Below are 55,429 nucleotides of genomic sequence, written 5' to 3'. Positions count from 1 at the left end.
GGCGCTTGTGCTCGCCTTCGTCGCGCTTAGGCGGGGCGCGTCGGCGGAGCCGTTCGACGGCGTGATGCGCGAGTTCGCCGCTTTGAAGGGCGAAATCACGGCGGCCTTCGGCCATACCCACCAGCGGCTGCAATCGATCACCGACAAGGTGGCGGTGATCGATTCGGCGCGCGCCAACATCGAGAAGCTCGCCGAGCAGGTGGTCGACCTCAACCGCGTGTTCGGCGACAAGCAGGCGCGCGGCGCCTTCGGCCAGCGCCAGATGGAGGATTTGGTCCGCGACGTGCTGGCGGAAGGCATGTTCGAAATGCAGGCGACGCTCGCCAACGGCAAGCGCGTCGATTGCCTGGTCAAATTGCCGAAACCGCCGGGACCGATCGGGGTCGACGCCAAGTTCCCGTTGGAATCGTTCCGCGCGGTGCAGGCGGCCGCCGACGACGCGGCGCGCATCCGGGCGCGAAAGCAGCTCGGCCAGGACGTGGTCAAGCACGTCAAGGACATCGCCGAGAAATACATCGTGCGCGGCGAAACCGCCGACTGGGCGCTGATGTTCGTGCCCTCGGAAGCGGTCTACGCCGAAATCCACGCCCATCTTTCCGACGCGGTCGAGGAGGCGCACCGGTTGCGCGTCGGGATCGTCTCGCCGACCACGCTGATGGCGGCGCTGACCACGGTGCGCGCCGTCGTGCAGGACGCGGCGATGGTCGAGCGCGCCGAGGAAATCCGCACCGAGGTGCAGCGGCTCAAGGACGACGCCGACCGCCTGGTACAGCGCGCGGGCGAACTGGAAACCGGATTCGGCCGGGTGGTCGACACGCTGCGCCAGGTGCGGATTTCGGCCGACAAGCTCGCCGGCCGCATCGCCCGCGTCGCCGAGGCGGACGTGCCGGAGAAGAAATAGAGTCCTACAGCGCCCGGCGCGCCTTGAGCGCGTCGCGCCGCCCTCAAGAATCGCCGCTTTCGCCCGTTGCGACGCGCGAATGCGCGCCTATCGGCGCGACGCGGCGGGGCAAATCCATCGCTTCGTGCAGGACGCGCAAGACCTGCACGAATTTTCCGCCGCGCCCCGGTTCGATCCGGAACACGATCAAGTGCCGGGCCTTGCGCCCGGCGCGCGCGGCATGGAGCGTGAAAATTCCCTTGGCCAGTTCGTCGCGCGGCCTGGCGCCCGGCGCGCGCGGGCCGTCCCGCAACGCCTCCAGCGCGGCCAGCAGCGTTTCGGCGTAGACGGTCGCCTGGCGCTCGCCGAAGCGTTCGGCGGTTTCCCGCAAAATCCGGTTGAAGTCGGTTTCGGCGGCGGCCGTCAGGCGCACCCGCCAGGAACCGCGCGCGGGCCTCAATCCGGCTCCGTTCGCGCGCGGCCTTGTTTGATCGCCGCCCTCGCCGACGTTTTCAGGTACCGGCGCAGCGCGCCCGGGCTCGCGAAGCTCCGGTACCGTCCGGCCTCGATGTCGTCGATGCCGACCTGGACGGCGGCGCGCAAGGCGGCGCGGCGCGCTTTTTCCTCCGCGTCCCGGGATTCGATCAGCCGCAAGCCCTCGCGCAGAACCTCGCTCGCGTTCTGGTAGCGGCCGGACGACACCAGCCGTTCGATCTGGCGGGTTTGGCGTTCGGTCAGGACGACGTTGCGGGTCGGCATTGGCGTTTTCCGAAGTGCGCGGCGGGCTATGGCATATTATGCCAACGGGGCGGCGGCGGCAAGCCGGCGCCCGCTACAACACGCGGCGCGCCTTGAGCGCGGCCGACAGCGTGCCGTCGTCGAGGTAATCGAGTTCGCCGCCGACCGGAATCCCCTGGGCGAGGCCCGAAACCTTGGCCCCGGTGCCGGCCAGCCGTTCGGCGATGTAGTGCGCCGTGGTCTGGCCCTCGACAGTGGCGTTGGTGGCGAGGATCACCTCGCCGATCCGCTCGGCGGCGACGCGCTCGACCAGCTTCGGGATGCGCAATTCCTCGGGGCCGACGCCGTCGAGCGCCGAGAGCGCGCCCCCCAGCACGTGATAGCGCCCGCGAAAGGCGCCCGCGCGCTCCATCGCCCACAAATCGGCCACGTCTTCCACCACGCACAGCACCGAGAGATCGCGCTTGGCGTCGGCGCAGATGCCGCACGGATCGGCGGTGTCGAGGTTGCCGCAGGCGGAACACGTGCGGACGTTGGCGGCGGCCTCGGTCAGCGCCTGGACCAGCGGCGTCAGCGTCGCGTCCTTGCGTTTCAAAAGGTGCAGCGCGACGCGCCGGGCCGAGCGGGGCCCGAGGCTCGGCAGGCGCGCGAGCATCTGGATCAGGCGTTCGATGTCGAGCATGAGACGTTGGGCATAAGGCCGGCGACTAGAACGGCAATTGGAATCCGGGCGGCAGCGGCAGCCCGCCGGTGAGTTCGGAAAGGCGCGCCTTCGCCTCGGCGTCGGCCTTGGCGCGGGCGTCGTTGACGGCGACCCGCACCAAATCCTCCAGCAGGCCGGCGTCGCCCTGGACGAGCAGCTCGGGGGCGATCCGCACCCGGCGCACCTCGCCCTTGCCGGTGGCGACCACCTCGACCTTGCCATTGCCCGCGCCGCCGGTGACTTCGAGGGTCGCGAGCTGATCCTGCATCGCCTGCATGCGCGCCTGCAGCTCGCCCGCCTGCTTCAGCATCTGGGCTAGGTTTTTCATCGTTCGGACCTCGTTTCGGATACGCAACCAAATCGGCGCCGTGGGCTTCGCATCGGGTTAGACCATACGATCCGGAATTTCTTCAAAAATCAAAAAGTTCTCTAACCACACATGGATGAGGGTTTTTCCATAATAGTACCGCATTTCGGCAAAACTATACAATTTGCGGGAGTTCGGGAAGCGACCGCCCCGGTCACGGAAGGAAGCAGTAGATGGCCAAGATTCATTGGACACAATCGCTGGAAACCGGGATTCCGTTCGTGGACGCGGATCATCGGATGTTGGTCGGGCTGCTCAATCAGGTCGAAGAGGGAATCAGTGCCGCCGAGGAGACCGCATTACTCGCCAGCGTGCTGAACGCGCTCAACGACTACACCGTCTATCATTTCGCCCGCGAGGAAGCGATGCTGCTGGCCTGCGGCTACGCCGGGTTCGAGGAACACCGCCGCATCCACGGCAATATCGCCGGGCGGGTGGCGGAAATCACCCGCAAGTTCCGCCAAGACTCCGCCAGCGTCGAGAAGAACGAAGTGCGCGACTTTTTGCATCGATGGCTGGTCGAGCACATCCGGACCGAGGATTTCGCCTATCTGGAACAATGCCGCACTATGACCGGGGCCGTCGCGAACGCCGAATCGATTCACTTCGCGGACAGCATCGGCGTGCGTAACCCCGATTTTGCCCGCATGCGCGTGCAGGTGGTCGAGGATAATCCCAGGTTCCGCAAGTTCCTCGTCAGCGTCCTCAAGGCTTTCGGCGTGAAGGATGTCAGCCTCGCGGCCAGCGGCGCGGAAGCCATCGACCGCTGGAACCAACGGCCGGGGAACCGGGTCATTTGCGATTGGGTGATGGACGGAATGCCCGCGCACGCGTTCGCCGCCGCGATCCGGGCGGTTTCGCCTCAAACGCGAATCGTCGCCCTCAGCGGCCTCGCCGCCGATCAAATCTGGAATCAGGCCGGTTCGGGAACGTTGGACGCGGTTCTGGAAAAACCGATTTCGCCCGCCGCCTTGGCGCACGCCCTGGTCGGGGCCTAGATCAGAATTCGCCGCTCGGCTCTTCGCTTGCTTCTCCGATTTCCGGCGCGTCCTCGCGCTTGGGCGGGCGCACGTCCTCGATCCGGGCGCCGGGGAATGCGGCCTGCACCGCCTTGACGAAGGGGTGCTCGGCGATCTCGGCGCGCAAGGAGGCGCGTGCGGCTTCCTTCTCTTCCGCCAGCGTGCGGCCGCCGGCGGCGGAGGACACGCCGATCAGCCAGGTGCGGCCGGTTTCGCGGTTGAGAAAGGCGCTGAGTTGGCGGGCGAGGTCGTCGGGGGCGTGTTCGCCGGGGCGGAATTCGATCCGGCCCGGCTCGAACCGGACCAAATGCACGTCGCGCTGCAAATGACCGGCGAGGCGGCCTTCTTTCCGCGCGGAGGCCAAGGCCGCCACCTGCTCGAAGGTCTCCAGCTTGGGCGACTCGAACGCAATCGGTGCGGCGGTTTCGGCGGCGACCGGCTGGTCGGTTTGCGGCGCGGCCATCGGTATGGTTTGCGCGAGCGCGGCGGACGTACGGGGCGCGGTCGAGGGACGCGCCGACGCCGACGCGGGCGGAGGCGGAACGGTCGTCCTGGGCGCCGACGGCGATATCGTCGCCGGACGCGCGGCGCCGCCCGCGTCGAGGGCGCGGATCGCTTCTTCCGGCGTCGGCAGCGCGCTCGCGTAAGCAAGTCTGACCAGCACCATCGCCGCCGCTTCCGCGCCGTTGGGGGCGCTTCGGGTTTCGGCGAGGCCCTTCAGCAGAACCTGCCACGCCCGCGCCAGCGCCGGGATCGAAAGCGCTTCGGCCATGGCGCGGCCGCGCTTTCGTTCCAATTCGGGCACGGCGAGATCGTCGGCGGCCTCGGGCGCGAGCTTGATCCGCGTCAGCCAATGGACCAAGCCGAGCGCGTCCTCGATCGCCTGCGCGGCGTCGGCCCCGGCGTCGTGCTGGGCGGCAAGAACGCCGAGCGCGCGCGCCGCGTCGCCCGCGAGCGCCGCCTCGACCAGATCGAAGGTGAGCGTGCGGTCGGCGAGCCCGAGCATGGCGCGCACGTCGGCTTCGCCGATTTCGTTTTGATCCTCGACGTGGGAGATGGCCTGGTCGAGCAGGCTCAAGCCGTCGCGCACGCTGCCGTCGGCGGCGCGCGCGATCAGGCCGAGGGCGGCGTCGGCGATTTTCGCGCCCTCGCGTTCGGCGATGGCGCGGAAGTGCGCGCGCAAAGCGTCCTCGTCGATGCGGCGCAAATCGAAGCGCTGGCAGCGCGACAGCACGGTGACCGGGATCTTGCGGATTTCGGTGGTGGCGAAGACGAATTTGACGTGCGGCGGCGGTTCCTCCAGCGTCTTCAGGAGCGCGTTGAAGGCGTTCTTCGACAGCATGTGCACTTCGTCGACGATGTAGATCTTGTAACGCGCCGAGGTCGGGCGGTAGCGCACGCCGTCGATCAGCTCGCGGATGTCGTCGACGCCGGTGCGGCTGGCGGCGTCCATCTCGATCACGTCGACGTGGCGGTCCTCGGCGATCGCGCGGCAATGCTCGCAGCGGCCGCAGGGCTCGGCGGTCGGCCCGCCCCGACCGTCGGGCCCGACGCAGTTGAGGGCGCGGGCGATGATGCGGGCGGTCGTGGTCTTGCCGACCCCGCGCACCCCGGTCAGCACGAAGGCGTGCGCGAGCCGGCCCGAGCGCAGGGCGTTGGTCAGCGTGCGCACCATCGCCTCCTGGCCGATCAGGTCGGCGAAGGTGGCGGGGCGGTACTTGCGGGCGAGCACCCGATAGGCGCCGGCGGCGTGCCCCGCTAGGGGCGCGTCGGTCCGGTCGGAGGCAACGGGATCGCGATCGGCCGGTTCGGTCATCGGCGCTCGTCCGGTTTCGGTGGCAATGATCAAGCCGCGAAGGTGGGAGGTTGAACGTCGACCCGGGCCGGAACTCGTTACGGCTGCTTCCTTCCGGACCTGACCGGGTTGGCGAGGGGCTCGTCCGGCGCCAACCTCCCGGCCCGACTATACCAAGCGAGGGACCGGAACGGAAAGCGCGCACTAACCGATGCGCGCGCGGACAGCGTGTGGATAAATAAGACGCGCGCGGAAAATTATTGGCCGAACAGGCCGACGCCGCCCGGACGCGGCGGAATATTGCCGGGCGTGTGTTCGGGCGCCAGCGGGCGCGGCCTGTCGATCGCGGGCGGCGGCAGCGTGAAGATCGGCGCGGCGGGTTCGGCGGCGGGCGGCGTCTCCGGCGCGGGCGGCGCGATCGGAAACGCGGAGGGCTCGACAGGCGTCGCGGGTGTTTGCGGCGCGGGCATGGGAACCGGCAGCGCCGACGGTTCCGTCGGCATCGCCGGAGTTTCGGGCGCGGGCGGAATGACGGGTGCAGTCACGGGCTCCGTCGTGGGCGGCGTTTCGGGCGCGGGCAGTGGCACGGGAAGGGTGACGGGCTCGGTCGGCACCGCGGGCGGCGCTTCGGGTGCCGGCATCGGAACCGGGAGCGCGGAAGGCTCCGTCGGCATCGCCGGCGTTTCGGGCGCGGGCGGAACCGCGGGCATCGCGGCGGGCTCGGCGGGCGAAGGCGCTTCCGGCGCCGGCGGAACGACCGGGACGCTCGCCGGCGCGTAGGGACCTACCGGGATGTCGTCGACGGGTTTGGTGATTCCGGGAATCGCAGGCGGCATCAGGGCGGCGAACATCGGCGGCGCCTCGATGTGGACGATGCCGTCCGGGATGCCCCCGAACATGAAGGGCAGGAAATCGTCGCGGTATTCGTAGCGCCCGTCGCGCGCGGCGATGAAGCGCACCTCGACCACCTCGCGCGGCGCGACCGAAATCCCGTACGGGCAAGATACCTCGGTCGCCGGTCCGCTCGAGCGCGTGATCGACTGGATGTGGACGGCGGCGAAGAATCCCGACGCCTGGAACCGGCGCGACGTGGAGTCGCGGTTTTCGAGCCGCATCACGTAGGGGCGATCCTGATACAGCCGGATCAGGGAAGGCTGAAACTCGCCGTGGCGGACGCGAACGTTGATCAGGCGCGCAGCGTTCCAGTCGACCGCGTCGAACGCGCCGGCCGGCACCGGCTCGCAGGCGTCGAACACGCTCGGCATGGATACCTGCGCGCACCCGGCGACGATCGTCGCCGCGAGAACCGCGCCGCATCCGAACCTTCGCTTGCGAGCCGCCATACCGTCGCCCCTTGCCCAGCGGCGCCGCGTGGCGCCCGGAGGACCAACTGCCTGATTAACCGCCGCTTGGTTAAAAAAGCCTCAAAATCGGCGAAAAACCGCCGATTGTCGGCGGCGGGCATGCATGCGATTTTGGCGGCCATGCCGGAGCGCGATCACCGCCCGCGAATCGCCTATTGCGCGTTTCCGCTCGACCGGGCGAGCCACCTGCGCCGCGACGCGGCGGCCCTGGCCGAAGCGGCGGCCGCGTCCTCGACCCGGGTCGTGCCGGTTTGGCGCAACCGCAACCTGATCACCGCGGACGGCGCGCCGGCGATGGTCGCGCTCGCCGGCGAGGCGGCGCGCCGCGCGTTGGCCGCCGGCCGGGAGCGGATTTTTCTCGGCGCCGACGCCCAAGGGGCGTGGTTCGCCACCGACGTGTCGGACATCGCCGAGGCCGATCTCGGCGGGTTCCTGAACGGTGCGTCGGACGGCGCCGCGTTCCGGGATCTGAGGTCCGCGGGCGCGCTGCTGGCGGGCGGCGAGGCCGCGCTGCTCGCCTGCGCGCGCGGCCTGGCGCATTGGCACGGCGCGAGCCGGTTCTGCGGCGCCTGCGGCGCGCCGACCGAATCGCGCGACGGCGGCCATGCCCGGCGCTGCGTCCGTCCCGATTGCGGCCGCGATCATTTCCCGCGCACCGATCCGGCGGTCATCATGCTGCTGACGCGACCGGCGCCGCGCCGCAAGCCGGGCGCGGCGCGCTGCCTGCTCGCCCGCCAGCACCACTGGCCCGAGGGCATGTATTCGGCGCTCGCCGGTTTCGTCGAGCCGGGCGAGGCGCTCGAAGCGGCGGTCGCGCGCGAGGCGATGGAGGAGGCGGGCGTGCGGCTCGCCGCCATATCCTACCGCGCGTCGCAGCCATGGCCGTTTCCCGCGTCCCTCATGCTCGGCTTCCGCGCCGCGGCGGCCGACGACGCCATTCGCCGCGACGGAAAGGAACTGGCCGACGCGCGCTGGTTCACGCGCGCCGAGTTGAAGGCGTTGCCGGAGGGCGACCTCAGGCTGTCGCGGCCCGATTCGATCGCGCGCTTCTTGATAGAAGAATGGCTGGCGGAAGAGGATTGACGCGCGCGTAAAGGACGCCCCCATGATCATCCGCATTTGGCACGGTTGGACGACGCCGGCAAACGCCGACGCCTACGAGAATTTGCTTAAAACGGAGATTTTTCCGGGCATCGCCGCCAAGGGCGTCGCCGGATACCGGGGCATCGACCTTCTACGGCGTCCGGTCGGCGACGAGGTGGAATTCGTCACCGTGATGCGGTTCGACGGGTGGGATGCGGTCAGGCGTTTCGCCGGCGAGGATCACGAAACGGCCTATGTCCCGGCCAAGGCGCGCGCGCTCCTGGCGCGATTCGACGAACGCTCGCGGCATTACGAGCTGCGCGCGAAGCTGAAGCATTGACGTCCCGCCTTACTTTCCGGCGGCGCGCTTTTCCATCTTGAGACGGTAGGCGTGCGCGGGATAGACGCCGAGCACCTTGACCTCGTGGGTGTAGAAGCCGAGCTCCTCGAACGCGAGCTTGACGTTGCGGTCCTCGGGGTGCCCCTCGATGTCGGCGTAGAACTGGGCGGCGACGAAATCGGGGCTGACGTAGCTTTCGAGCTTGGTCATGTTGACGCCGTTGGTGGCGAAGCCGGCCAGCGCCTTCAACAGCGCCGCCGGCACGTTGCGCACGCGGAACACGAAGCTGGTGATGACCGGGCCGGATCCGGGGCGCGGCATGCGCGGCTTCTTCGCCATGACGATGAAGCGGGTGGTGTTGTGTTCGGCGTCCTCGATATTGGCCTTGAGCGACTTGAGGCCGTAGATGCGCGCCGCGAGCTTGGACGCGATCGCTCCTTGCGTCGGATCGCCGAGCTTGGCGATGTGCGCCGCCGCGCCGGCGGTGTCCTCGGTGACGACCGGGTGCAGGCGCAGCCGGCGGATCAACTTGCGGCATTGATTGAGGGCGTGCACGTGGCTGTGGACGCGGACGATGTCGCCGAGGCGCGCGCCCTTGAGACCGAGCAGATGATGGTTCACCCGCTGGAAATGCTCGCCGACGATATAAAGCCCCGAATCGGGCAGCAGGTGATGGATGTCGGCGACGCGCCCGGCGACCGAATTTTCGATCGGGATCATGGCCAGCCGGGCGCGGCCCTTGGCCAGCGCCTCGAACGCGTCCTCGAAGGTTCGGCACGGCAGCGTCCGCATCGCCGGATAGGCTTCGCGGCAGGCGAGGTCGGAATAGGCCCCGGCCGCGCCCTGGAAGGCGATGGTCCCGCGTTCTTTCGCTTTCGTCATCGGCGGTTCGCTGGTTGACGCGCCTTAATAATTTCGCGCGCGCGCGCGAGGTCGGCGGGAGTATCGACACCGAGCGGAACGGTGTCAACGAGCCGCGCGGCGATGCGCATTCCGGCTTCGAGCGCGCGCAACTGCTCCAGCCGTTCGCGTTTTTCGAGCGGGCTTTCGGGCAGGCCGACGAACCGCTCCAACGCCTCCCGCCGGTAGGCGTAGAGGCCGATATGGTGATAAAGCGGCCCCGCGCCCGAGGGGATCGCGGCCCGGCTGAAATAGAGCGCGCGGGCGATGCGCGATCCGGGCGCGAAGCCGACCGCGGCCTTGACCACGTTGGGGTCGTCGCGTTCCTCGGGTTCCGCGATCTCGGCGACCAGGGTGGCGATGTCGACGGCCGCGTCGGCGAGCGGCTCCAGCGCCGCGCGCACCGCTTCCGCCTCGATGGTCGGCAGATCGCCCTGGACGTTGACCACCGCGTCGAAGCGCCTTTCGGGATCGAAGGCCGCGAGCGCCGCGTGGATGCGGTCCGAACCCGACGGCAGCTCGGGCGCGGTCAGCACCGCCTCGCCGCCCGCGCGGCGCACGGCGTCGGCGATTTCTTGTTCGGCGGCCGCGACGATCACCGGGCCGACGGCGGCCTCGCGGGCGCGCCGCCAGACGTGAACGATCATCGGCTCGCCCAGAAGATCGGCGAGCGGCTTTCCCGGAAAACGGGTCGAGGCCATGCGCGCCGGAATCACCGCGACCGGATTGCGGGGTTGGATGCGGGGCGGAACGGACATTTGCGCCACATTATCGCGCCGGGCGGCGGTTGAATACCTGTGTCGGGCCCGCTACATTCGCCCGACGCAAGGGACAGCAGACCATGATGTCATTTCTCGAAAAAGCGGGCGCCGGACTCCTGATCGCCGCGTGGCTGATCTGGGGCGGCCATATGCTGGCCGACGTGCTGGTCGCGCCGCGCACCGCCGGTTCCGAAAAGCTGCCGTTCGCCGAAACCAAGACCGCTGCCGCGCCCGCCGCCACCGCCGCGGCCGCCGCCCCGCCGCAGGATTTCAAGACCCTGCTCGCCGCCGCCACGCCCGACAATGGCGCCAAGGTGTTCCGCAAGTGCGTCGCCTGCCACGCCGCCGAAAAGGGCGCCAAGCACAAGGTCGGCCCGGCGCTGTGGGACGTGGTCGGAAGGAGCGCGGCCAAGGCGGACGGGTTCAACTATTCGCCCGCGCTCGGCAAAGTCGGCAAGGAATGGACCTACGAAAATCTGGACACGTTCCTCAAGAGCCCGAAGGACTACGCCCCCGGCAACAAGATGACCTTCGCCGGGCTGCCGGACGCCGCCGAGCGCGCCGCGGTGATCGCATTCCTGCGCTCGCTCAGCGACTCGCCGAAACCGCTGCCCTGACGTGACCGGAACTCCCGGCGTTCCCGACGCCCTCGTCGCGCTCGCGCTCCGGCTCGCGGACGCCGCGCGCGCGGCGGTCATGCCGTATTTCCGGACCCGCGCGCTGGCGATCGACGACAAGGCGGATTCCTCGCCGGTTACCGTCGCCGATCGCGAGTGCGAGTGGGCGTTGCGCGCGGTCGTCGCCGAGGAACAGCCCGGCCACGGCGTGGTCGGCGAGGAGATGGCCTCGACGCGCGCCGACGCCGAATGGGTCTGGGTGATCGATCCGATCGACGGCACCAAGTCGTTCGTCACGGGGAAGCCCTTGTTCGGCACGCTGATCGCGTTGCTGCGCCAAGGCCGCCCGATCCTCGGAATCATCGATCATCCGGCGATCGACGTGCGTTATCTCGGAATCGCGGGCCGGCCGACGACGCGCAACGGCGAAGTCGTGCGCGTGCGTTCGTGCGATGCACTGAAGGACGCCTGGCTCTACGCCACCACGCCGGAGATGTTCCGCCCGGGCGCGGAAGCCGACGCCTTCGCCCGTCTCAAGAAGAAGGTCAAGCATCCGGTCTTTGGGGCCGAGTGCCTCGCCTACGGCCTGCTCGCGGAAGGGTTCGTCGATCTGGTCTGCGAGGCGACCATGAAGCCGGTGGACTATCTTCCGCTGGTGGCGGTGGTGGAAGGCGCGGGTGGAATCATCACCGATTGGCGCGGCCGGCCGCTCGGCCTCGATTCGGAGGGCCAGGTTCTGGCGGCGGGCGATCGGCGACGGCACGCGGAGGCGATGGCGGCGCTCGCGGGAGCTTGATGGCGGCCCTCCCTTGATCGGCCGCGCCCGAGCCGCCACAATCGCCGAATTCACGGGGAAGGCGCGGGAATTTCTCGCGGATCGAAATCATGCGCGTCGCGTTCGCGGCTTTGGGCGTGCTGGCGGTTCTCGCGGCCGCGCCACCGGCCGTGGCCGAGACGAAAGTTCTCCGCGTCCACGGGATCGCCATGCACGGCGAGCCGAAATACGGTCCCGGTTTCACCCATTTCGATTACGCCAACCCGAACGCGCCCAAGGGCGGCGAGGCGCGGCTTTCCGCCATCGGCAGCTTCGACAATTTCAATCCCTATATCCTGAAGGGCAATCCGGTCGCCGGCATCGGCGCCCTGTTCGAGACGTTGCTGCTCGGGTCCGGCGACGAGGCGTTCAGCGAATACGGCCTGCTCGCCGAAACGATCGAGGTGCCCGAGGACCGCTCCTGGGTCGCCTTCGCGCTCCGGCCGAACGCGCGCTGGCACGACGGCAAGCCGGTGACGGTCGCCGACGTGATCTTTTCGCTCGAAACCCTGAAGACCAAGGGCCATCCCTTCTACCGCTCCTATTTCAAGGACGTGGCCAAGGCGGAGCAAACCGGCGAACGCACGGTGCGCTTTTCCTTCGCCGACGGCGTCAACCGAGAGCTGCCGCTGATCGTCGGCCAGCTTCCGATCCTGCCCAAGCATTGGTGGTCGACGCGCGAATTCGACAAGACGACGCTCGAGCCGCCGCTCGGCAGCGGTCCTTACCGCATCAAGTCGTTCGAAGCGGGGCGCTCCGTCACCTACGAGCGCGTGCGCGATTATTGGGGCCGCGACCTTCCGGTCCGGCGCGGCACCTTCAACGTCGACGAGCTTCGCTACGATTACTACCGCGACGGCACGGTGGCCCTCGAGGCGTTCAAGGCCGGCGAATACGATTTCCGCCAGGAAAACGTCGCCAAGGATTGGGCGACCGCCTACGACGCTCCCGCGGTGCGCGACGGGCTGATCAAGAAAGTGGAAATCCCGCACGAGCGCCCGACCGGCATGCAGGGATTTTCGTTTAACACCCGGCGCGAGATCTTCAGGGATAAGCGCGTGCGCCAGGCGCTGATCCTCGCCTTCGATTTCGAGTGGGCGAACAAGAACCTGTTTTACGACCAGTACGTCCGCACCCGCAGCTACTTCTCCAATTCGGAACTGGCGTCCTCGGGCCTGCCGACGGGCGAGGAACTGAAAATCCTCGAACAGTTCCGGGGACGCATCCCGGAAGACATATTCACCAAGGAATACGCCCCCCCGGTCGGCGGCAGCGACGAGGCGTTGCGCGCCAACCTGCGCGCCGCCCTCGATCTTTTGCGCGCCGCCGGGTGGACGGTCAAGGAACGCAAGCTGGTGCACGGCACCACCGGCAAGCCGTTCCAGTTCGAAATCCTGCTCGCCCAGGCGACCTGGGAGCGGATCGCGCTGCCGTTCGCGCGCAACCTGGAGCGGCTCGGCATCGAGGCGCGCGTGCGCACGGTCGAGCCGGCGCAGTACCGCAAACGACTCGACGATTTCGATTTCGACATGACCGTCGATTCGTTCGGCCAGTCGCTGTCGCCCGGCAACGAGCAGCGCGACTTCTGGGGTTCGGCCGCGGCCGATACGCCCGGCAGCCGCAACACCATCGGCATCAAGGATCCGGTGGTGGACGAGCTGATCGACCTGGTGATCGCCGCGCCCGACCGCGAAAGCCTGATCGCGCGCACCCGCGCGCTCGACCGCGTGCTGCAGGCCGGGCATTACCTGATCCCGCATTGGCACATCCGCACCTTCCGCGTCGCCTATTGGGACCGGTTCGGCCGCCCCGAAACGCCCGCCAAGTACACCCTCTGCGTCGAATGCTGGTGGGTGGACGCCGAAAAGGCCAAGGCGATCGACGCGCGGCGCGGGCGCAAGTAGACGGCAATGCTCGCCTACGTCCTCCGCCGGCTGCTGCTGATCGTCCCGACGTTGTTCGGGATCATGGTCATCAACTTCATTATCGTGCAGGCGGCGCCGGGCGGCCCGGTCGAGCAGATGATCGCCGAGCTGCAGGGCACCGCCGCCGACGTCACCGGCCGCTTCGCCGGCACCGGCGCGGGCGAGGCGGGCGAGCGCGCCGAGCAGCGTCCGGCCCAGACCGCGGGCGGCGACGTCGTTTCCAAATACCGCGGCGCGCGCGGCCTGGAACCCGAGCTGATCGAGCAGATCGAGAAGCTCTACGGCTTCGACAAGCCCGCCCACGAGCGGTTCCTGATCATGATGCGGAACTACCTCGTGTTCGACTTCGGCGACAGCTTCTTCCGCGACCGCAAGGTGGTCGATCTGGTGCTCGACAAGCTGCCGGTTTCCATTTCACTCGGTCTCTGGACCACGCTGCTGGTCTATCTCATCTCGATCCCGCTCGGCATCGCCAAGGCGGTGCGCGACGGGTCGCGCTTCGACGTGTGGACCAGCGCCGTGGTCATCGTCGGCTACGCCATTCCCGGCTTTTTGTTCGCGATCCTGCTGATCGTGCTGTTCGCGGGCGGAAGCTTCTGGAACGTCTTTCCCTTGCGCGGGCTGACTTCGCCCGACTGGGCGAATATGGATTGGCCGGCGCGGATCGCGGACTACTTCTGGCACATCGCGCTCCCGATCGCGGCGCTGGTGGTGGGCGGCTTCGCCGGTTTGACCATGTTGACCAAGAATTCGTTCTTGGAGGAGATCAACAAGCAGTACGTCACCACCGCGCGCGCCAAGGGCGCGACCGAACGCGGCATCCTCTACGGCCACATCTTCCGCAACGCCATGCTGATCGTGATCGCGGGCTTTCCCGGCGCCTTCATCGGCATTCTGTTCACCGGCGCGCTGCTGGTTGAGGTGATCTTCTCCCTCGACGGGCTCGGTCTGCTCGGGTTCGAGGCCGCGCTCAAGCGCGACTACCCGGTCATGTTCGGCTCGCTCTACTTCTTCACGCTGCTCGGGCTCCTGATGAACCTGGTCGGCGATCTCGCCTACCACGCGGTCGATCCGCGCATCGACTTCGAAGCGAGAGAGACATGACCGCCGCCGCATCGCGTCTGTTCGGAATCAAGCTCGCGCCGCCGACCGCGCGGCGGCTCGAAAACTTCCGCGCCAACCGCCGCGGCTTCTGGTCGCTGTGGATTTTTCTCGTCCTGTTCGCCGCCAGCCTGTTCGCCGAATTGATCGCCAACGACAAGCCGCTGCTGGTGCGCTACGAGGGCAAGTTCTTCGTCCCGGTGGTCTTTTCCTACGCCGAAACCGATTTCGGCGGCGATTTCCCGACCGAGGCCTATTACCGCGATCCCTTTCTCAAAAACAAGATCGAGGAGAAGGGATGGATGATCTGGCCGCCGGTCCGCTATTCGTACAACACCATCGACCGCAATTTGTCGGTGCCGGCGCCGGCGCCGCCGTCCCGCGAACACTGGCTCGGCACCGACGACCAGGCGCGCGACGTGGTGGCGCGCCTGATCTACGGCTTTCGCGTGTCGGTCCTGTTCGGATTGGCGCTGACCGGCTTGAGTTCCGTGGTCGGCATCGCCGCCGGGGCGGTGCAGGGTTATTTCGGCGGGCGCACCGACCTTTATTTCCAGCGTTTCATCGAGATCTGGGGCGGCTTGCCGACTCTTTATCTTCTCATCATCCTGGCGAGCGTGGTCGAGCCCAACTTCTGGTGGCTGCTGGGATTGATGCTGCTGTTCAGCTGGATGGCGCTGGTGGGCGTGGTGCGGGCCGAATTCCTGCGCGGGCGCAATTTCGATTACGTGCGCGCGGCCAGGGCGCTCGGCGTTTCCGACGCCACCATCATGTTTCGCCACATTCTGCCCAACGCCATGGTCGCGACCCTGACGTTCCTGCCGTTCCTCCTCAACGGCTCGATCACCACGCTCACCGCGCTCGATTTCCTGGGCTTCGGGCTTCCCCCTGGTTCGGCCTCCTTGGGCGAATTGCTCGGCCAGGGCAAGGCCAACCTGCAGGCGCCGTGGCTCGGGTTGACGTCGTTCTTCGTGCTCGCGGTGATGCTGTCGCTCCTGGTGTTCGTGGGCGAAGGCGTGCGCGACGCCTTCGATCCGCGAAAGATCCGGCGCTGAGGGAACGCGCCATGCCCGATACCGCGCCGCTGCTCGAAATCGAAGACCTGCACGTATCGTTCGGCCGGGGCGCGCGCGAGGTCAAGGCGGTGCGGGGCGCGAGCCTGGTGGTGCGGCGCGGCGAAATCGCGGCGCTGGTCGGCGAATCGGGCTCGGGCAAGTCGGTGACCGCGTTGTCGGTGATGCGGCTTCTGCCCTATCCGCTGGCGTGGCATCCGGCCGGAAGCGTCCGCTTCCGGGGGGAAGACGTCCTGACGGCGCCCGATTCGCGGCTGCGCGCGCTCCGCGGCGACCGCATCTCGATGATCTTCCAGGAGCCGCTGACGTCGCTCAATCCGCTCCATTCGGTCGGCCGCCAGGTGGCGGAAAGCCTGCATCTGCACCGCACGCTTTCGGCCGACGCGGCGCGCGCGCGCGTGGTCGAGCTGTTCGAGCTGGTCGGCCTCAGGGATCAGATCGCGCGCATGGACGCGCTGCCGCACGAATTTTCCGGCGGCCAGCAGCAGCGGGTGATGATCGCCATGGCGCTCGCCAACAATCCCGATCTTCTGATCGCCGACGAGCCGACCACCGCGGTCGACGTCACCATCCAGGCGCAGATCCTGAAGCTGCTGCAGGATTTGCAGGCGCGTCTCGGCATGGCGGTGCTGTTCATCACCCACGACCTCGGCATCGTGCGCCGGATCGCGACCCGGGCCTACGTCATGCGCCAGGGCCGTATCGTCGAGGAAGGCCGCCTGCCGGCGGTGTTCCAAAGCCCGAGCCACGACTACACCAAGCATCTGCTCGCTTCCGAACCCAAGGGCGCGCCCGAACCGGCGCCCGCCGACGCGCCCGAGGTCATGGCCTGTCGCGATCTCAAAGTGTGGTTTCCGATCAAGCGCGGCGTGATCCGCCGGGTGGTCGGCCACGTCAAGGCGGTGGACGGCGTGACGCTGGCGATCCGCGAGGGCCACACCTTAGGCCTGGTCGGCGAATCGGGTTCGGGCAAGAGCACGCTGGGGCGCGCGCTGCTCCGGCTCGAAAAAAGCGCGGGCGACATCGCTTTCCGCGGCCAGGCGATTCAAGGCTTGCGCGCCAAGGCCCTGCGCCCGCTCCGGCGCGAGATGCAGATCGTCTTTCAGGACCCGTTCGGGTCCTTGAGCCCGCGCCTTTCGGTCGGCCAGATCGTCGAGGAAGGCTTGCGCGTCCACGGCCTCGCCGGGGCGGAAGAGGAGCGGCGCACCGTCATTGGCCAGGCGCTCGCCGAGGTCGGCCTCGACCCCGAGACCCAGGACCGCTACCCGCACGAATTCTCGGGCGGGCAGCGCCAGCGCATCGCCATCGCCCGCGCGCTGGTTTTGAAGCCGAAGTTCATGGTGCTCGACGAGCCGACCAGCGCCCTCGACGTGTCGGTGCAGGCGCAGATCGTCGAACTGCTGCGCGAATTGCAAAAGAAGCACCGGCTCGCGTATCTGTTCATCAGTCACGATCTCCGCGTGGTGCGCGCCATGGCCCACCAGATCGCCGTGCTGCGCCAGGGCCGCGTGGTCGAACACGGACCCGCCGAGGCGATCTTCGCCCGGCCGAAGGAGCCCTACACCCGCGCGCTCATCGCCGCCGCGATCGACTTGAAGGCCGACGAGTCGGGGGCGGTGGCGACCTGATCATGGCCCTTCTTTTCATCAGCGCGGTCGAGGACCCGGAAACCGACATGCGGTGGGGGTAGCGTAGCGCGGTCAGGTTCGATAAACTGCGCGTCGTGCAAAAGAAGGCTATCGCCATGAAGAAGAAACCGGAATCCGCGTCGCGCCCGCGGCGGTTGCCGAAGTCACTTGCTGTCGAGATTGGCCGCGAGAATGACGGGCGCTGGATTGCCGAAATTCCGGTTCTGCCCGGCGTGCTCGCCTACGGGGCAACGCGCAAGGACGCGCTCGCCAAGGCCGAGGCGCTCGCCCTGCGCGTGCTGGCGGAGCGGCTGGAAAATGGCGAGCGCGTTCCCGAGCTTGGCTCCCTGTTCGCGGCGGCATGAGCCGCTGGCCAGCCACGCGGGCGCGGCGGGTTTTGGCCGCTCTCGTCCGTATCGGTTGGCGAATTAAACGTCAGTCCGGCTCCCATCGCACGCTCGCGCGAAGCGGCTGGCCCGACTTCGTGTTCGCGTTCCATGACGGCGACGAGATCGGGCCCGTTATGCTCGCGCGCATCGCCCGGCACACCGGACTTTCGCCACGAGACCTCTGATCAATCATGGCCCTTCTTTTCGTCAGTGCGGTCGAGGACCCGGAACCCTATCGCCAGGAATTCATCCGCCTGCTGCCGGGGGAAGACTTCCGCATCTGGCCCGAGGCCGGCGATCGCGCCGAAGTCGAATTCCTCCTGGTCTGGCGGCCGCCGCGCGGCGCGATGAAGGGATTCCCGAACCTCAAGGCGATTCTGAATTTGGGCGCGGGCGTCGATTATGTGCTCGCCGATCCCGATCTGCCGCGCGAGGTTCCGCTGGTGCGCCTGGTCGACACCGGCTTGCGCGACGGCATGGTCGAGTTCGTGCTGCACGCGGTGCTGCATTTTCACCGCCAGTTCCACCGCTACCGCGAATTCCAGCAGCGGAAGAGTTGGACCAAAGTGCCGCAAGTAGAAGCCGCAAACCGGCGGATCGGGATTCTCGGCTTCGGCCATCTGGGACAGGCGGCGGCCCGGCACTTGCTGGCGCTCGGGTTTCCGGTCGCGGGCTGGAGCCGCACCAGGAAGCAGGTTCCCGGCGCGCGTTCATTCGCCGGCGCCGACGAATTGGGCGCGTTCCTCGGCCAAAGCGACATTCTCGTCTGCCTCGCGCCGCTCACCAACGAGACCGAAGGGATCGTCAACGCCCGCACCCTGGCGCAACTGCCGAAGGGGTCGTACTTGATCAACGCCGGGCGCGGCGGGCTCGCCGTCGAGGCCGATGTCCTGGCCGCGCTCTCAACCGGGCAACTCGCCGGGGCGGCGCTCGACGTGTTCCGCCGCGAACCTCTGCCGCCGGAAAGCCCGTTCTGGACGCACCCCAACGTCATCGTCACGCCGCACATCGCGGCGATCACGCTCGTCGGTCCGGCGGCGCGCGAAGCCGCCGACAACATCCGGCGACTCCGCGCCGGGCTCGCGCCCAACGGGCTGGTGGACAAGGCGCAAGGCTACTGAGCGCTCAGACGTAGCCGTAGGCGAAGGCGACGAGGAAAACGCCGAGCGCGATCCGGTAGACCACGAACGGCGCGAAGCTCGCGCGCCGAAGCCAGGCCATCATCAGGACGATGGCGACGAGGGCGGCGACGAAGGCGAGCGCCGTGGCGAGAAAAACATCCGCGGTCAGTTGCGCGTCGCCGAGCTTGTAAAGCTCCCAGCCTTCCAGCACGCCCGCGCCGACGATGGTCGGGATCGAGAGGATCATGGAAAAGCGCGCCGCGTCCGGCCGTTCCATGCCCAAAAGGCGCGCCGCCGTCATGGTGATGCCGGAACGGCTGGTGCCCGGCACCAGCGCCAGCACCTGGGAAAAACCGATGATCAGCGCATCCGAAAACCCGATGTGCTCCATGCGCCGGACCGTCATGCCGATCCGGTCGGCGATCCACAGCGCGAGGCCGAAGCCGAGCGTCGCCCAGCCGACCACGGCGAGATCGCGGATGCCCTCGGGGTAGTAGCGCTTGAGGGCAAGGCCGGCGATCACCACCGGGACGGTCGCGGCAATGACGAAAAGCGCGAGCGTCGCGTCCGCGTTCGGTCGTCCCCGGAGCAGGCGCCCGAAGCCGGCGGTCATGCGCCACACGTCGCGCCAGAGATAGAGAACGACCGCGCCCAAGGTGCCGACGTGCACCGCCACGTCGACGATCAACCCCTGATCGGGCCAATGAAACAGATGGGGCAGCATGATGAGATGCCCCGAGGACGAAATCGGCAGGAACTCGGTGATTCCCTGGACCAGGGCGAGAATCACGATATGGATGGTGGCCACGCGCTCGCCCCCCGGATGAAGCGGGTGCCCTTATAGCACCTCGGTCCAGGCCGCCCAAGGCGGGGACTCTCGCGGGCGATGGGCCCGGGCGATGGGGCCGAGAATCCCGCTGGCGCGGGCCGCCCGGCGCTGCTATGCAAGGACCTTGCCCGCCAACGGCTGACCGTGATTTGGGGACGATGATGGAATCGGATCGCGCCCGCATGCCTGGACTGCCGCCGCCGCAGGGGTTGTACGACCCCGCGCGCGAGCGCGACGCGTGCGGCGTCGGCTTCATCGCCCACATCAAGAACAAGAAAAGCCACGACATCGTCGCGCGCGGCCTGCAGATTCTCGACAATCTCGACCATCGCGGCGCGATCGGCGCCGACCCGCTGGCGGGCGACGGCGCCGGCATTCTGATCCAGATTCCCGACCGGTTTTTGCGCGCGGAATGCGCCCGGCTCGGCATCGACCTGCCGGCCGCCGGCGATTACGCGGTCGGCCAGGTGTTCCTGCCGCGCGACGCCCGCGCCCGCCGCGCCTGCGAACAGGCGTTCGAGCGCACGGCCAAGCGCGAGGGCCAGCGCGTGCTCGGCTGGCGCGACGTGCCGGTCGATCGGGCCTACATCGGCGAAAGCGTCAAGGCGCTGGAGCCGATCACCCGCCAGGTGTTCGTGGCGCGCGGGGCGAAAACGCGCGGCCAGGACGCGTTCGAGCGCAAACTGTTCGTCATCCGCAAGCAGGCGCACCACGCGATCTGGGACAAGAAGCTCAAGAACGCCGAGCCGTTCTACTTCTGCTCGCTGTCGTCGCGCACCATCGTCTACAAGGGCATGATGCTGGCGCCCAACCTGGCGCGCTATTTCCGCGATTTGACGGACAGCCGGATCGAGTCCGCGCTCGCGCTCGTCCATCAGCGCTTTTCGACCAACACGTTTCCGTCGTGGCAGCTGGCGCACCCGTTCCGCTATCTCTGCCACAACGGCGAGATCAACACGCTGCGCGGCAACATCAACTGGATGCAGGCGCGGCGCCATTCGATGCGCTCGGCGGTCCTCGGGCGCGATCTCGCCAAGCTGTGGCCGCTGATCGGCGACGGCGCCTCCGATTCGGCGACCTTCGACAACGCGCTCGAACTGCTGGTCGCGGGCGGCTATTCGCTGCCGCACGCGGTGATGATGATGATCCCGGAAGCGTGGTCGGACAACGACCTGATGGACCCGCGCCGGCGCGCGTTCTACGAGTACCACGCCGCGCTGATGGAGCCGTGGGACGGCCCCGCCGCGATCGCCTTCACCGACGGCCGCCTGCTGGGCGCGACGCTCGATCGCAACGGCCTTCGCCCGTCGCGCTACATCGTCACCGACGACGATCTGGTCATCGGCGGCTCCGAGGTCGGCGTGCTGCCGATCCCCGAAAACAAGATCCTCAAGAAGTGGCGTCTGCAGCCGGGCCGCATGTTCCTGGTCGATCTCGAACAGGGCCGCATCATCGAGGACGAGGAGCTGAAGGAATCGCTGGCGTCGGCCAAGCCCTATCAGAGGTGGCTGGACGAAACCCAGATCCGGCTGGAGGAGCTGCCGGCCGAAGTGTCGCCCATGACGCCGGGGCGGCGCACGCTGTTGGACCACCAGCAGGCGTTCGGCTACACCCAGGAGGACCTGAAATTCTTCCTGCTGCCGATGGCGGCGGCGGGCGAGGATACGGTCGGCTCCATGGGCCGCGACACGCCGATCGCGGTGCTCTCCGAGCGACCGAAGATGCTCTACGACTACTTCAAGCAGAATTTCGCCCAGGTCACCAACCCGCCGATCGATCCGATCCGCGAGGAGATGGTGATGTCCATGGTCTCGCTGATCGGACCGCGCCCCAACCTGCTCGATCTGGAAACCGGCGGCAAGCACAGGCGCCTCGAGGTGGCGCACCCGATCCTGACCAACGGCGATCTCGAAAAGATCCGCCGCATCGAAAACCACGTCGATCGCGCGTTCCGCACCTTCACGCTCGACGTCTGCTATCCGGCCGGGCACGGCGCGCGCGGCATGGCGGCGGCGCTGGAAGCGCTCTGCCGCAAGGCCGAGCGGGTGGTCGGCGACGGCCACAACATTTTGATTCTGTCCGATCGCGGCCTCGAATCGGGCCGTATCGCGATCCCGATGCTGCTCGCCACCGCGGCCATCCACCATCACCTGATCCGCGAAGGCCTGCGCACCGAGGTCGGTCTGGTGATCGAAACCGGCGAGGCGCGCCAGGTGCACGATTTCTGCCTGCTCGCCGGCTACGGCGCGGAGGCGATCAACCCCTATCTCGCCCTCGATACGCTCTCCAACCTCAAGGACCAGTATCCGCCAGGACTGACCGAGGACAAGGCGCACAAGAACTACATCAAGGCCGTGGTCAAGGGCATCATGAAGGTGATGTCCAAGATGGGCATCTCGACGTACCAGTCCTATTGCGGCGCGCAGATTTTCGACGCGGTCGGGCTCAAGAGCGATTTCGTCGACAAGTACTTCACCGGCACCGCGACCCGGATCGAGGGCGCGGGACTGGACGAAATCGCCGAGGAAACCGTGCGGCGCCATCGGCTCGCCTTCTCGGGCGCGCCGATCTACCGCACCATGCTCGACGTCGGCGGCGAGATCGCCTACCGCATCCGCGGCGAGGAGCACGTCTGGAACCCGAAAACGGTCGGGCTGCTCCAGCACGCGGTGCGCAGCGGGGATTTCAAGCTGTTCCGCCAGTTCACCGCCCAGGTCGACGACCAGTCGGCCCGGCTCAAGACGCTGCGCGGCCTGTTCGAGTTGAAGAAGGCGAAGAAGCCGATCCCGCTCGACCAGGTCGAGCCGGAAGAAGCGATCGTCAAGCGCTTCTCGACCGGCGCCATGTCGTTCGGCTCGATTTCGTGGGAAGCGCATACCACGTTGGCGATCGCCATGAACCGCATCGGCGGGCGCTCCAACACCGGCGAGGGCGGCGAGGACGCCGTGCGCTACCGGCCGCTCGCCAACGGCGACTCCCTGCGCTCGGCGATCAAGCAGGTCGCCTCCGGCCGCTTCGGCGTCACCGCCGAATACCTGGTCAACGCGACCGACATCCAGATCAAGATGGCGCAAGGGGCGAAGCCCGGCGAAGGCGGCCAGCTGCCGGGCCGCAAGGTCTATAAGTGGATCGCCCAGGTGCGCCATTCGACGCCCGGCGTCGGCCTGATCTCGCCGCCGCCGCACCACGACATCTATTCGATCGAGGACTTGGCGCAGCTCATCCACGACCTGAAGAACGTCAACCCGGCGGCGCGCATTTCGGTCAAGCTGGTTTCGGAGGTGGGCGTCGGCACGGTGGCGGCGGGCGTTTCCAAGGCGCACGCCGACCACGTCACCATTTCCGGTTTCGAGGGCGGCACCGGCGCCTCGCCGATCACCTCGATCCAGCACGCGGGATCGCCCTGGGAAATCGGTCTCGCCGAAACCCACCAGACCCTGGTGCTCAACCGGCTGCGCGGGCGGATCGCGGTCCAGGTCGACGGCGGCTTCCGCACCGGGCGCGACGTGGTGGTGGGCGCGCTCTTGGGCGCCGACGAATTCGGCTTCGCCACCGGCGCGCTGATCGCCGCCGGTTGCGTGATGATGCGGAAGTGCCATCTCGACACCTGCCCGGTCGGCGTCGCGACCCAGAACCCGGAACTGCGCAAGCGCTTCACCGGCCAGCCCGAGCACGTCATCAATTTCATGGTGTTCGTCGCGCGCGAAGTGCGTCTGTTGATGGCCGAACTCGGCTTCAGGACCTTCGACGAGATGATCGGCCGCACCGATCTTTTGGTCGCCAAGAAGGCGGTTGATCATTGGAAGGCGAAGGGGCTCGACTTCTCGCGCCTGTTCCACCGGCCCAAGGCGGCGAAGGGCGTCGCGGTCTACAACTGCGAGGAGCAGAATCACGGTTTGGAGAAGGCGCTCGACCACGAATTGATCCGCCAAGCGCGCCCCGCGCTCGAATCCAAGACCCCGGTCGAGATCGTCCTCGCCGTGCGCAACGTCAACCGCACCGTCGGCGCGATGATGTCGGGCGAGGTTGCGCGCCGCTACGGCCACGAAGGGCTCCCCGACGACACCATCCGCATCCGCGCCAAGGGCACCGGCGGGCAGAGCTTCGGCGCCTGGCTCGCGCGCGGGGTGACCATCGAGTTGGAGGGCGACGCCAACGACTACGTCGGCAAGGGCCTGTCGGGCGGGCGGATCGCGATCTATCCCGCCAAGGGCGCGCGTTTCCGCCCCGAGGAGAACATCGTCGTCGGCAACACGGTTCTTTACGGCGCGATCGCGGGCGAATGCTATTTCCGCGGCGTCGCCGGCGAACGCTTCGCCGTGCGCAACTCCGGCGCGGTCGCGGTGGTCGAGGGCGTCGGCGACCACGGCTGCGAATACATGACCGGCGGGTGCGCCGTGGTGCTCGGCAAGACCGGGCGCAACTTCGCCGCCGGCATGAGCGGCGGCATCGCCTACGTGCTCGACGAAGCGGGCGATTTCGAGCGCCGCTGCAATACCGAGATGGTGGAATTGGAGCGCATCCGGCCCGCGCCGCTCGCCGCCGAGGATTGGGTGTCGCTGCCGCTCGCCGACGTCATGGGCGACATGCTGGCCGACGACGCGCGCCGCCTGCGCGCCCTGGTCGAACGCCACCGGCGGTTCACGGGCAGCGCGGTCGCCGCCCGCGTTCTCGACCGGTGGGACGAGCTATTGCCCAAGTTCGTCAAGATAGTTCCGACCGATTACCGCCGGGCGCTGGTCGCCATGCGCGCCGAAGCGGAAGCCGGCGCCAAGACCGCGGCGGCGGAATAGGACGCGGAGCAGAACACGTCATGGGCAAGCCGACCGGATTCCTGGAAATCGAGCGGCACGACCGGTCATACGCGCCGGTCGAGGACCGCCTCAGGCATTACCGCGAGTTCGTCCTGCCGCTCGCCGAGGACGACCTCAAGCGCCAGGGCGCGCGCTGCATGGATTGCGGCGTGCCCTATTGCCACGAGGGCTGCCCGGTCAACAACATCATCCCGGATTGGAACGACCTGGTCTATCGCGGCGACTGGCGCCAGGCGATCCAGGTGCTGCATTCGACCAACAACTTTCCCGAATTCACCGGCCGCATCTGCCCGGCGCCATGCGAGGCGTCCTGCACCCTCAACATCGGCGACGATCCGGTCACCATCAAGACGATCGAATGCCAGATCGTCGATCGCGCCTGGGCCGAAGGCTGGATCGAGCCCGACATTCCCCGCCACCGTTCCTTCAAGCGGATCGCGGTTGTCGGCTCCGGCCCGTCCGGCCTGGCGTGCGCCCAGCAACTGGCGCGCGCCGGGCACGACGTCGCGGTGTTCGAGAAAAACGCGCGCGTCGGCGGCCTGCTCCGCTACGGCATTCCCGATTTCAAGCTGGAAAAGCACCTGATCGACCGGCGCATGGCCCAGATGCAGGCCGAAGGGGTGGAATTCCATCCCAACGTGCATGTCGGCGCGACCCTTTCGGTGCGCGAACTGGAAAAGGACTACGACGCGGTGGTGCTGGCGATCGGTTCGGAAGCGCCGCGTGATCTTCCGGTGCCGGGGCGCGACCTCGACGGCGTCCATTTCGCCATGGAATTCCTCGGCCAGCAGAACCGCCGCGTCAGCGGCGAGTTCATCGCCGACAACCGCCCGATTTCGGCTTCCGGCAAGCGGGTGGTGGTGATCGGCGGCGGCGACACCGGTTCGGACTGCATCGGCACCTCGAACCGCCAGGGCGCGAAGTCGATTCTGCAGATCGAAATCATGCCCAAGCCGCCGGCGAAGGAGAACAAGGCACTGACTTGGCCCGACTGGCCGCTCAAATTGCGTACATCCAGCTCGCACGAGGAAGGCAGCGACCGCGACTGGTCGGTGGTGACCAAGCGGGTCGAGGGCAAGAACGGCGTCGTGACCGGCCTCGTCTGTGCGCGGACGGAATGGGTCAAGGACGCCAATGGCCGCACGGTTCCGCGCGAAATTCCGGGGAGCGAATTCACCGTTCCGGCGGATTTGGTTTTGCTGGCGATGGGCTTCGTCCATCCCGTCCACGACGGGCTGGTGAAGGACATGAAGCTGGCGTTGGACGAGCGCGGCAACGTTCGCGCCGATACCGCCGATTATCGCACGTCGCGGAGCAAGGTGTTCGCCTGCGGCGATGCCCGCCGCGGCCAGTCGCTGGTGGTGTGGGCGATCCGCGAAGGCCGCCAGTGCGCGCGAGCGGTCGACGAATTCCTGATGGGCGCGTCGGAACTGCCGCGCTGACCCGGGACCGATGCGGCAAACCTGGAAAGCGTGTGTCGCGTTTGCCGCCGCGAACGGCCTGATCGCCGTCGCGGCCGGCGCTTACGCCGCCCATTGGCTCGACACCGAGGATCCGGTCCTGGCCAACGCCTTCACCACCGGGGTCGATTACCAGATGTGGCACGCGCTCGCGCTGCTCGGCGTCGCGTGGCTCGCCGAGCGCGCCGAGAACGGCAATGGCAATCCTTGGCTGGCGCGCCTGGCCGGGTTGGCCTTCGTTCTCGGCAGCGCGCTTTTTTCGGGCACGCTCTATGTCTTCGGTCTGACCGGCGCGGTGTGGATGAGCGGCGCGGCGCCGGCGGGCGGGGCTTTACTGATGGCGGGATGGATACTGCTGGCCTTGAGCCCGATTGGCGGTCGCGCGCGGTCCCGCCGATAGGCGGGCGAACCGAGGAATCCCCGCGCGCATTAAATGATGCGCCCCTATCGGGGCGCGGCCCGAACCGCTAAAATCCGCCGTTCCCGCTCCCGCCGCCCGGAATCCTTCCCTTGCGCCAAGTCCTTTACATCGTCGGCATTCTCCTGCTCGTGCTGGCGAGCGCGATGCTGCTGCCCGCGCTCGCCGATTGGGTGGTGGAGCGACCCGACTGGCGGGCGTTCGCGTTTTCCGCCGGCGTGACCGCGTTCGCTGGGGGCGCGCTGATGTTCGCGTGCCGGACGCCGTCCTTCAGCCTCGATCGGCGTCAGGGCTTCCTTCTCACCACGTTGAGCTGGGTGCTGCTGTGCGCCTTCGCCGCGTTGCCGCTCACCCTTTCGGAATATCGACTGCCGTGGGCCGACGCCTACTTCGAGGCGATGTCGGGGCTCACCACCACCGGCTCGACCGTCCTGATCCACCTCGATTCGGCGCCCCCGGGGGTTCTGCTGTGGCGGGCGTTGCTTCAATTCATGGGCGGGGTCGGCATCGTGGTGGTGGCGATCACGGTGCTGCCGTTCCTCAGGGTCGGCGGCATGCAACTGTTCCGGACGGAACGATCGGACACCTCGGACAAGATCATGCCCCAGATCAAGCAGGTGGCGACCGGCATTTTCATCGTCTACATGGTTTTGAATTTCGCCTGCGCGTTGGCCTATTGGGCCGCCGGCATGCCCGGATTCGAAGCCGTGCTGCACGCCATGACCACCATCGCGACCGGAGGATTTTCCACGTCCGACGATTCGATCGGGCATTTTCAGATCCCGGCGGTCGAATGGGTCGGCGTGACGTTCATGTTCCTGGGCGGCGTGCCGTTTATCCTCTATTTGCGTACTGCTATCGGCCATCGCGGTGCGCTGTATCGCGACCCGCAGGTGCGGATGTTCGTGTTGCTGATCGTCGTCGCCAGCCTCGCGGTCGCGACTTGGCTCATGGTCATGCGCGCCATGCCCGCGGATGACGCCATCCGTCGTGCCACGTTTACTGTGATCGCGACCATGACCGGAACGGGCTATACGGTAACCGATTACATGCAATGGGGCGCGTTTCCGATCATGGCGTTTTTCCTGCTCATGTTCGTCGGCGGCTGTACCGGCTCGACCGCCGGCGGAATCAAGATTTTCCGCTTCCAGGTGCTGGCGATCGCCATCCGCAGCCACGGCTGGCGGCTGATCGCGCCGCTCAGCGTCCGCCCCGCGTTCTACGGCGAACGCAAACTCGGCAACGAGATCTTCGCCTCGGTGCTGCTGTTCATGGGCGCTTATGTCGGTACCGTGGCGGTCGCGGCGCTGGCGTTGGCCGGATTTGGCCTGGATTTGGTGACCGCGCTCTCGGGCGCGGCGACGGCGGTTAGCAACGTCGGTCCGGGCCTCGGGAATATCATCGGCCCCGCCGGAACCTTCACCACCCTTCCGCCCGGGGCGAAATGGGTGTTGTCATTCGCGATGCTGCTCGGCCGGCTCGAGCTGTTCACGGTTCTGGTGCTGTTCAGCCGGGCTTTCTGGCGAACCTAGAGGCGACGTCAGTGCGATCCCGCGCCGCCGGTCGGCGGCCTGAGGATCAGGCCGCAGTCGGCCATGCCGCACGCCAGCCAGAATGCCTGCTTATAGGCCTGGGCCTGATGGACGGCCGGCAGCAGCCAGCGCAAGATCGCCTGAGCATGTTGCTGGCGGCCGTGTTGAAGCGCCGCGACCAGCGACAACAAACTGCGTTCGTCGGCGCTGACGAGGCGGCAGCACGGCAGATGGAAATAAAGCGTCCGGCGGGCGTGCGCCGCCAGTATTTCGAGCAATCCCTTAAGCCCGTTCAGCGCGAACAGGCACTCGTCGTCGCCGAAGAGAAGGTGAAATTCGGCCTCCACCCTTGACCATTCTTCCGGCGCCTTGAGCCATCGTCGCACCGATCCGACCACCAGGCGTTCCGGCGGATCGAGGGATTCGCCGGTGCCGGGGTTATCGGATAATTCGGCCGTTGCGACGGGGATCACGGTTTTGCCTCTATGAAAGTCGGGGGGCTCGTCGGCGATCCACGTACAAATATATTAAATGCGACTAAGTTTCAATCGCATTATTTATTTATGTAAAACAATATGTTAATAACATCCAGATTTAAATTATGATCGGAGGGCGATCAGGCGGCCGCGCGGATCGCGGCGGCGCGGACCCGGTCGTCGACTTGGGCTTCGAACTGGCGGAAATTGGCCTCGAAGCGGCCGCGAATTTCGCGCGCCTTTTCGTCGTACTTGGCGGGATCGCGCCACGTGGCGCGCGGGGCCAGCACGCCGGCGGGGACGCCCGGGCAGGCTTCTGGCACCAGCATGCCGAAGTTCGGATCGGGCTTGAAGGACGCGCCGTCGAGCTTGCCGTCGAGCGCGGCGGCGAGCAGCGCGCGGGTGTGGGCGATCGGCATCCGGCTGCCTTCGCCGTAGCCGCCGCCCGACCAGCCGGTGTTGACCAGCCAGCAGTTGGCGCCGTGGCGCGCCATCTTTTCGCCGAGCAGCTTGGCGTACACCGCCGGATGGCGCGGCATGAAGGGCGCGCCGAAGCAGGTCGAAAACGTGGCGGTCGGTTCCTTCAGGCCCTTTTCGGTGCCGGCGACCTTGGCGGTGTAGCCGGACAGGAAATGGTACATCGCCTGCTCCGGCGTGAGCTTGCTGATCGGCGGCATCACGCCGAACGCATCACACGTGAGCATGACGATGTTGCGCGGATGCCCTGCCATGCCGGTCGCGGACGCATTCGGAATGCGCGACAGCGGATAGGACGCCCGGGTGTTTTCGGTCAGCCGCGCATTGTCGAGATCGAGCGCACGGGTTTGCATATCCATGATCACGTTTTCGAGGATGGTGCCGAACGCGCTGGTGGTGGCGTAGATTTCCGGTTCCGCCTCGCGGCTCAGCTTGATGACCTTGGCGTAACAGCCGCCCTCGAAATTGAAAATACCGTCGTCGCCCCAGCCGTGCTCGTCGTCGCCGATCAAGGTGCGCGAGGCATCGGCCGAGAGCGTCGTCTTGCCGGTGCCCGAAAGCCCGAAGAAGATCGCGGCATCGCCCTTCGGCCCGACGTTGGCCGAGCAGTGCATCGGCAGGATTCCTTGCGGCGGCAAAAGGAAGTTGAGGATCGAGAAGATCGACTTCTTGATCTCGCCCGCGTACGACGACCCGCCGATCAGCACCAGGCGCTTGGCGAAATTGACCAGAATGAACGTTTCGGAATTGGTGCCATGCTTCGCCGGAATGGCATGGCACGACGGCGCTTGAATCACCGTGAATTCCGGCCGGAAGGAACGCAGGTCCTCGGGCTTCGGCGGGATGAACATGTTGCAGGCGAAAAGATTGTGCCACGCGGTTTCGGTGATGATGCGGACCTGCAGACGGAACTTCGGGTCGGCCCCGGCATAACAATCGCGCACGAACACGTCCCGGCCCGACAGATGATCGAGCATGTGGCGATGAAGGGCGTCGAAGCGTTCCGGATCGAACGGGCGATTGACCGAGCCCCACCAAATGTCGGCCTTGGTCGACGGTTCCTCGACCACGAACTTGTCGTTGGCGGAACGGCCGGTGTGATGGCCGGTATGGGTCACCAGGGCGCCGCCCTGGGATAGGGCCCCTTCGTGGCGGCGCAACGCTTCCTCGACCAGCATCTCCGGCGTCAGGTTCCAATGTTCGACGGCGAGGTTGCGCAATCCGAACTTATCCAGGCCATAACCGCTGACGACCGGGCCGATTTCCCGCATGGGTTGGATCCGTTTTCTTGACGTTGTTGACCGCGAGACCGGCGCCGCGGCGAACCGCGCCCGACCGACCCTCCCTTCCAAGCGGGCCGCAGGCACGATAACCACCGGTTCGGGCAGGGAGCAACCCCTCCTTCGGGTAACCGGCCGAGGCGGGGAGGGTGGCGGTTCTACTTACGTTTTTTGGTGTTCCGAGGTTTCTTATTTTTCTTGAGGGCCTTGCTTACGGCGGGGCCCGGCCGGCGGTTCGGTGACCGGCGCCCGGCGCGAGCCTCGGTCGCCAATGCCACCAGGGCTTCGCGCACTTCGCCCGCAGCGCCGACCGGTTCGGAGAAGTCGAGCCGGGCGAATCGGGACCCGCGCCGGAGATCGATTCCGTCGGGGTCGAGCCCGGCGAGCGTCCAACCTTTCTCCCGTCGGCCGAGAAGACGCCGGGCATAGAGGTCGACGGCTTCGCCGTGGTCGGCGTTCATGTGGGCGAGCACGCTTTCCTCGCACGCGGCGATGGCGGCGACCGACGGGGCCGGCGGCGCGATGCGGGGTCCTTCGACCCAGACCGCGCGCGCGAACCCGCCGACGTAATGGGCGCGCTCGACCATCATGCGGAAGAAACGGAAGTCGCCGAACCCGGCGTAGCGTTCGGCGCCGGGGTGGCGGGCGAGAAATCGTCGCCGCGCGTTCCGTTCGTCCTCGCCTTCCGCGCAAGGCGCGATCCGGCCCATCAACGTGACACGGGGCCCGGTTTGGGGATTGGCGCGCCGGCTTGCCGCTTCGATCAACAACGCGGCGCGGGGATCGCGCGCCAGGTTCCGGGTGTGGTCGGAAAGGGCGGAAAACAGAAAAATCGGGCTGGCGTCGGTACCCCATCCGACCGTGACCAGCGACGCGTACGGATGCCCCGCCTCGGCGTTTGTATCGCGATCCGCCTCGGCCAAGGCCGTCGCAAGGGTGCCGCAGCGCGCCCGGCGGACCAGCCGGCGAACCGTGAGATCCAATCTGAGACGCGGTTCGGACATGACCGGCGTGGCTATGCACCTGTGCCGAGACTATAATTTCCCGCGAAACGAGACGTCAATCACGCCCGCTGGAACCCCACCACCATGAGCCAAACCGTTGCCTTGGTCGACGACGACCGCAACATCCTTGCGTCCGTGAGCATGGCGCTGGAGGCGGAAGGATTTCGCGTGCGCACCTATACGGACGGCGCCGAGGCGCTGGCCGCGCTCGAGCGCCAGCCGCCGGACCTCGCGATCCTCGACATCAAGATGCCGCGCCTCGACGGCATGGAGCTGCTCAAGCGACTGCGCCAGAAAAGCACGCTGCCGGTCATTTTCCTCACCTCGAAGGACGAGGAGATCGACGAAATGATGGGATTGCGCATGGGCGCGGACGACTACATCACCAAGCCGTTCTCGCAGCGCCTGCTGATCGAACGCATCCGCGCCGTGCTGCGTCGGCGCGAGGCGCAAGGCGGAACTCCATCGAGCGGCATTCTCAAGCGCGGCGATCTCGAACTCGATTCGCAGCGCCATTCCTGCCACTGGAAGGGGCAGGAGGTGGATTTGACGGTGACCGAATTCCTGCTTCTCCAGGCGCTCGCCCGCCGCCCCGGCCACGTCAAGAACCGCGATCAGTTGATCGACGAGGCCTACGGGCAAAGCGTTTTCGTCGACGACCGCACCATCGACAGCCACATCAAGCGCATCCGGCGGAAATTCCGCGAGCGCGATCCGTCGTTCGCGGAGGTCGAAACGCTCTACGGCATCGGCTATCGCTACAAGACCGCCGAATAGGTCGCGGATGAATTCCGCTCTGTCGTCGCCATCGCCCAGGCGTTCCCGGCTTTCCCCGATCACCCGGCGCATTCTCGCCGTCAATGTCTTCGCGCTGGTGATCCTGGTGGGCGGGCTTCTGTTCCTCGGCCAATACCAGCGCAGCCTGGTGCAGACCGAGCTGTTCGCGCTTCAGCTTCAGGCCGACACCTACGCCGCCGCCGTGGCCGAAGTGGCGATCACCGTCGATCAATTCGCGAGCGAGGAAATGGTGCCGGAACTGGCGGCGCGCATCATCCGGCGCGTGATCGAAACGACGGACGCGCGCGCCCGGCTTTATCACGCCGACGGAGAACTGGTCGCCGACAGCCGGGCGCTCGGCTTGGCCGGAAACCGCGTCGTGATCGAGGAACTGCCGCAGCCCGGCGAGGCGCCGCCGCGGCTTCTGGGTCGCGCCTTGGAAATCTACCACCGCGCCCTCAGCCGCCTGTTCGGCCTGGAGCCGATGGAGGCCTACCAGGAATCGCCCAATCCGCGCGCCGAGGATTACGCCGAGGTCGTCGCCGCCCTCGGCGGCGACGGGGAACGCGCGGTGCGGATCGCCCCGGACGGCGGGTTGATTCTCAGCGTCGCGGTGCCGGTGCAGCGCTACAAAAAAGTGCTCGGGGCGCTGTTGCTCAGCAAGGATTCGGCCGAAATCGACGCCGCCATGTACGAGGTCCGCCTCGATATCCTGAAGATGTTCGGCGTCGCGCTGGCGGTAACGGTGCTGCTGTCGCTCTATCTGGCGGGGACCATCGCCCGGCCGCTGCTGCTGCTGGCGGCGGCCGCGCGCCGGGTGCGGGGCCGGGTGCACGAACGCCACGGCATTCCCGATTTCGGGCGGCGCAACGACGAGATCGGCGAGTTGGCCGCCAGCCTGCGCGAGATGAACGAAGCCCTGTGGCAGCGGATGGACGCGATCGAAAGTTTCGCCGCCGACGTCGCCCACGAGATCAAGAACCCGCTCACCTCCATCCGCAGCGCCGTCGAAACGCTGCGGCGGGTGGACGACTCGGGGCAGCGGGAAAAGCTGATGGCGATCATCGCCGACGATATTCAGCGCCTGGATCGCCTGATCAGCGACATCTCCGCCGCGTCGCGCGTGGACGCGGAATTGTCGCGGGCCAAGCTGGAACCCGTGCGCCTCGATCAATTGCTGCGAACGTTGGTCGAGGTCCACCGCGAAACCCGGAGCGGCGGCGGCGTGGCGCTCGCGCTCGATATTCCCGGCGACGCGCCGCTCGCGGTGCGCGGGGTGGAAGGCCGGCTGGTCCAGGTGTTTCGCAACCTGATCGCCAACGCGGTGTCGTTCAGCCCGCCCGGCGGGACCATCACGCTCGCCGCGCGGGCGGAAAACGGGATGGTGGTCGCCACCGTCGAGGACGAAGGGCCGGGCATCCCCGAGGGATCCGAGGACGCCATTTTCGGGCGCTTCTACAGCTCCCGCCCCGAAGGCGAGAAATTCGGCATCCATTCGGGTCTCGGCCTCAGCATTTCCCGCCAGATTGTCGTCGCCCACGGCGGCAGCATCCGCGCCGAAAACCGCCGCGACGGCGCCGGCCGGATCCTGGGCGCGCGCTTCGTCGTCGCGCTGCCGGCGGCGTAACCCTTTCCCGCGTTGACAAGGCTTCTTTTCACCCCCCACGCTGTCGCCCTCATGCCGTCGTCCTCCTCTTCGTCCCGGCAGATTCATGGAACCGTGGTCGCGCTTGCCGGCCAAGGCGTGCTGCTGCGCGGACGGCCGGGTTCGGGCAAGTCCGATCTCGCGCTGCGCCTGATCGAACGCGGCGGGCGTCTGGTCGCCGACGACCGGGTCGATCTCACGCTTCGCCGCGGCCGCGTCGTCGCCGCCGCGCCGCGCGCGCTCGCCGGCCTGATCGAGGCGCGCGGCGTCGGCATCGTTGCCGTTCCCCGCCGCGCGCGCGCGCCGCTCGCGCTGGTGGCGGATCTGACCGATCGCGCGCGGGTGGAGCGGATGCCGGCGCCGGACCGCTGCGTTCTGCTCGGCGTTTCGCTGCCGCGCCTGCGTTTGGCGCCGTTCGAGGCCTCCGCGCCGATCAAGCTGCGTCTCGCGCTTGCGGGTATTCGGCGGAAGGGAAGACGTCGTCCATGACCCGGCGTCCCATAACCCGACGCCCGTCGCCGCGCCCGGTCGTGCTCGTCACCGGCATATCCGGCGCGGGCAAAAGCTCGGCCCTCAAGGCGCTGGAGGATCTGGGTTTCGAGACGGTCGACAACGTGCCGCTCGGGTTTCTCGCGGGGCTGGCGGCGCAGGCCTCCAAATCCGCGCCGCTCCGCCCGCTCGCGGTCGGGATCGACGTGCGCACCCGCGATTTCGATTCGCGCGCGCTGCTGGCCCAGGCGCGCGCGCTCGCCCGCACCACGGCGGGCAAGGCGACGCTCGTTTTCATGGATGCGGCGGACGAAGTGTTGCAGCGGCGTTACGCCGAAACGCGCCATCGCCATCCGCTTGCCGGTTCGGGCCCGCTGCTCGACGGCATCCGGCGCGAACGGAAACTTCTGCGCGCCGCGCGCGCGCGCGCCGACCTGGTCGTGGACACGAGCGAATTCGGTCCGGGCGAGCTCAAACATGTGTTGGCGGGCCGCTTCGGCGCCGGCCGAGGCGCCGGCATGGCCGTGTTCGTGACCTCGTTCGCGTACCGCAAGGGATTGCCGCGCGAGGCCGATTTGGTCTTCGACGTCCGGTTCCTGCGCAACCCGCACTACGTGCCCGCGTTGAAACCGCTGACGGGACGCGACCGGAAGGTCGCCGACTACATCCGCCGCGACCGGCATTTTCCGGACTTTTTCCGCCGCCTGATTCTTCTTCTGGAACCGCTTCTGCCCCTCTATGCTTCCGAAGGGAAGAGTTACCTCACCATCGCGGTCGGTTGCACCGGCGGGCGCCATCGTTCCGTGTGCGTGGCCGAGAAATTGGCAGGCGAGTTCGCAAAAAGAAAGATTCGAGTCGAGTTGCGCCATAGAGACCTGGAACCCGGCACCCCGGCGGCGCGCAATCGCCGCCCCCGGCAACGCAAGGGTTCCGGGCGGTAAAAAGGAAAGCGGCGACGATGATCGGAATGGTGCTGGTGACCCATGGCCGCTTGGCCGTCGAATTGCTCGCCGCGCTCGAGCATATCGTCGGCGCCCAGACCCAGGCGGCGGCGGTGAGCATCGGTCCCGACGACGACATGGACGCCAAGCGGGCCGAAATCCTGCAGGCGGTCGCCCGCGCCGATTCCGGCGACGGCGTCGTCGTGCTGACCGACATGTTCGGCGGCACCCCGTCCAACCTCGCGATTTCGATCATGGACAAGGCGAAGGTCGAGGTCATCGCCGGCGTCAATCTGCCGATGCTGATCAAGCTGGCCGGCGCGCGCAAGACGGAGACTCTTCTCCAGGCGGCGATCAGCGCGCAGGACGCCGGTCGCAAGTACATCAACGTCGCGTCGCAGCTGTTGACGCGGGATCCCCCCTGAGCGAAGCGGCCCGGGGCGCGGGGAAAGCCATCGCCATGAACAAGGAGCGATCTCCGGCGCGCCAGGGCGATGCGCTTCGCCGCACGGTCGTCGTCCGCAACCAGCGCGGCCTGCACGCGCGCGCGGCGGCGAAATTCGTCAAGTTGGCGTCCCAGTTCGACGCCGACATCCGGGTATCGCGCGCGGGACAGACGGTATCGGGCGGCTCGATCATGGGCCTGATGATGCTGGCGGCGGGCCCGGGCACGGACGTCGAGATCGAGGCGCGCGGACCGGCGGCGGCGGCCGCGTTGCAGGCGGTCGTCGCGCTGGTCGAAGCCGGGTTCGACGAAAAGGATTGACCGCCCATGTCGTCGGCCATGTCATCGGAACGCCGGCCGGAGCGGAGCTTCAAGGGCCTCGGCGTGTCGCCCGGCATCGCCATCGGCCCGGCCTACGTGCGCGCGAGCGGCTCGGTCGAGGTGCCGACCTACGCGATCGCCGCGCGCGCGGTCGAGGCCGAACTCGCCCGCCTCGACGCCGCCGTCGCCGCCGCCCGGCGCCAGCTCGGCCGGCTCCGGACCAAGGCCAAGAGCCTGCGCGGCGCCGCCGCCGAGGAACTGGGCCACCTGCTCGACGTCTACGCGCAGATGCTCGGCGATTCGCGCCTGCTGCGCGGGGCGCGCGGGCGGATCGAGCGCGACCGCGTCAACGCCGAGGCCGCGGTCGACGCGGAGATCGGCGAAATCGCGCGCGCCTTCGCGGCGATGGACGATCCCTATCTCGCCGCCCGGCTGGAAGACATCCGCGGCATCGGCACCCGCCTGATCCGCAACCTGACGCGCGATCCGGTCAAGCCGTTTTCGATCGCGCCCAAGGGCTCGGTCATCGTCGCCGACCTGATCACCCCGGCCGAAGCCGCGCAATTGAATCCCGAACGCGTCGTCGGCTGCGCCGCCACGGTCGGCGGCGCGGAAAGCCACACCGCGATCATGGCCCGCGCGCTCGGCTTGCCCGCCGTGCTCGGCGTCGCCGGCCTGGTGGACTACGCGGAAAACGGAACCGTCGCCATCGTCGACGGCGACGCGGGGCGCGTGATCCTCGATCCCCAGCCTTCGACGCTCGCGGCTTACGAGCGCCGGCGCGAGGAGCGGCACCGCGAGGTGCGCCGGCTCGCCCGCCTGCGCGATTTGCCGGCGGCGACCCGCGACGGCGCCGAAATCATTCTCGAGGCGAACGTGGAGCTGCCGCTGGAAATGGACGCGGTTCGCCAGGCCGGCGCCGCCGGCGTCGGGCTGCTCCGCACCGAATTCATGTTCATGAACCGCGACGACCTGCCGAGCGAGGACGAACAGACGCGCGAACTGACCCGCGTCGTCGCCGCCATGGGCGGCCGCCCGGTCACCATCCGCACCCTCGACGTCGGCGCGGAGAAACTCGCCGCCGCGCTGACCGACGGTCTCGGCGGCGGCGGGCCTTCGGCGCTGGGCCTGCGCGGCATACGCCTCTCGCTGCAAAAGCGCGATACGCTCGAAACCCAGCTGCGCGCCATCCTCCGCGCCTCCGCCCACGGGCCGGTGCGCATTCTGCTGCCGATGGTGACCACGGCGGGCGAGGTGCGCAAGACGCGCGAAATCCTGGAACAGGTCGCGCGCCGCCTGCATCGCCGGCTGCCGGACAAGGACAAGCTGCCGCCGGTCGGCGCGATGATCGAGGTGCCGGGCGCGGCGCTCGCCGCCGATTCGCTCGCCAAGGTGTGCGATTTCATCGCCATCGGCTCCAACGACCTCACCATGTACACGCTCGCCGCCGACCGCGCCAACGAAACGGTCGCGCACCTGTTCGATCCGCTGCACCCGGCGGTGCTGCGCCTGATGCAGTTCGCGTCCGAGGCCGGCTTGCGCGCCGCCATTCCGGTCAGCATCTGCGGCGAGATCGCGGGCGATCCGCGCTACACCGCGCTGCTGGTGGGCCTGGGCTTCCGCGAACTCTCCATGGCGGCGGCGAGCCTGCCGCGCGTCAAGCAGCGCATCCGCGCCATGGACTCGCTCGCCGCCCGCCACCGCGCGCTCCTGATGATGGATCAGGTCGATTCGGTCCGGATCGCCATGCTGCTCGACGATTTCAACGCGCTGCAGGAGTAGGGGTCTTTCCCGGCTTGCCGAAGGGGGGATGCCCTGCTAAACCCGCACCCCTCCCGCGACCATAGCCCCCCGCAACCGGAATCTCCGCCATGCCCACCGCGCCCGATTACGTGATCAAGGACCTCGCCCTCGCCGATTGGGGCCGCAAGGAAATGAATATCGCCGAAACCGAGATGCCCGGCCTGATGGCGATCCGGCGCGAATACGGTCCGGCCAAGCCGCTCAAGGGCGCGCGCATCGCGGGCTCGCTCCACATGACCATCCAGACCGCGGTCCTGATCGAGACGCTGCAGGCGCTTGGCGCCGATATCCGCTGGGCGTCGTGCAACATCTATTCGACCCAGGACCACGCCGCGGCGGCCATCGCCGCCAAGGGCACGCCCGTGTTCGCGGTCAAGGGCGAATCCCTGGTCGATTATTGGGATTACACCCACCGCATCTTCGAATGGGCCGACGGCGGCGCGCCCAACATGATCCTCGACGACGGCGGCGACGCCACGCTCTTGATGCACCTCGGCTCGCGCGCGGAAAAGGATATTTCGGTCCTCGCCAAGCCGACGAGCGAGGAAGAAGAAGTTCTCTTCGCCGCCATCAAAAAGCGCCTGGCGGAGAAGCCGGGCTGGTATTCGGCCACCGCCAAGCACATCCGCGGCGTGACCGAGGAAACCACCACCGGCGTCCATCGCCTGTACGAGATGGAAAAGAAGGGCACGCTGCTGTTCCCCGCCATCAACGTCAACGACTCGGTCACCAAATCAAAATTCGACAACAAGTACGGCTGCCGCGAAAGCCTGGTCGACGGCATCCGCCGCGCCACCGACGTGATGATGGCGGGCAAGGTCGCCGTGGTCTGCGGCTACGGCGACGTCGGCAAGGGCTCGGCCGACAGCTTGCGCCACGCCGGCTGTCGCGTGCTGGTGACCGAGGTCGATCCCATCTGCGCGCTGCAGGCGGCGATGGAAGGCTTCGAGGTGACGACCATGGAAGACGCCGCCCCGCGCGCCGACATCTTCGTCACCGCCACCGGCAACATCGACGTCATCACCGTCGATCACATGCGGACGATGAAGGACCGCGCCATCGTCTGCAACATCGGCCACTTCGATTCGGAAATCCAGGTGGCGGGCTTGCGCAATTACAAGTGGCACAACGTCAAGCCGCAGGTGGACGAAATCGAGTTTCCCGACGGCAAGCGCATCATCCTGCTCGCGGAAGGAAGGCTGGTGAACCTCGGCTGCGCCACCGGCCACCCGAGCTTCGTCATGAGCGCCTCCTTCGCCAACCAGGTGCTCGCCCAGATCGAGATCTGGACCAACGGCGCCAAATACCAGAAGAAAGTCTACGTGCTGCCCAAGCACCTGGACGAAAAGGTCGCGGCGCTGCACCTCGACAAGCTCGGCGCCAAGATCACCAGGCTCACGCCCGCCCAGGCCAATTACATCGGCGTCGGCGCGGCCGGCCCGTTCAAGTCGGACGCCTATCGCTATTAAACCGCCAGCACGCGGGTCCGGTTGCGATCGAGAAAGAGAGAGACGCGGTCGTCTTTCTCGAAACCCGGCTCGCCCGGATCGTGGCTGGAATCGACCAGGATGTCGTGGCCGTTGACGCGCACCGCGTAGCGGACGTGGCTGCCGAGGAATTCGCGGTGCGCGACCGTGCCCTCGAAACGGACGCGGCCGTCGGGGGCGGCTTGGGCCGGGGCGGCGATGGTCAGGCTTTGCGGCCGGAACAGGAGCGCGCACGCCGCGCCCGCCGCCGGCGCCGCCGCCGCGACCGGAACGACCAGTCCGCCGGTCGAACGGAAGGCGGTTTCGCCCGCGCTTCGTTCGATCGCGCCGTCGAGCAGGTTGGCGGTGCCGAGGAACTTGGCGACGAAGCGGTTGACAGGATTGTCGTAAAGCTCGATCGGCCGGCCGACCTGCTGGATCACGCCGGCATCGAGCACGGCGATGCGGTCGGAAACGGTGTTGGCCTCTTCCTGGTCGTGGGTGACGAACACGGTGGTGAGGTCGAGGCGGCGCTGCAACTCGCGGATTTCGCGGCGCATCGTCACGCGCAAATTGGCGTCCAGGTTGGAGAGCGGCTCGTCGAGCAGCAGCACGCGCGGCCGGATGACGATGGTGCGCGCCAGCGCCACCCGCTGCTGCTGGCCGCCCGACAGCTGCGACGGCCGCCGTTCGCCGAATTCGGTGAGCCCGACCAGCTTGAGCGCCCAATCGACCCGCTCGCGGATTTCGTCTGCGGGCAGGCGCCGCTCCTCCAGCCCGAAGGCGACGTTCTTGCGCACGTTCAGGTGCGGCCAGAGCGCGTAGCTCTGGAATACCATGCCGACGTTGCGGGTCCAGGGAGGCTGACGGGTCACATCCTCGTCGCCGATGAGGATACGCCCGTCCGGCGGCGGTCCGAAGCCGGCGATAGCGCGCAGCAAGGTTGATTTGCCCGATCCCGACGGCCCGAGGAACGCGAAAAACTCGCCCGGCGCGATTTTCAGGCTCACGTCCTTGATGACGACGTTTTTGCCGAACGCGATCCGGACCCGATCCAGGATGATTCCGGCGGCGCGCGGCGCGGGTTGGGTATCCGGCTTCATGGCGCGGTCATTGTATGGGACCGGCTGCTTTCCTCGATGACGCGGTGGGAAAGATACGTCGCCAGGCCGACGATCACCACCGCGATCACGCCGAGCGCCGCGCCGGCGCCCCGGCCCGCCGGAGTTTGCATGAAGACATAGATGCCATAGGAAAGCGGTGCGTCGGTTTCGCTCGTCACCAGCATGATGGTGGTGGACAGTTCGACCGCCGCGGTCGCGAAACTGGTGACGAAGCCGGCGAGTATCGCGCCCAGCATCAGCGGCACGACAACGCGCTTGATCGTGCGCCATTTGGTGGCGCCGAGGTTTTCGGCCGATTCCTCGAGCGCCTCGCTCACCTGATGAAGGCCCGCGCTGCAGGCGCGGAGCGCGTAGGGCAGGCGCCGCACCGAAAGCGCGATCGCCAGGATCACCCACCAGGAGGCGAGCGATTGGCCGCTCCACGGCAACTGAAAATCGTAAAACGTGCGCAAATAGCCGATCCCGAGCACCAGGCCCGGAATGGCGATCGCCGACATGGCGACGTAATCGAGCCAGCGCCGGCCGGCCAAATCGGTGCGCATGACGATGTAGGCGATGGCGGTGCCGAGCACGACGTCGATCAGGGCCGCGACCGACGAATAGAGAAGGGTGTTGGTGATGAACTGCGGCGAGGTTTTGAACACCTCGGCGTAGTGGGCCATGGTGTAGGCGTCCGGCAGCGGCGCGAACGACCAAACGGTGCCGAAGGAGAGCAGCAAGAGGCCGATGTGCGGCGACAGCACCACCAGCAGGATGAAGGCGACCACGGCGTAGCAGCCGACCTGCTCCCACGGGCGCAGGTCGCGCTTGCTTAACCCCCCGCCGCCCTTCTGCGTGGTGGCGTAGTCCTTGCCGCGCAGCGTCAACAGCGCGCCCCAAACCGCGCCGAGCGAAAAGACGACCAGCAATACCGAGATCACGTAGCCCATCGGGTCGTTGATGCCGATGGTGGTGATGCGCAAGTACCCTTGCGGCGCGAGCATGTTGTTGACGTTGAGCAACAGCGGCGTGCCGAGGTCGTCGAACACCTTGAGGAACACAATCGAGGCGCCGGCCACGTATCCGGGCATGGCCAGCGGAAAGACCACGCGCCGGAACAGACGGAAACCGTGGGCGCCGAGGTTCTGCGCCGACTCCTCCATGGTGCGGTCGATGGTCACCAGGCTCGCCGACAGGTTGATCAGGATGAACGGGAAATAATGGATGCTTTGCACGAAGATGACGGCGTTAAGTCCCCGCATGAACGGGACGTTGATCCCGAACCAGTCGCCAAGCAGCAGATTGAGCGTCCCATTCGACCCGAAGATCATCTGCATCGCCACCGCGCCGACGAACGGGGTCATGATCAGGGGAATAAAGCCGAGGCTCTGGATCAACACCGCGCCCTTGAAATTGAAGCGGGTGGTGAAATAGGCGAGCGGCAGCGCGATCAGCGTCGAGCAGATCACCGCCATGCCCGCTACGTAGATCGAATTCCAGAACGATTCCAGGAACAGCGACGTGTTGAAGAAGTCGACGAAGTTGATCAGGGTGAAAGCGCCGGTGTGCGGGTCGAGAAAAGCGACGAAGATTACGCGCACGACCGGGATCACCAGAAACACGAGCAAAAAAACCGCGACCGCGAGCGCGACCGTAGCGCGACCCCACTGGATGCGCGGGCGGGCGACAGTAATGACGGCGTCGGTCATGCGCGCGGGCGGCCGTTCTTTCCAATGGTCGGGCCTGCGCCGATCGCCTCGCGGCAACCGGCGCGGTCCCGGTGAACGGCAACGCTACAGCATCTTCCGCGCTTTTTCCGCCAGATCCTTGGCCTTGGCGTAATTCGCCTTGGCGAACGCGTCCCAGCGTTCCTCGATCTGGGCCTGGCGCTCGGCCGGCTTCTGCCCCTTTTCGACCGGCTTGAACGCGCCGGCGAGCTTGGGGTCGTTGGCTTCCGCCTCCTTGATCGGCATGGCCGCGATCAGGGAGCGCGCCTCGGCGATCATCGCCTTGGCCGCCGCGTTCGGTTTCTTGGCGAGCGCGGCTTCGGCTTCGTGGATTGCCTTGGTCGCCGCCTTGAGGTCGTTGAGGCGGAAGGTGATGATTTGGTCGAACAAAGAATTGACCAGGTTGTAGCGGCCTTCCGAAAGAACGGTGTCGAACTTGACCGCCGCTCCGATCGAGGAATCCTTGAACGGATTGGGCATGCCGGCCGGCGCCTGGGCGTAGGCCGCGGGCAGCACCGGCAAGCGCATGATGCCCTTGTCGAACAGGATTTCCTGGCCTTCGGGCGAGAGCAGAAATTCGATGAACGCTTCCGCCGCGCGCGGGTGCGGCGCGTTCTTGACGATGCCGACATTGGCCGGCACCAGGGTGGTCACCGTCGGGTAGACGAACTCGACCGGAAAGCCGCTCGCCGCCGAGGAGAATCCGAAGAAGTCGATGACGATGCCGATGCCGAAGGTGCCGCTGTTGACGCCGTCGGGCACGCCGAAGCTGCGTTCGGTGACCTGCGCGAAGTTGCCGGCCATCGCCTTGACCGTCGCCCAACCCTTGTCCCAGCCCTCGCCCTGCAGGATGGTTTCGATGGTCAGGTGCGTGGTGCCGGAACGCGACGGCGCCGAAATCGCCACGTGATCGAAATAGACCGCTTTTTCGAGGTCCGCCCATTCCTTCGGCGCCGGAAGCTTCTTCGCCGCCATGTAGCGGGTGTTGTACATGATGCCGTAACCCGACGCGGCGAAACCGGAATAGAACCCGTCCGGGTTGTGGACCGGGAACGCGCCGATCTTGGCGGCGATGCCGGCGGCCTTCGGCCGGTAGGGCTGCAGCAGCTTTTCGTTCTTGAGCACTTCGAACGCGTCCGGCGCCGAAGCCCAGAACAGGTCGGTCTGGTTGTTGGACGCGGTTTCCTGCAGGAACTTGATGCCGGCGTTGGTCTGTTTGTTGAGCACCTCGACCTTGGTGCCGGGGTATTTCTGCTGGAACGCCTTTTGATAAGGCGCGGTCAGGTCCTTCGAAAACGACGTCACGATGACGACCTTGTCCTCGAGTGCGGCGGCCGACACGGACCCGGCCAGGAACGCCGTTGCGGCGGCAAGCCCGGCCAACGCGCGACGGAAGCGGTTCGACATGACGGCTTCTCCCTACGTTCAAAGAAGGTTCGAAACGGACCCCGCGCGTATTGGACCGAATCGGCGCTCGGGTGTCCAGTCTCGAAGCGTTACGAGCCGTGGAAGACCTTGGGAACGCCCAAGATCTTGACCGGATCGTCGCCGGCCTTGAGTTGCATCAACTTCAGCAACTCGGGACGGATTTGCTCCCACTGTTCGCGCGCCAGCGCCTTGCCGGGTTCGGTCTTGGCCTCTTCGAACAGGCGGAAGAACACGTAATAGACCACGTGCGCTTCCTCGACCGCCCCCTTGGCGCCCCAACGCTTGGCGGCGAGCGTGCGCCACTTGCTGCCGTCGGGCACGACCGATTCCGGCGCGAACTGGGAAATCAAATCCGCGTCGTGGGCGATGCGGGCGATATCGCCTTCCGGTTCGGGGTAGAGGGCCTCCCACGCGGCCTTGCGTCCGGCGGCGTCGTCGATCGACTGGCGGAAGTACCAGTAGCCGGTGGAGTGGCCGACGATCGCGGCCTGCACGCGGTCGATGTCCTTGGCCGAGAAGCCGTCGACGGTTTTCAGGATTTCGCCCGCGGCCAACGCGCTGGTCAGATGATGCACGAGGGCACGATTGCCGCCGACCTTGGGATTTTTGAGCACCGCCTCGTCCGCCCAGAAACGCGGCGCGTCCTTGAAGTAGCCGGCCTGCCTGAGGCGGGCGACCATGGCCGCGGTCTCGCCGAACACTTTCGGGTTGGTCAGTACGGCGTCCTTTTCCTCCTTGTCGATGTTGTGGAGGATGTCGGTGACGACCGCAAGCCGGCGCTCGGCCGTGGCGAGCTTGCTGTCGAGCGCCATCTTGTAGGCGAGCGCCGAACAGATGCGGTTGTGCAGGATATCCTGTTCCGGTTCCTTCATCTGGCGGACCGAAACTTCGATCATGCGGTCCATGACCTTTTGCGCGTCGGGGAACTCCTTGAGATAGGCCTGCTCCCAGGCGAGATACGGTTGACCCAGTTCGTACTTGTCCTGGCTCGCGGCGAAAGCCGGACCCTGCGTGAGAAGCGCGAGTACCGCGCCCAGCGCGACGACGGTTTTCATGACGTTCTCCATCGATGGAATCGGGATTTTAAAAATAATAAATCGCCGATCGGGCGGCGGCATTGACCTGCGTCAACCCGATTCGCCTTGACACCAGGATGTTCCGGCCACGGCGTGTTCCCGGGAAGCCCGGCTTGGCGCGCCATCCGGCTCGCGGCTTGGCCCCGAATCCGCAATCCCACTAAGATTCCCGGCCATGACGGGGGCCGAAAACCTGCTCTATCCGGCGCTGACGGCGGGGATCGCGCTGCTGATGGGCGCGCCCGCCGTTCTTTATTACAAGCGCGCGGCCGAGCGGGCGTCCAACCGGGCCCTGCTCGCCGCCGAGGACGCCGACCGGGCCCGCGCGCTGCTCGCCGCTTGTCCGGACGCGAGTTTCGTGTTCGAGGGCGCGCGCGGCACCGAATTCTGCTCGCGCCGCTTGGCGCGGCTGCTCGGCCTCGGCGCCGACGGGCACGCGCTCCGCTTCGCCGACGTGCTGGCCGCGCTTCCCCCCGCCGACGCCGAAACGCTCGCTCGCGCGACCGAACGCCTGAGGAGCGACGGCACGATTTTCGATACGGTGGTCACGCGGGGCGGCATTCCGATCGCGGTCGCGGGCACCCGCGCGCGCGACGCCGGCGGCGGCACGGTCGCCGATTCGCTTTGGTTCCGTCCGATGCCCGGAACGCCCGCGCCCTCGACCCCGGCGTCCGAAGCCGCGCCGTCTCCGGCGGCCGAGGGCGAAACCTTCGCCGCCGACATCCTGGAATCGCTCGCGACCCCGGTCGCCGTGTTCGCCGCCGACGGCCGGCTCGCCGCGTGCAACGCCGCCTGCGCCGGGTTGTGGCGGCTCGAACGCCGGTGGCTGGAAACCGGCCCGCATCTGGGCGAAGTCCTGGAGGCGCTGCGCGCGCGCCGCCGTCTGCCGGAAGTTCCCGATTTCCACGCCTACAAGGCCGAACAACTGGCGCTGCTGCGTCTCGCCCAACCGGCGCAACCCGCCTTGATCCATCTTCCCGACGACACGGTGTTGTCCATGCGCGCGAGCCCGCGCCAGGGCGGCGGCGCGGTGTTCGTCTACGAGGACGTGACCGGGGAGCTTGCGTTGAAATCCTCGCTCAAGACCGCGACCCGGGTCCAGGACGTGACCCTCGACAACCTGCACGAGGGCGTCGCCGTGTTCGGCGCCGACGGGCGCCTGAAGCTCGCCAACCGCGAATTCGCCCGGCTTTGGAACTTGAAACCGGAATCCCTCGCCGCCGGCCTGCGGCTCGCCGATTTCATCGAGGCGATGCGCCCCTTCCGCCGCGACGTGGAGGATTGGCCGGCGTTCGCCGAACGGCTCGCCGGGCGGCTGCTGTCGCGGCGCAAGGGCGAGGGGCGGATCGAGCGCTCGAACGACACGGTGATCGATTACGCGACCGTGCCCCTGCCGGACGGGGCCGTGCTGCTCGGCTACCTCGACGCCACCGACCGCGCGCGCACCGAGGAAACGCTGCTCGAGCGCGCGCTCGCCTTCGAGGAGGCGGCGCGGCTGAAATCCCAGTTCATCGCCAACGTCAGCCACGAAATCCGCACGCCGCTCACCAGCGTGATCGGCTTCGCCGAGACGCTCGACGCCGGCTACTTCGGAACCCTCAACCCCCGGCAGACGGAATACGTCCGGCACATCCACGAATCGGCCCGCGGCCTGATGGAGGTGGTGAGGGACATTCTCGATCTCGCCTCGATCGAAGCGGGCACGCTGGAGTTGGAGCTCGACGCGGTCGACGTTCACGCCATGCTGGTCGCGGTGCTGAATCTGGTGCGCGAGCGGGCGCGAAAGCGGGATTTGCGCCTGGAATTCGACGCGCCGCACGACATCGGCTGGCTCCGGGCGGACGAAAAGCGCCTCAAGCACGTTCTTTTCCATCTGCTCAGCAACGCCATCGCGTTCACGCCGCCGCGCGGCGGCGTGCGGCTGCTCGCCGCGCGCGAAGGGGACGAAATGGTCTTCGCCGTCGCCGACACCGGCGTCGGTATCCCGCTCGCGGACCTGGAGCGGGTGCATAAGGCGTTCGAAAAGGTGGTGCCCGTCCGCCCGGCGGGCGTCGGCAACGCCGGGGCCGGCGGCGCCGGAACCGGTAACGCCGGAACCGGTGGGGCCGGACTGGGGCTGACCCTGGTGCGGCGCCTGATCGAACTGCACGGCGGCACGTTCGAACTGAAATCGCTGCCCAATCGCGGCACCACTGCCACCTGTCGGATTCCCGCCGGCGGCGCGAAAGCCAAGGACGCGTTCCAGATGTAAAGACGGCGCGACCGCTTCAGCGCCAAGGCATCCAGCCGCCGATGCCGAGCCAGAGGGCGGCGAACGACATCGACAACAGCGTCATCGGCACGCCGGCGCGGGCGAAGTCGCGAAACGTCAGCGCCACGCCCGCGACGGCCGCCCGTTCGGCGACGATGAGGTTGGCGAGGCTGCCGACGATGAGGAAATTGCCGGCGAGCGTCGACAGCAGCGCAAGACCGTAGAGCGCGCCCGGACTCGCGTCCGTCCACACCGCCATCAACAGGATCACCGCCGGGACGTTGCCGATGCCGTTGCTCAACACCAGCGCGAGCGGCGCCAGCACCGCGATGTTATCGGGCAAAAGCGCGCGGGCCCCGAGCCAGGCGAGGCCGTCCGCCGCGAGGCCGGTGCCGGCGAAAGCAGCGGTTACCGTGAACAAACACGCGAACAGCAAAAGCAGATGCCAATCGACCGCGCCGATCATCGCGCGGCTGGCCATCGTTCGGCTCGCGAGCAGCAGCGCGGCGATGGCGAGCGCGCCGATTTCGCGCGGAACCGGCGTGAGAAACAGGGCGACGAGGGCCAGCGCGGCGGCCAAGCCCTTCGCCGTCTGCCAACGATCGAATTCGGGCAACGGCGCGGCCGCGGGTTCGACGCCGCCCGCCGTCGCGAAGGATTCGCGCCAGACGAAACGGGTCACGGCGAACACGACGGCCATCGCCATCAGCGCCGGAACGCCGCAGGCGGCGATGAATTCCCAGAAATCGAGGCCGCCCAGCTGCCCGATCAGGATATTCTGCGGATTGCCGATGATGGTGGCGGCCGAGCCGGCGTTGCTGCCGCCCGCGAGGCCGACGAGGAAGGGCCTGGGATCGAGACCGCGCGCCTTGAGCCCGGCGCACAAAAGGGGAGTCATGGCGTAAACCACGATGTCGTTGGCGAGCACCGCCGAGAGCGCGCCGGCGACCGCGACCGTGAGGCCGAGAAGGACGGTCGGCGAGGCGCGCGCCCCGGTGACGGCGGCGGCGCAGACGTCGTAGAACCCGGCGCCCGCGAACTGGGCGGACAGCAGCATCAAGGCGAACAGCAGAAGAAGTGTCGGCGCGTCGACCGCGCGCCCGATCGCCGCGACGTCGGTCGCGCCGAACGCGAGCAGGGCGGCGACCGCCATCAGCGCGATGCCGGTGCGGTCGATCTTGAGGCCGGGCACCCGCCCGAACGCCATGCCGGCGTAGGTGGCGAGAAAGACAACGACGATCAGGACGTGCGATCGGTCCATATGCCGGCCGGAGGATATCCGTCCGCTATTTGCTGCGCGCGAAGGCGAGGCCGATCCCGGCCGCGATCAGCAACGCGCCCGAAATCCGGTTTTGCGCCCGGGCATGGGTGGCCAACAACTGCCGCGCGCGTCCCGCCGTCAGCGCCCATCCGATATCGACGACGCAGACAATGGCGAGAAACGTCGCCGACAGGATCGCCATTTGCGGACCGATCGCCCGGCTCGGATCGACGAACTGGGGAAAGAACGCGCCGAGAAAAAACAGCACCTTGGGATTGGTGAGGGCGACGACCAGCGCGCGGCCGAAAATCTTGCGGCGCGACACGACGCGGGCGGCAACTTCCGACAAATCGGGAATCGGGGCCCGCCACTGGACGACGCCGAGGTACACGAGATAAGCGACGCCGACCCAACGGATCGCGTCGAACCACCGACCCGCGCCGGCGAGCAGTTCCGCCATGCCGAACGCCGTGAGGGCGATCTGCGCGGCCATGGCCGAACTGGTCCCGGCGACCGTGAGCAGGCCGTAGCGCGACCCGAAAGCGACGCTGTTGCCGACGATCAGCGCGACGTTCGGTCCGGGCGTGAGCATGAGGACCGCGACGGCGAGGACGAAAGCCGAGAAGAGGCCGGGATCGATCATGACGCGGACGCCTCGTCGGCCCAGGCGGCAAGCGCATCGGCGAGCCGTTTCGCGCTCGCGGGATCGAGGTCGAGGAGCGTGAAGCGGCTTCCTTCCTTGATCCTGACCCGGAGCAGGTTGAGGCCGCCCTCGTACTCGACCTTCTGGAGGGCGATTTTCTTGCCCCAGGGCGCGTCGAAAGCATCGATTTCGCCGCGAATGGTGTAAAGCGCCACGGAAGCCTCCTTCTGCGTTCTCAAACCGTCGCGATCCGGTCGTAGCTGCGCGCCCGCCAGACCAGCCGCTTATGCGCCGCGTCGTCGCGAAACGCGGTGCGCCCATGCAGCACGTTGTTGCAGATGACGCCTTCGCCCGGCTCGAGGCGATGGCGGACCACATAGGGCGAGGCGGGATCGTCGAGGATATCGGTCAACGCCTCGGCGGCGGCGCGCACGCGCGCGTCGTCGAGCCAGACGATGCTGCGGGTCCGCGCGGTGTAGCGCATGTGCAACGCGCCGCTCGCCGGATCGACCGAAAAGACGGGGCCCGTGCGCGCGGGGCGCGGTTCGCGCCCGTCGGCTTCGTCGGCGGGGACGGTCATGGCTTCGGGATGGAAGAGCGCGGCGACCAGGTCCGGGTCGCGCTCGCGCAGCAGGATGTAGACGATCTCGTGGTCCATGATCCGGCTTTCGCCGCCTTCGGCCGCGCTCTGTTCGCAGTGGAGCAGGAAGCCCCGGATCTGGCGATCGGGCGCGTTGTAGTAGCCGTCGGTGTGCCATTGAATCGGGCGGTCGGTATAGGGGATGTAGCGCTTCGCGCCGCCTTTCCGCACGGTTACCTGGCTGAGGCCGTCGTCGTCGGCCATGGGGTTGGAATCGAGCCGGCGTAGACCGAACGCCCGGGCGAGGCCCTGGGCGACGTCGCGCCCCGGCATGCCTTTCGCCGGCGTCCGGTATAGAAAAAAATTTGTGCATCGCACAATTTCAGCGGCTTCGGCGCGCTCGGAGCCCGAGGGGTCGATCGGGTCGGCTATTCTCACAAAAAATCTTTCCTTATTAAAAGGATATGCGGATAGCTTCATATCACGCCAACGGGCGTATGGCGCTTTTTCCGCGAGCGCGAAAGGACCTTGCGTGGGCAGGTTGGAATCCATGCGAACAAAAACCATATGTGCAAAGGCACATTAAGAATATTGCATATTAGATTTTAGTCACCTATGATCCATCGTCTATCGTTCGATTGGTTAGGCCGGCTGCACCTGATTCACATTCGCAGGTCGACCGCGCCGGGAGCAAGTGCACGTTATTTTTTACGCGCGCCGCGAGGGAGGAACCAATGGCTCAAGATACCACCGCCAAGTCCGGCAAGGCGATGCCGGCGACCCCGTTACTCGATCAGCTCGAAAGCGGCCCTTGGCCGAGTTTCGTCACCGGCTTGAAGCGCCTCGCCCAGTCCGAGGACAAACAATACGCGCCGATGATGAAGGACCTGCTCGGCCAGCTCGAGCACTCCTACGAAACGCGCAAGGGTTATTGGAAAGGCGGCACGGTCGGCGTGCGCGGCTACGGTGCCGGCATCATCCCTCGTTTCTCGGAAGTGCGCGAGAAGTTCCCCGAATCCTCCGAATTCCACACCTTCCGCGTCCAGCCGCCGGCGGGCATGCATTACGACACCGCCACCATGCGCAAGCTGTGCGACATTTGGGAAAAGTACGGCTCCGGGCTGATCGCCTTCCACGGCCAGTCGGGCGACATCATGTTCCAGGGCATCCGGACCGACAAGGTTCAGGCCTGCTTCGACGAACTGAACGAGATCGGCTTCGACCTCGGTGGCGCGGGCGCGGGCGTGCGCACGTCCATGAGCTGCGTCGGCGCCGCGCGCTGCGAGCAGTCCTGCTATAACGAGCAGAAGGCGCACCGGATGACGATCAACTCGCTGCTCGAGGAGATGCACCGGCCGGCGCTGCCCTACAAGTTCAAGTTCAAGTTCTCCGGCTGCGCCAACGACTGCGTCAATGCCTCGCACCGGTCCGACTTCGCCGTGCTCGGCACCTGGGCCGACGACATGCAGGTCGATCAGGACGAGTTCAAGAAGGCGGTCAAGCAGCGCGGCCGCAAGGAAATCATCGACCAGGTCATCAATATGTGCCCGACCCGGGCGCTGAGCCTGAACGACGACGATACCCTCGACGTCGACAACAAGAGCTGCGTGCGCTGCATGCACTGTATCAACGTGCTGACCAAGGCGCTGAAGCCGGGCAAGGTACGCGGCGCGACGGTGCTCGCGGGCGGCAAGCGTTCGCTCAAGATCGGCGATCTGATGGGTACCGTGCTGGTGCCATTCATGCGTCTCGAAACCGAGGAAGACTACGAAAAGCTCGTCGATCTCGGCCGCCGCGTGCTCGAGTTCTGGGCGGAAAACGCCCTCGACCACGAGCGCCTGGGCGAGATGATCGAGCGCATCGGCCTGGTCAACTTCCTCGACGGCATCGGCCTCGAACCCGACGCCAACATGGTCATCCATCCGCGCACCAGTTCCTACGTCCGCCTCGATGGCTGGGACGAGGAAGTGGAAAAGTGGAAGGCGCGCCAAGCCGCCAAGGCGTCGGCCGAGGCACCCAAAGCCGCCGCCGCCGAATAACCCCATCCGACCGGGACCGACAGCCATGAGCCAACCGCAAGCGCCGACCCCGCAAGCCACCCCGCAAATGCAGGCGCCCAAGGCACCGCCGCCGCGCATGCCCGACGAATGCGGCGTGCCCGACCCGATGCCCTTGATGCATCCATTGATGCGCAAGAACTTCGGCCAGTGGGCGTGGCACGACCGGCCGCGGCCGGGCGTACTCCATCACGTCGCCAAGAACGGCGATCAGCTGTGGACCGTGAAGGCGGGAACCCAGCGGCAGATGGACGTCTACACCATCCGCAAAATTTGCGAAATCGTCGACAAGTACGGCGAAGGGCACATGCGCTTCACGGCGCGTTCCAACATCGAGATCGGCGTCGCCGACGAAAAGAAGGTGGCGCCCCTGATTGAAAAGCTGGAAGCCGAAGGCTTCCCGGTCGGCGGCACCGGCAATTCGGTATCCATGATCTCCCACACCCAAGGGTGGCTGCACTGCGACATCCCCGGCACCGACGCCTCGGGCGTGGTCAAGGCGCTGATGGACGAGCTCTACGAAGAGTTCAAGAAAGAGGAAATGCCCAACCGGGTCAAAATCACGACCTCGTGCTGCCAGATCAACTGCGGCGGCCAGGGCGACATCGCCATCAACGTCCAGCACACCAAGCCGCCCAAGATCAACCACGATCTGGTCGCCAACGTGTGCGAACGCCCGGCGGTGATCGCGCGCTGCCCGGTCGCCGCGATCCGTCCGGCGCTGGTCAACGGCAAGCCCTCGCTTGAGGTCGACGAACGCAAGTGCATCTGTTGCGGCGCGTGCTATCCGCCGTGCCCGCCGATGCAGATCAACGACCCGGAAAACTCCAAGCTCGCGATCTGGGTCGGCGGCAAGCATTCCAGCACCCGCTCGAAGCCGGCGTTCCACAAGCTGGTGGCGGCCGGACTGCCCAACAACCCGCCGCGCTGGCCCGAGGTCGCCCAAGTGGTCAAAACCATCCTCTACGCCTACAAGGAAAACGCCCGGGCGTGGGAGCGGATGAACGAATGGATCGACCGCATCGGCTGGCCCCGGTTCTTCGAGTTGACCGGTCTGCCGTTCACCAAGTACCACATCGACGATTGGCGCGGCGGCCGGGCGAGCCTGAACGCTTCCAGTCACGTGCACTTCTGAGGCCGCGACGATTCGTACCCCGATGGCGAGAGGCCATCGGGGCGCGACCTGAAGCGTCGGCATTATCGAACAGACCGAGATCGCGGCGATGAAATTCGGCATTCTGGTCAACGAAGGACCGTTCAACCACCAGGCCTCCGATTCGGCCTATCAGTTCGCCAAGGCCGCGATCGCCAAGGGCCACCAGGTGATGCGCGTGTTCTTCTATTACGACGGCGTCAACAACGCCAACAAGCTGTCCGAACCGCAATCGGATGACCGCAACCTGGTCAAGCTGTGGGGCGATATGGCGAAGGCGCACAAGGTGGACCTGGTGGTGTGCGTCGCGGCGGGCCTGCGCCGGGGCATCAAGGACCAGGTCCTGGCGGAAGGGTTCCGGATTTCGGGCCTTGGCCAGTTGACCGAGCTCGGCATCGCCGCCGACCGCCTGCTGGTGTTCGGCGACTGAGGGAGAAAGCGCGATGAGCGAAGAACCCGTTTTCGAAACCGAAGGCGTCGTCAAGAAGTTCATGTTCGTGAACCGCAAGGCGCCCTATGGTACCATCTACCCGCTCGAGATTCTGGAATCGGTGCTGATTTCGGCCGCTTTCGACCAGGACACGTCGGTCGCTTTCCTCGACGACGGCGTATTCCAGATCAAGAAGGGCCACGATCCCAAGGAACTCGGCATGAAGAACTTCTCGCCGACGTTCCGCGCCCTCGCGGGCTACGACATCGAGAAGCTCTACGTCGAGAAGGAATCGATGGAAGCGCGCGGGCTGACGCCCGACGATTTCGTGGTCAAGGTGCAGGTCGTGCCCGCGGCCGAGCTCGGCAAGCTGATGGCCGAGCAGGACGTTCTGATCACCGGCTGAATCGAGGCGCATCGCGCATGCTGCACACGGTCAACAAATCGCCCTTCGAGCGCAACGCGCTCGATTCCTGCCTCCGACTCGCGGCCCCGGGCAGCGCGATCCTGCTGATCGAGGACGGCGTCTACGGGGCGCTTGCGGGAACGGCCCAATCGGCCAAGGTCGAGGCCGCGACCCGGACCCATGACATCTACGTTCTGGGGCCGGACCTCAAGGCGCGCGGTCTGGAAGAAACCCGGGTCATCGGCGGAATCAAGGTCGTCGATTACGGCGGGTTCGTCGACCTCGCCGTTGCCAAGAGAACGGTCAATTCGTGGCTTTGAACCACTTCAGCCGCTAGCGCGGTCCAACATCGCAGAGAGAGGAGACTGTATCGTGCCATACACCGTTAACGGAAACACCATCGAGACCGATGAAGAGGGCTATCTCACAGACCTCAGTATCTGGAGCAAAGAAATCGCCGCGGCTATCGCCCAGGCCGAGAACGTCAACATGACCGACGAGCACTGGGAAGTGGTCAACTTCCTGCGCGACTACTACAACGAATACCAGATCGCCCCGGCGATCCGCGTGCTGACCAAAGCGATGAAAGAAAAGTTCGGACCGGAGAAGGGCAACAACAAGTACCTTTACGACCTGTTCCCCTACGGGCCGGCCAAGCAGGCGTGCAAAATCGCCGGCCTGCCCAAGCCGACCGGTTGCGTCTGAGCGCGCCAAGGGCCGGAAGCACGCAACGCTTCCGGCCGAAAGGTCCAGGCATGGGCGCGTCCCGCCGCTAGGCGGGCGCAGGCGCAAGACGCGCATCCGGCCGCGCCAGGAGTATGGACATGACCGCGCTGACCGTCACCTATGCCCTTCTCTTCTACGCGGCGACGGCGGTGTTCGGCCTCGGCCTCGCTTACCGGATTTGGCTCTACGCGAAGACTCCCGCGCCGCTCAAGATTCCGACCCCGCCCGCGCCGCTGACCAAAAGCGGGGTCGCCTTCCGCCTCGCGCGCGAAGTCGTCTTGTTCGAAAGCCTGTTCAAGTCGAACAAGTGGATCTGGCTGTTCGCCGCCCTGTTCCACGCGGCGCTGGTGCTCGTCCTGCTGCGCCATCTGCGTTATTTCCAGGAGCCCGTCTGGGAATGGGTCAAGCTGATCCAGCCCTTCGGCCTATACGCCGGTTTCGCCATGGTCGCCGGGCTCGCCGGGTTATGGGCGCGCCGGTTCCTGGTCGAGCGGGTGCGCTATATCTCGTCCCTTTCCGATCACCTGATGCTGGCGCTGCTGGCCGGCATCGGGCTTTCCGGGCTGGCGCTCAAATACGTGGAGCGGACCGATATCGTCGCCCTCAAGGCGTTCGCCCTCGGCCTGATGCGGTTCGATTGGCAGCCGTTGCCGGCGGAACCCTTCCTTCTCGTTCATCTCGCCTTGGTCGCGGTGCTGATGATCGTGTTTCCGTTCAGCAAGCTCCTGCACGCGCCCGGCGTGTTCTTCAGCCCGACCCGCAATCAGGTCGACGATGCGCGCTCGCGCCGCCATCTCGCGCGCTGGGCGGCGGCGCTCGACCAGGGCCGGCCCTAGGGAATCCCATTCATGGCCGCGCCCCAATACACCAAGCCCGAGTTGACGGACGATCTCGTGATTCCGGCCATTGCGGAAAATGCGATGGCGCACTCCAAGCCGTTTGTCGCCAAGCCGGAACACCAGCAGCCGCTCGGCTTTCCGGGGGAGTTGGTCGAGGATTGGCACGACAAGGCGATCGCCAAGATGGGCGAGTTGCTGGAACGCTCGCGCGCGCTCCGGGTCTTTCTCGACTCTTGCGTCAAGTGCGGCGCCTGCACCGACAAGTGCCACTATTTCCTCGGCACCGGCGATCCCAAGAACATGCCGGTCGCGCGCCAGGACCTCCTGCGCCAGGTCTACCGCCGCCATTTCACGCTTGCCGGCCGGTTCTTTCCCGCGCTCGTCGGCGCCAAGGACTTGACGCGCGAAGTGCTCGACGACTGGTATTCCTATTTCCATCAGTGCTCGCAGTGCCGGCGCTGCGCGGTGTTCTGCCCCTACGGCATCGACACCGCGGAAATTTCCATGGCCGGGCGCGAGATCATGGACCACATCGGGATGGGCCAGAAGTACAGCAACGAAATCATCGGCAAGGTCCACAAGTTCGGCAACAACCTGGGTCTGCAGGAAAAGGCGCTGCGCGCGACGCTCGAAGGCCTTGAAGACGACATGGAAGAGGAAACCGGCGTGCGCATCCGGATTCCCCTGAACGAGAAAGGCGCCGAGGTCTTGCTGGTGACGCCGTCGGCGGATTTCTTCGCCTCGCCCCACATCGAAGGCTTGATGGGCTATGCCAAGGTGTTCCACCAGGCGGGCATCCGCTGGACGGTATCGTCGTTCGCCTCGGAGGCCGCCAATTTCGCCCTGTTCGTCGGCTCCTACGAGCAGATGCAAAAGATCGCGCTTCGCATCCGCCAGGCCGCGCTCGATCTCGGCGTCAAGCGCATCGTCTTCGGCGAATGCGGGCACGCCTGG

Annotated in this window: 54 protein-coding genes and 1 other RNA gene (2 of these 55 only partly in view); 34 read left to right on the top strand and 21 right to left on the bottom strand. The window is 67.0% G+C overall.

What is annotated here, in order from left to right; translation table 11 throughout:
- Window positions 1-901 carry the 3' portion of a DNA recombination protein RmuC gene (gene rmuC, locus FJ311_00550; protein MBM3949926.1) on the top strand. 41 nt of this gene lie to the left of the window's left edge, so only the last 901 of its 942 coding nucleotides appear in the window; its start codon lies off the left edge, out of view; its stop codon occupies window positions 899-901.
- Window positions 902-944: 43 nt separating this feature from the next.
- Here the strand turns inward: rmuC and FJ311_00545 are convergent, their stop codons facing one another.
- From FJ311_00545 to FJ311_00530, 4 genes are all read right to left on the bottom strand, one after another.
- Complete coding sequence (locus FJ311_00545; protein MBM3949925.1) at window positions 945-1,340, bottom strand: type II toxin-antitoxin system RelE/ParE family toxin; 396 nt, start codon at window positions 1,338-1,340, stop codon at window positions 945-947.
- Window positions 1,337-1,639: a type II toxin-antitoxin system ParD family antitoxin gene (locus tag FJ311_00540; GenBank protein MBM3949924.1), complete on the bottom strand. Its 303-nt coding sequence runs from the start codon at window positions 1,637-1,639 to the stop codon at window positions 1,337-1,339. The genes FJ311_00545 and FJ311_00540 overlap by 4 nt, the downstream gene beginning before the upstream one ends.
- 73 nt (window positions 1,640-1,712) lie before the next feature.
- The gene (gene recR, locus FJ311_00535; GenBank protein ID MBM3949923.1) at window positions 1,713-2,300 is read right to left on the bottom strand and encodes a recombination protein RecR; all 588 of its coding nucleotides are present in this window, start codon (window positions 2,298-2,300) and stop codon (window positions 1,713-1,715) included.
- 25 nt (window positions 2,301-2,325) lie between these two features.
- Window positions 2,326-2,649: a YbaB/EbfC family nucleoid-associated protein gene (locus FJ311_00530; GenBank protein ID MBM3949922.1), complete on the bottom strand. Its 324-nt coding sequence runs from the start codon at window positions 2,647-2,649 to the stop codon at window positions 2,326-2,328.
- A gap of 212 nt (window positions 2,650-2,861) precedes the next feature.
- Between FJ311_00530 and FJ311_00525 the strand changes: the two genes are divergently transcribed.
- Window positions 2,862-3,686, top strand: a complete 825-nt coding sequence (locus FJ311_00525) for a bacteriohemerythrin (GenBank protein ID MBM3949921.1) — start codon at window positions 2,862-2,864, stop codon at window positions 3,684-3,686.
- Between the two features lies 1 nt (window position 3,687).
- On the opposite strand, the gene FJ311_00520 is transcribed toward FJ311_00525, so the two are convergent.
- From FJ311_00520 to FJ311_00510, 3 genes are all read right to left on the bottom strand, one after another.
- On the bottom strand, window positions 3,688-5,523 hold the full coding sequence (locus tag FJ311_00520; protein ID MBM3949920.1) for a DNA polymerase III subunit gamma/tau: 1,836 nt from the start codon (window positions 5,521-5,523) through the stop codon (window positions 3,688-3,690).
- Between the two features lie 41 nt (window positions 5,524-5,564).
- Window positions 5,565-5,663, bottom strand: an RNA gene (gene ffs, locus FJ311_00515) — signal recognition particle sRNA small type.
- 96 nt (window positions 5,664-5,759) lie between these two features.
- Window positions 5,760-6,845 (bottom strand): hypothetical protein, encoded by a 1,086-nt coding sequence (locus tag FJ311_00510; protein MBM3949919.1) that lies wholly within the window; start codon window positions 6,843-6,845, stop codon window positions 5,760-5,762.
- Between the two features lie 141 nt (window positions 6,846-6,986).
- Here FJ311_00510 and nudC point away from each other — a divergent pair, with 141 nt between their 5' ends.
- Window positions 6,987-7,949 carry an NAD(+) diphosphatase gene (nudC, locus tag FJ311_00505; GenBank protein ID MBM3949918.1) on the top strand — a complete coding sequence of 321 codons (963 nt, stop codon included), beginning with the start codon at window positions 6,987-6,989 and terminating at the stop codon, window positions 7,947-7,949.
- 22 nt (window positions 7,950-7,971) lie between these two features.
- Window positions 7,972-8,289, top strand: coding sequence for an antibiotic biosynthesis monooxygenase (locus FJ311_00500; protein MBM3949917.1), 318 nt, complete (start codon window positions 7,972-7,974; stop codon window positions 8,287-8,289).
- A 9-nt stretch (window positions 8,290-8,298) separates the two neighbouring features.
- Here the strand turns inward: FJ311_00500 and FJ311_00495 are convergent, their stop codons facing one another.
- Window positions 8,299-9,171 (bottom strand): prephenate dehydratase, encoded by an 873-nt coding sequence (locus tag FJ311_00495; GenBank protein MBM3949916.1) that lies wholly within the window; start codon window positions 9,169-9,171, stop codon window positions 8,299-8,301.
- Window positions 9,168-9,947, bottom strand: coding sequence for a 3-deoxy-manno-octulosonate cytidylyltransferase (locus FJ311_00490; protein ID MBM3949915.1), 780 nt, complete (start codon window positions 9,945-9,947; stop codon window positions 9,168-9,170). The genes FJ311_00495 and FJ311_00490 overlap by 4 nt, the downstream gene beginning before the upstream one ends.
- Window positions 9,948-10,030: 83 nt before the next feature.
- On the opposite strand from FJ311_00490, the gene FJ311_00485 reads away from it, so the two are divergent.
- From FJ311_00485 to FJ311_00445, 9 genes are all read left to right on the top strand, one after another.
- The gene (locus FJ311_00485) at window positions 10,031-10,567 is read left to right on the top strand and encodes a cytochrome c family protein (protein ID MBM3949914.1); all 537 of its coding nucleotides are present in this window, start codon (window positions 10,031-10,033) and stop codon (window positions 10,565-10,567) included.
- Window positions 10,568-10,646: 79 nt separating this feature from the next.
- On the top strand, window positions 10,647-11,363 hold the full coding sequence (locus tag FJ311_00480; GenBank protein MBM3949913.1) for a histidinol phosphate phosphatase: 717 nt from the start codon (window positions 10,647-10,649) through the stop codon (window positions 11,361-11,363).
- Between the two features lie 89 nt (window positions 11,364-11,452).
- Complete coding sequence (locus tag FJ311_00475; protein ID MBM3949912.1) at window positions 11,453-13,285, top strand: ABC transporter substrate-binding protein; 1,833 nt, start codon at window positions 11,453-11,455, stop codon at window positions 13,283-13,285.
- A gap of 6 nt (window positions 13,286-13,291) precedes the next feature.
- Entirely contained in the window at window positions 13,292-14,410 is a 1,119-nt protein-coding gene (locus FJ311_00470) for a microcin C ABC transporter permease YejB (GenBank protein ID MBM3949911.1), read from the top strand.
- Entirely contained in the window at window positions 14,407-15,462 is a 1,056-nt protein-coding gene (locus FJ311_00465) for an ABC transporter permease (GenBank protein ID MBM3949910.1), read from the top strand. The genes FJ311_00470 and FJ311_00465 overlap by 4 nt, the downstream gene beginning before the upstream one ends.
- 11 nt (window positions 15,463-15,473) lie before the next feature.
- Entirely contained in the window at window positions 15,474-17,108 is a 1,635-nt protein-coding gene (locus FJ311_00460) for an ABC transporter ATP-binding protein (GenBank protein MBM3949909.1), read from the top strand.
- 116 nt (window positions 17,109-17,224) lie between these two features.
- Window positions 17,225-17,473: a type II toxin-antitoxin system HicB family antitoxin gene (locus FJ311_00455; protein ID MBM3949908.1), complete on the top strand. Its 249-nt coding sequence runs from the start codon at window positions 17,225-17,227 to the stop codon at window positions 17,471-17,473.
- Window positions 17,470-17,682, top strand: a complete 213-nt coding sequence (locus FJ311_00450; GenBank protein MBM3949907.1) for a type II toxin-antitoxin system HicA family toxin — start codon at window positions 17,470-17,472, stop codon at window positions 17,680-17,682. Before FJ311_00455 ends, FJ311_00450 begins: the two co-directional genes overlap by 4 nt.
- A gap of 6 nt (window positions 17,683-17,688) precedes the next feature.
- A complete protein-coding gene (locus tag FJ311_00445) occupies window positions 17,689-18,618 on the top strand; it encodes a glyoxylate/hydroxypyruvate reductase A (protein MBM3949906.1) in 930 nt (309 codons plus the stop codon).
- Window positions 18,619-18,622: 4 nt separating this feature from the next.
- Here FJ311_00445 and FJ311_00440 read toward each other — a convergent pair whose 3' ends face one another.
- Window positions 18,623-19,426, bottom strand: coding sequence for an undecaprenyl-diphosphate phosphatase (locus tag FJ311_00440; protein MBM3949905.1), 804 nt, complete (start codon window positions 19,424-19,426; stop codon window positions 18,623-18,625).
- Between the two features lie 203 nt (window positions 19,427-19,629).
- Here FJ311_00440 and gltB point away from each other — a divergent pair, with 203 nt between their 5' ends.
- The 4 genes from gltB to FJ311_00420 all read left to right on the top strand — a co-directional run bounded on the left by gltB (window position 19,630) and on the right by FJ311_00420 (window position 27,671).
- The gene (gltB, locus tag FJ311_00435) at window positions 19,630-24,240 is read left to right on the top strand and encodes a glutamate synthase large subunit (GenBank protein MBM3949904.1); all 4,611 of its coding nucleotides are present in this window, start codon (window positions 19,630-19,632) and stop codon (window positions 24,238-24,240) included.
- Window positions 24,241-24,260: 20 nt separating this feature from the next.
- Window positions 24,261-25,703: a glutamate synthase subunit beta gene (locus FJ311_00430; protein ID MBM3949903.1), complete on the top strand. Its 1,443-nt coding sequence runs from the start codon at window positions 24,261-24,263 to the stop codon at window positions 25,701-25,703.
- 10 nt (window positions 25,704-25,713) lie between these two features.
- Window positions 25,714-26,121, top strand: a complete 408-nt coding sequence (locus FJ311_00425) for a DUF423 domain-containing protein (GenBank protein ID MBM3949902.1) — start codon at window positions 25,714-25,716, stop codon at window positions 26,119-26,121.
- A 164-nt stretch (window positions 26,122-26,285) separates the two neighbouring features.
- On the top strand, window positions 26,286-27,671 hold the full coding sequence (locus FJ311_00420) for a TrkH family potassium uptake protein (protein MBM3949901.1): 1,386 nt from the start codon (window positions 26,286-26,288) through the stop codon (window positions 27,669-27,671).
- Between the two features lie 8 nt (window positions 27,672-27,679).
- Here the strand turns inward: FJ311_00420 and FJ311_00415 are convergent, their stop codons facing one another.
- From FJ311_00415 to FJ311_00405, 3 genes are all read right to left on the bottom strand, one after another.
- Window positions 27,680-28,144: a hypothetical protein gene (locus FJ311_00415; GenBank protein MBM3949900.1), complete on the bottom strand. Its 465-nt coding sequence runs from the start codon at window positions 28,142-28,144 to the stop codon at window positions 27,680-27,682.
- A gap of 143 nt (window positions 28,145-28,287) precedes the next feature.
- Complete coding sequence (locus tag FJ311_00410; GenBank protein MBM3949899.1) at window positions 28,288-29,895, bottom strand: phosphoenolpyruvate carboxykinase; 1,608 nt, start codon at window positions 29,893-29,895, stop codon at window positions 28,288-28,290.
- A gap of 167 nt (window positions 29,896-30,062) precedes the next feature.
- Window positions 30,063-30,908: a DUF2470 domain-containing protein gene (locus FJ311_00405; protein MBM3949898.1), complete on the bottom strand. Its 846-nt coding sequence runs from the start codon at window positions 30,906-30,908 to the stop codon at window positions 30,063-30,065.
- 84 nt (window positions 30,909-30,992) lie between these two features.
- Between FJ311_00405 and FJ311_00400 the strand changes: the two genes are divergently transcribed.
- The 8 genes from FJ311_00400 (at window position 30,993) to FJ311_00365 (ending at window position 38,798) form a co-directional block, all read left to right on the top strand.
- Window positions 30,993-31,685, top strand: coding sequence for a response regulator transcription factor (locus FJ311_00400; protein MBM3949897.1), 693 nt, complete (start codon window positions 30,993-30,995; stop codon window positions 31,683-31,685).
- Between the two features lie 7 nt (window positions 31,686-31,692).
- Window positions 31,693-33,312, top strand: a complete 1,620-nt coding sequence (locus FJ311_00395; protein MBM3949896.1) for a HAMP domain-containing protein — start codon at window positions 31,693-31,695, stop codon at window positions 33,310-33,312.
- Window positions 33,313-33,363: 51 nt separating this feature from the next.
- Window positions 33,364-33,819, top strand: a complete 456-nt coding sequence (locus tag FJ311_00390; protein MBM3949895.1) for a hypothetical protein — start codon at window positions 33,364-33,366, stop codon at window positions 33,817-33,819.
- Entirely contained in the window at window positions 33,816-34,760 is a 945-nt protein-coding gene (gene rapZ / locus FJ311_00385; protein MBM3949894.1) for an RNase adapter RapZ, read from the top strand. Before FJ311_00390 ends, rapZ begins: the two co-directional genes overlap by 4 nt.
- A 17-nt stretch (window positions 34,761-34,777) precedes the next feature.
- A complete protein-coding gene (locus FJ311_00380) occupies window positions 34,778-35,185 on the top strand; it encodes a PTS sugar transporter subunit IIA (protein ID MBM3949893.1) in 408 nt (135 codons plus the stop codon).
- Between the two features lie 35 nt (window positions 35,186-35,220).
- Complete coding sequence (locus FJ311_00375) at window positions 35,221-35,526, top strand: HPr family phosphocarrier protein (GenBank protein ID MBM3949892.1); 306 nt, start codon at window positions 35,221-35,223, stop codon at window positions 35,524-35,526.
- Between the two features lie 6 nt (window positions 35,527-35,532).
- A complete protein-coding gene (gene ptsP, locus FJ311_00370) occupies window positions 35,533-37,308 on the top strand; it encodes a phosphoenolpyruvate--protein phosphotransferase (GenBank protein ID MBM3949891.1) in 1,776 nt (591 codons plus the stop codon).
- Between the two features lie 89 nt (window positions 37,309-37,397).
- Complete coding sequence (locus tag FJ311_00365; protein MBM3949890.1) at window positions 37,398-38,798, top strand: adenosylhomocysteinase; 1,401 nt, start codon at window positions 37,398-37,400, stop codon at window positions 38,796-38,798.
- Here the strand turns inward: FJ311_00365 and FJ311_00360 are convergent.
- The 4 genes from FJ311_00360 to FJ311_00345 form a co-directional block, all read right to left on the bottom strand.
- The gene (locus tag FJ311_00360) at window positions 38,795-39,898 is read right to left on the bottom strand and encodes an ABC transporter ATP-binding protein (protein ID MBM3949889.1); all 1,104 of its coding nucleotides are present in this window, start codon (window positions 39,896-39,898) and stop codon (window positions 38,795-38,797) included. The two genes, FJ311_00365 and FJ311_00360, sit on opposite strands and share 4 nt — an antisense overlap.
- A complete protein-coding gene (locus tag FJ311_00355; GenBank protein MBM3949888.1) occupies window positions 39,895-41,607 on the bottom strand; it encodes an iron ABC transporter permease in 1,713 nt (570 codons plus the stop codon). Before FJ311_00355 ends, FJ311_00360 begins: the two co-directional genes overlap by 4 nt.
- An 84-nt stretch (window positions 41,608-41,691) precedes the next feature.
- Window positions 41,692-43,032: an extracellular solute-binding protein gene (locus FJ311_00350; protein ID MBM3949887.1), complete on the bottom strand. Its 1,341-nt coding sequence runs from the start codon at window positions 43,030-43,032 to the stop codon at window positions 41,692-41,694.
- Window positions 43,033-43,121: 89 nt separating this feature from the next.
- Window positions 43,122-44,108: a hypothetical protein gene (locus FJ311_00345; protein ID MBM3949886.1), complete on the bottom strand. Its 987-nt coding sequence runs from the start codon at window positions 44,106-44,108 to the stop codon at window positions 43,122-43,124.
- Between the two features lie 196 nt (window positions 44,109-44,304).
- On the opposite strand from FJ311_00345, the gene FJ311_00340 reads away from it, so the two are divergent.
- Window positions 44,305-46,380, top strand: a complete 2,076-nt coding sequence (locus tag FJ311_00340) for a PAS domain-containing protein (GenBank protein ID MBM3949885.1) — start codon at window positions 44,305-44,307, stop codon at window positions 46,378-46,380.
- 16 nt (window positions 46,381-46,396) lie between these two features.
- Here FJ311_00340 and FJ311_00335 read toward each other — a convergent pair whose 3' ends face one another.
- From FJ311_00335 to FJ311_00320, 4 genes are read right to left on the bottom strand one after another with little or no spacing between them, the layout of a single operon-like run.
- Window positions 46,397-47,641: an anion transporter gene (locus tag FJ311_00335; GenBank protein MBM3949884.1), complete on the bottom strand. Its 1,245-nt coding sequence runs from the start codon at window positions 47,639-47,641 to the stop codon at window positions 46,397-46,399.
- 25 nt (window positions 47,642-47,666) lie between these two features.
- A complete protein-coding gene (locus tag FJ311_00330) occupies window positions 47,667-48,284 on the bottom strand; it encodes a LysE family translocator (protein ID MBM3949883.1) in 618 nt (205 codons plus the stop codon).
- A complete protein-coding gene (locus tag FJ311_00325; protein ID MBM3949882.1) occupies window positions 48,281-48,484 on the bottom strand; it encodes a hypothetical protein in 204 nt (67 codons plus the stop codon). The genes FJ311_00330 and FJ311_00325 overlap by 4 nt, the downstream gene beginning before the upstream one ends.
- Before the next feature lie 35 nt (window positions 48,485-48,519).
- Complete coding sequence (locus tag FJ311_00320; GenBank protein ID MBM3949881.1) at window positions 48,520-49,416, bottom strand: TauD/TfdA family dioxygenase; 897 nt, start codon at window positions 49,414-49,416, stop codon at window positions 48,520-48,522.
- 218 nt (window positions 49,417-49,634) lie between these two features.
- On the opposite strand from FJ311_00320, the gene dsrA reads away from it, so the two are divergent.
- The 8 genes from dsrA to FJ311_00280 all read left to right on the top strand — a co-directional run.
- A complete protein-coding gene (gene dsrA, locus FJ311_00315; protein MBM3949880.1) occupies window positions 49,635-50,903 on the top strand; it encodes a dissimilatory-type sulfite reductase subunit alpha in 1,269 nt (422 codons plus the stop codon).
- A gap of 136 nt (window positions 50,904-51,039) precedes the next feature.
- Entirely contained in the window at window positions 51,040-52,056 is a 1,017-nt protein-coding gene (gene dsrB / locus FJ311_00310; protein ID MBM3949879.1) for a dissimilatory-type sulfite reductase subunit beta, read from the top strand.
- 88 nt (window positions 52,057-52,144) lie between these two features.
- Window positions 52,145-52,504, top strand: coding sequence for a sulfurtransferase complex subunit TusD (gene tusD, locus FJ311_00305; GenBank protein ID MBM3949878.1), 360 nt, complete (start codon window positions 52,145-52,147; stop codon window positions 52,502-52,504).
- A 13-nt stretch (window positions 52,505-52,517) separates the two neighbouring features.
- Window positions 52,518-52,910, top strand: coding sequence for a sulfurtransferase complex subunit TusC (gene tusC, locus FJ311_00300; protein MBM3949877.1), 393 nt, complete (start codon window positions 52,518-52,520; stop codon window positions 52,908-52,910).
- A gap of 17 nt (window positions 52,911-52,927) precedes the next feature.
- The gene (dsrH, locus tag FJ311_00295) at window positions 52,928-53,230 is read left to right on the top strand and encodes a sulfurtransferase complex subunit TusB (protein MBM3949876.1); all 303 of its coding nucleotides are present in this window, start codon (window positions 52,928-52,930) and stop codon (window positions 53,228-53,230) included.
- Window positions 53,231-53,282: 52 nt separating this feature from the next.
- Entirely contained in the window at window positions 53,283-53,615 is a 333-nt protein-coding gene (gene tusE / locus FJ311_00290; GenBank protein MBM3949875.1) for a TusE/DsrC/DsvC family sulfur relay protein, read from the top strand.
- A gap of 119 nt (window positions 53,616-53,734) precedes the next feature.
- Complete coding sequence (locus FJ311_00285; GenBank protein ID MBM3949874.1) at window positions 53,735-54,472, top strand: nitrate reductase; 738 nt, start codon at window positions 53,735-53,737, stop codon at window positions 54,470-54,472.
- Window positions 54,473-54,484: 12 nt separating this feature from the next.
- On the top strand, window positions 54,485-55,429 hold the 5' portion of the coding sequence (locus tag FJ311_00280; GenBank protein ID MBM3949873.1) for a (Fe-S)-binding protein. Its footprint extends 558 nt past the window's final position; the window shows 945 of its 1,503 coding nt (coding positions 1-945); it begins with the start codon at window positions 54,485-54,487; the stop codon falls past the right edge of the window.

This window comes from Rhodospirillales bacterium (genome assembly GCA_016872535.1).
Classification (GTDB): Bacteria; Pseudomonadota; Alphaproteobacteria; order Rhodospirillales; family 2-12-FULL-67-15; genus 2-12-FULL-67-15.
This window is presented reverse-complemented; position numbering and strand designations above follow the sequence as displayed.

What these genes read in the sequence shown, in the direction of transcription:
- FJ311_00500 (MBM3949917.1), top strand. Translation starts at nt 7,972, where the DNA reads ATGATCATCCGCATTTGGCACGGTTGGACGACGCCGGCAAACGCCGAC.
- FJ311_00410 (MBM3949899.1), bottom strand. Translation starts at nt 29,895, where the DNA reads ATGCGGGAAATCGGCCCGGTCGTCAGCGGTTATGGCCTGGATAAGTTC.
- dsrH (MBM3949876.1), top strand. Translation starts at nt 52,928, where the DNA reads ATGCTGCACACGGTCAACAAATCGCCCTTCGAGCGCAACGCGCTCGAT.
- FJ311_00475 (MBM3949912.1), top strand. Translation starts at nt 11,453, where the DNA reads ATGCGCGTCGCGTTCGCGGCTTTGGGCGTGCTGGCGGTTCTCGCGGCC.
- FJ311_00375 (MBM3949892.1), top strand. Translation starts at nt 35,221, where the DNA reads ATGAACAAGGAGCGATCTCCGGCGCGCCAGGGCGATGCGCTTCGCCGC.
- FJ311_00445 (MBM3949906.1), top strand. Translation starts at nt 17,689, where the DNA reads ATGGCCCTTCTTTTCGTCAGTGCGGTCGAGGACCCGGAACCCTATCGC.
- tusC (MBM3949877.1), top strand. Translation starts at nt 52,518, where the DNA reads ATGAGCGAAGAACCCGTTTTCGAAACCGAAGGCGTCGTCAAGAAGTTC.
- FJ311_00460 (MBM3949909.1), top strand. Translation starts at nt 15,474, where the DNA reads ATGCCCGATACCGCGCCGCTGCTCGAAATCGAAGACCTGCACGTATCG.
- FJ311_00520 (MBM3949920.1), bottom strand. Translation starts at nt 5,523, where the DNA reads ATGACCGAACCGGCCGATCGCGATCCCGTTGCCTCCGACCGGACCGAC.
- FJ311_00470 (MBM3949911.1), top strand. Translation starts at nt 13,292, where the DNA reads ATGCTCGCCTACGTCCTCCGCCGGCTGCTGCTGATCGTCCCGACGTTG.
- FJ311_00340 (MBM3949885.1), top strand. Translation starts at nt 44,305, where the DNA reads ATGACGGGGGCCGAAAACCTGCTCTATCCGGCGCTGACGGCGGGGATC.
- nudC (MBM3949918.1), top strand. Translation starts at nt 6,987, where the DNA reads ATGCCGGAGCGCGATCACCGCCCGCGAATCGCCTATTGCGCGTTTCCG.
- FJ311_00400 (MBM3949897.1), top strand. Translation starts at nt 30,993, where the DNA reads ATGAGCCAAACCGTTGCCTTGGTCGACGACGACCGCAACATCCTTGCG.
- FJ311_00465 (MBM3949910.1), top strand. Translation starts at nt 14,407, where the DNA reads ATGACCGCCGCCGCATCGCGTCTGTTCGGAATCAAGCTCGCGCCGCCG.
- FJ311_00455 (MBM3949908.1), top strand. Translation starts at nt 17,225, where the DNA reads ATGAAGAAGAAACCGGAATCCGCGTCGCGCCCGCGGCGGTTGCCGAAG.
- FJ311_00380 (MBM3949893.1), top strand. Translation starts at nt 34,778, where the DNA reads ATGATCGGAATGGTGCTGGTGACCCATGGCCGCTTGGCCGTCGAATTG.
- FJ311_00390 (MBM3949895.1), top strand. Translation starts at nt 33,364, where the DNA reads ATGCCGTCGTCCTCCTCTTCGTCCCGGCAGATTCATGGAACCGTGGTC.
- FJ311_00480 (MBM3949913.1), top strand. Translation starts at nt 10,647, where the DNA reads ATGCCGTATTTCCGGACCCGCGCGCTGGCGATCGACGACAAGGCGGAT.
- FJ311_00320 (MBM3949881.1), bottom strand. Translation starts at nt 49,416, where the DNA reads ATGGATTCCAACCTGCCCACGCAAGGTCCTTTCGCGCTCGCGGAAAAA.
- tusD (MBM3949878.1), top strand. Translation starts at nt 52,145, where the DNA reads ATGAAATTCGGCATTCTGGTCAACGAAGGACCGTTCAACCACCAGGCC.
- FJ311_00365 (MBM3949890.1), top strand. Translation starts at nt 37,398, where the DNA reads ATGCCCACCGCGCCCGATTACGTGATCAAGGACCTCGCCCTCGCCGAT.
- dsrA (MBM3949880.1), top strand. Translation starts at nt 49,635, where the DNA reads ATGCCGGCGACCCCGTTACTCGATCAGCTCGAAAGCGGCCCTTGGCCG.
- FJ311_00405 (MBM3949898.1), bottom strand. Translation starts at nt 30,908, where the DNA reads ATGTCCGAACCGCGTCTCAGATTGGATCTCACGGTTCGCCGGCTGGTC.
- gltB (MBM3949904.1), top strand. Translation starts at nt 19,630, where the DNA reads ATGCCTGGACTGCCGCCGCCGCAGGGGTTGTACGACCCCGCGCGCGAG.
- FJ311_00350 (MBM3949887.1), bottom strand. Translation starts at nt 43,032, where the DNA reads ATGTCGAACCGCTTCCGTCGCGCGTTGGCCGGGCTTGCCGCCGCAACG.
- FJ311_00355 (MBM3949888.1), bottom strand. Translation starts at nt 41,607, where the DNA reads ATGACCGACGCCGTCATTACTGTCGCCCGCCCGCGCATCCAGTGGGGT.
- FJ311_00425 (MBM3949902.1), top strand. Translation starts at nt 25,714, where the DNA reads ATGCGGCAAACCTGGAAAGCGTGTGTCGCGTTTGCCGCCGCGAACGGC.
- rapZ (MBM3949894.1), top strand. Translation starts at nt 33,816, where the DNA reads ATGACCCGGCGTCCCATAACCCGACGCCCGTCGCCGCGCCCGGTCGTG.
- FJ311_00490 (MBM3949915.1), bottom strand. Translation starts at nt 9,947, where the DNA reads ATGTCCGTTCCGCCCCGCATCCAACCCCGCAATCCGGTCGCGGTGATT.
- recR (MBM3949923.1), bottom strand. Translation starts at nt 2,300, where the DNA reads ATGCTCGACATCGAACGCCTGATCCAGATGCTCGCGCGCCTGCCGAGC.
- FJ311_00525 (MBM3949921.1), top strand. Translation starts at nt 2,862, where the DNA reads ATGGCCAAGATTCATTGGACACAATCGCTGGAAACCGGGATTCCGTTC.
- ptsP (MBM3949891.1), top strand. Translation starts at nt 35,533, where the DNA reads ATGTCGTCGGCCATGTCATCGGAACGCCGGCCGGAGCGGAGCTTCAAG.
- FJ311_00420 (MBM3949901.1), top strand. Translation starts at nt 26,286, where the DNA reads ATGCTGCTGCCCGCGCTCGCCGATTGGGTGGTGGAGCGACCCGACTGG.
- FJ311_00360 (MBM3949889.1), bottom strand. Translation starts at nt 39,898, where the DNA reads ATGAAGCCGGATACCCAACCCGCGCCGCGCGCCGCCGGAATCATCCTG.
- FJ311_00395 (MBM3949896.1), top strand. Translation starts at nt 31,693, where the DNA reads ATGAATTCCGCTCTGTCGTCGCCATCGCCCAGGCGTTCCCGGCTTTCC.
- FJ311_00485 (MBM3949914.1), top strand. Translation starts at nt 10,031, where the DNA reads ATGATGTCATTTCTCGAAAAAGCGGGCGCCGGACTCCTGATCGCCGCG.
- FJ311_00540 (MBM3949924.1), bottom strand. Translation starts at nt 1,639, where the DNA reads ATGCCGACCCGCAACGTCGTCCTGACCGAACGCCAAACCCGCCAGATC.
- FJ311_00510 (MBM3949919.1), bottom strand. Translation starts at nt 6,845, where the DNA reads ATGGCGGCTCGCAAGCGAAGGTTCGGATGCGGCGCGGTTCTCGCGGCG.
- FJ311_00430 (MBM3949903.1), top strand. Translation starts at nt 24,261, where the DNA reads ATGGGCAAGCCGACCGGATTCCTGGAAATCGAGCGGCACGACCGGTCA.
- dsrB (MBM3949879.1), top strand. Translation starts at nt 51,040, where the DNA reads ATGCATCCATTGATGCGCAAGAACTTCGGCCAGTGGGCGTGGCACGAC.
- FJ311_00495 (MBM3949916.1), bottom strand. Translation starts at nt 9,171, where the DNA reads ATGACGAAAGCGAAAGAACGCGGGACCATCGCCTTCCAGGGCGCGGCC.
- FJ311_00335 (MBM3949884.1), bottom strand. Translation starts at nt 47,641, where the DNA reads ATGGACCGATCGCACGTCCTGATCGTCGTTGTCTTTCTCGCCACCTAC.
- FJ311_00450 (MBM3949907.1), top strand. Translation starts at nt 17,470, where the DNA reads ATGAGCCGCTGGCCAGCCACGCGGGCGCGGCGGGTTTTGGCCGCTCTC.
- FJ311_00530 (MBM3949922.1), bottom strand. Translation starts at nt 2,649, where the DNA reads ATGAAAAACCTAGCCCAGATGCTGAAGCAGGCGGGCGAGCTGCAGGCG.
- FJ311_00345 (MBM3949886.1), bottom strand. Translation starts at nt 44,108, where the DNA reads ATGAAAACCGTCGTCGCGCTGGGCGCGGTACTCGCGCTTCTCACGCAG.
- FJ311_00285 (MBM3949874.1), top strand. Translation starts at nt 53,735, where the DNA reads ATGACCGCGCTGACCGTCACCTATGCCCTTCTCTTCTACGCGGCGACG.
- FJ311_00330 (MBM3949883.1), bottom strand. Translation starts at nt 48,284, where the DNA reads ATGATCGATCCCGGCCTCTTCTCGGCTTTCGTCCTCGCCGTCGCGGTC.